The 51453-nt window shown below is 36.0% G+C and carries 40 protein-coding genes (1 of these 40 cut by a window edge); 11 read left to right on the forward strand and 29 right to left on the reverse strand.

Annotated elements, in window-relative coordinates; translation table 11 throughout:
• The 13 genes from REB14_RS23785 to mraZ all read right to left on the reverse strand — a co-directional run.
• Nucleotides 1-45: the 5' end (the start) of a cell division protein FtsQ/DivIB gene (locus REB14_RS23785; RefSeq protein WP_099049867.1), read on the reverse strand. The gene continues 924 nt to the left of window position 1, outside the view; the window shows 45 of its 969 coding nt (coding positions 1-45); the start codon lies at nucleotides 43-45; its stop codon lies beyond the left edge, outside the window.
• Nucleotides 46-89: 44 nt separating this feature from the next.
• Nucleotides 90-467 (reverse strand): GxxExxY protein, encoded by a 378-nt coding sequence (locus tag REB14_RS23790; protein WP_079243604.1) that lies wholly within the window; start codon nucleotides 465-467, stop codon nucleotides 90-92.
• Between the two features lie 203 nt (nucleotides 468-670).
• Nucleotides 671-2029 (reverse strand): UDP-N-acetylmuramate--L-alanine ligase, encoded by a 1359-nt coding sequence (murC, locus tag REB14_RS23795; RefSeq protein WP_079243603.1) that lies wholly within the window; start codon nucleotides 2027-2029, stop codon nucleotides 671-673.
• Nucleotides 2030-2080: 51 nt separating this feature from the next.
• Complete coding sequence (gene murG / locus REB14_RS23800) at nucleotides 2081-3184, reverse strand: undecaprenyldiphospho-muramoylpentapeptide beta-N-acetylglucosaminyltransferase (RefSeq protein ID WP_309523461.1); 1104 nt, start codon at nucleotides 3182-3184, stop codon at nucleotides 2081-2083.
• A 1-nt stretch (nucleotide 3185) separates the two neighbouring features.
• Nucleotides 3186-4424, reverse strand: coding sequence for an FtsW/RodA/SpoVE family cell cycle protein (locus REB14_RS23805; RefSeq protein ID WP_034694212.1), 1239 nt, complete (start codon nucleotides 4422-4424; stop codon nucleotides 3186-3188).
• A gap of 64 nt (nucleotides 4425-4488) precedes the next feature.
• Nucleotides 4489-5814: a UDP-N-acetylmuramoyl-L-alanine--D-glutamate ligase gene (murD, locus tag REB14_RS23810; protein ID WP_309523462.1), complete on the reverse strand. Its 1326-nt coding sequence runs from the start codon at nucleotides 5812-5814 to the stop codon at nucleotides 4489-4491.
• A gap of 62 nt (nucleotides 5815-5876) precedes the next feature.
• Entirely contained in the window at nucleotides 5877-7118 is a 1242-nt protein-coding gene (gene mraY, locus REB14_RS23815; protein ID WP_079243600.1) for a phospho-N-acetylmuramoyl-pentapeptide-transferase, read from the reverse strand.
• Between the two features lie 44 nt (nucleotides 7119-7162).
• The gene (locus REB14_RS23820) at nucleotides 7163-7540 is read right to left on the reverse strand and encodes a four helix bundle protein (protein ID WP_209786593.1); all 378 of its coding nucleotides are present in this window, start codon (nucleotides 7538-7540) and stop codon (nucleotides 7163-7165) included.
• Nucleotides 7541-7581: 41 nt separating this feature from the next.
• Nucleotides 7582-9042, reverse strand: coding sequence for a UDP-N-acetylmuramoyl-L-alanyl-D-glutamate--2,6-diaminopimelate ligase (locus REB14_RS23825; protein ID WP_309523463.1), 1461 nt, complete (start codon nucleotides 9040-9042; stop codon nucleotides 7582-7584).
• A gap of 44 nt (nucleotides 9043-9086) precedes the next feature.
• Nucleotides 9087-11078 carry a penicillin-binding transpeptidase domain-containing protein gene (locus tag REB14_RS23830; RefSeq protein WP_079243598.1) on the reverse strand — a complete coding sequence of 664 codons (1992 nt, stop codon included), beginning with the start codon at nucleotides 11076-11078 and terminating at the stop codon, nucleotides 9087-9089.
• Nucleotides 11062-11427, reverse strand: a complete 366-nt coding sequence (locus REB14_RS23835; protein WP_002981890.1) for an FtsL-like putative cell division protein — start codon at nucleotides 11425-11427, stop codon at nucleotides 11062-11064. The genes REB14_RS23830 and REB14_RS23835 overlap by 17 nt, the downstream gene beginning before the upstream one ends.
• A 99-nt stretch (nucleotides 11428-11526) precedes the next feature.
• Nucleotides 11527-12420: a 16S rRNA (cytosine(1402)-N(4))-methyltransferase RsmH gene (rsmH, locus tag REB14_RS23840; protein WP_079243597.1), complete on the reverse strand. Its 894-nt coding sequence runs from the start codon at nucleotides 12418-12420 to the stop codon at nucleotides 11527-11529.
• 49 nt (nucleotides 12421-12469) lie between these two features.
• A complete protein-coding gene (gene mraZ, locus REB14_RS23845) occupies nucleotides 12470-12928 on the reverse strand; it encodes a division/cell wall cluster transcriptional repressor MraZ (RefSeq protein WP_309523464.1) in 459 nt (152 codons plus the stop codon).
• Nucleotides 12929-13200: 272 nt separating this feature from the next.
• Between mraZ and REB14_RS23850 the strand changes: the two genes are divergently transcribed.
• From REB14_RS23850 to REB14_RS23860, 3 genes are all read left to right on the forward strand, one after another.
• On the forward strand, nucleotides 13201-13962 hold the full coding sequence (locus REB14_RS23850) for an alpha/beta fold hydrolase (protein ID WP_047426276.1): 762 nt from the start codon (nucleotides 13201-13203) through the stop codon (nucleotides 13960-13962).
• A gap of 62 nt (nucleotides 13963-14024) precedes the next feature.
• A complete protein-coding gene (yihA, locus tag REB14_RS23855; protein WP_079244017.1) occupies nucleotides 14025-14648 on the forward strand; it encodes a ribosome biogenesis GTP-binding protein YihA/YsxC in 624 nt (207 codons plus the stop codon).
• The gene (locus tag REB14_RS23860) at nucleotides 14641-15090 is read left to right on the forward strand and encodes a GNAT family N-acetyltransferase (RefSeq protein ID WP_309523465.1); all 450 of its coding nucleotides are present in this window, start codon (nucleotides 14641-14643) and stop codon (nucleotides 15088-15090) included. The genes yihA and REB14_RS23860 overlap by 8 nt, the downstream gene beginning before the upstream one ends.
• A 248-nt stretch (nucleotides 15091-15338) precedes the next feature.
• On the opposite strand, the gene REB14_RS23865 is transcribed toward REB14_RS23860, so the two are convergent.
• From REB14_RS23865 to REB14_RS23880, 4 genes are all read right to left on the reverse strand, one after another.
• Entirely contained in the window at nucleotides 15339-16406 is a 1068-nt protein-coding gene (locus REB14_RS23865) for a type I restriction endonuclease (protein ID WP_309523466.1), read from the reverse strand.
• Nucleotides 16407-16528: 122 nt separating this feature from the next.
• Nucleotides 16529-17194, reverse strand: coding sequence for a response regulator (locus tag REB14_RS23870; RefSeq protein ID WP_062672626.1), 666 nt, complete (start codon nucleotides 17192-17194; stop codon nucleotides 16529-16531).
• Between the two features lie 12 nt (nucleotides 17195-17206).
• Complete coding sequence (locus REB14_RS23875; RefSeq protein ID WP_309523467.1) at nucleotides 17207-18796, reverse strand: tetratricopeptide repeat-containing sensor histidine kinase; 1590 nt, start codon at nucleotides 18794-18796, stop codon at nucleotides 17207-17209.
• A gap of 172 nt (nucleotides 18797-18968) precedes the next feature.
• Nucleotides 18969-19148, reverse strand: coding sequence for a hypothetical protein (locus REB14_RS23880; RefSeq protein ID WP_309523468.1), 180 nt, complete (start codon nucleotides 19146-19148; stop codon nucleotides 18969-18971).
• Nucleotides 19149-19510: 362 nt separating this feature from the next.
• Here REB14_RS23880 and REB14_RS23885 point away from each other — a divergent pair, with 362 nt between their 5' ends.
• Nucleotides 19511-20350, forward strand: coding sequence for a hypothetical protein (locus REB14_RS23885; RefSeq protein WP_309523469.1), 840 nt, complete (start codon nucleotides 19511-19513; stop codon nucleotides 20348-20350).
• Between the two features lie 74 nt (nucleotides 20351-20424).
• Nucleotides 20425-22212: a metallophosphoesterase family protein gene (locus REB14_RS23890; RefSeq protein ID WP_309523470.1), complete on the forward strand. Its 1788-nt coding sequence runs from the start codon at nucleotides 20425-20427 to the stop codon at nucleotides 22210-22212.
• Between the two features lie 145 nt (nucleotides 22213-22357).
• On the opposite strand, the gene REB14_RS23895 is transcribed toward REB14_RS23890, so the two are convergent.
• The gene (locus REB14_RS23895) at nucleotides 22358-23434 is read right to left on the reverse strand and encodes a phosphatidylinositol-specific phospholipase C1-like protein (RefSeq protein WP_309523471.1); all 1077 of its coding nucleotides are present in this window, start codon (nucleotides 23432-23434) and stop codon (nucleotides 22358-22360) included.
• A 329-nt stretch (nucleotides 23435-23763) separates the two neighbouring features.
• Between REB14_RS23895 and REB14_RS23900 the strand changes: the two genes are divergently transcribed.
• Both REB14_RS23900 and REB14_RS23905 read left to right on the forward strand, forming a co-directional pair.
• Nucleotides 23764-26808 carry a SusC/RagA family TonB-linked outer membrane protein gene (locus REB14_RS23900; protein WP_309523472.1) on the forward strand — a complete coding sequence of 1015 codons (3045 nt, stop codon included), beginning with the start codon at nucleotides 23764-23766 and terminating at the stop codon, nucleotides 26806-26808.
• 13 nt (nucleotides 26809-26821) lie between these two features.
• Nucleotides 26822-28582, forward strand: a complete 1761-nt coding sequence (locus REB14_RS23905) for a RagB/SusD family nutrient uptake outer membrane protein (RefSeq protein ID WP_309523473.1) — start codon at nucleotides 26822-26824, stop codon at nucleotides 28580-28582.
• 193 nt (nucleotides 28583-28775) lie between these two features.
• On the opposite strand, the gene msrA is transcribed toward REB14_RS23905, so the two are convergent.
• From msrA to REB14_RS23955, 10 genes are all read right to left on the reverse strand, one after another.
• Complete coding sequence (gene msrA, locus REB14_RS23910) at nucleotides 28776-29330, reverse strand: peptide-methionine (S)-S-oxide reductase MsrA (RefSeq protein WP_309523474.1); 555 nt, start codon at nucleotides 29328-29330, stop codon at nucleotides 28776-28778.
• Nucleotides 29331-29883: 553 nt separating this feature from the next.
• Nucleotides 29884-30852, reverse strand: coding sequence for an ROK family protein (locus tag REB14_RS23915; protein WP_034693864.1), 969 nt, complete (start codon nucleotides 30850-30852; stop codon nucleotides 29884-29886).
• A gap of 79 nt (nucleotides 30853-30931) precedes the next feature.
• Nucleotides 30932-32143, reverse strand: a complete 1212-nt coding sequence (locus REB14_RS23920; protein WP_034693861.1) for a PepSY-associated TM helix domain-containing protein — start codon at nucleotides 32141-32143, stop codon at nucleotides 30932-30934.
• Between the two features lie 51 nt (nucleotides 32144-32194).
• Nucleotides 32195-34309 (reverse strand): TonB-dependent receptor, encoded by a 2115-nt coding sequence (locus tag REB14_RS23925; RefSeq protein ID WP_309523475.1) that lies wholly within the window; start codon nucleotides 34307-34309, stop codon nucleotides 32195-32197.
• Complete coding sequence (locus REB14_RS23930) at nucleotides 34309-35508, reverse strand: PepSY-associated TM helix domain-containing protein (RefSeq protein ID WP_309523476.1); 1200 nt, start codon at nucleotides 35506-35508, stop codon at nucleotides 34309-34311. Before REB14_RS23930 ends, REB14_RS23925 begins: the two co-directional genes overlap by 1 nt.
• A 40-nt stretch (nucleotides 35509-35548) precedes the next feature.
• Nucleotides 35549-37759, reverse strand: a complete 2211-nt coding sequence (locus REB14_RS23935) for a TonB-dependent siderophore receptor (protein WP_079243581.1) — start codon at nucleotides 37757-37759, stop codon at nucleotides 35549-35551.
• A gap of 33 nt (nucleotides 37760-37792) precedes the next feature.
• On the reverse strand, nucleotides 37793-39982 hold the full coding sequence (locus REB14_RS23940) for a TonB-dependent siderophore receptor (protein ID WP_309523477.1): 2190 nt from the start codon (nucleotides 39980-39982) through the stop codon (nucleotides 37793-37795).
• A 151-nt stretch (nucleotides 39983-40133) separates the two neighbouring features.
• The gene (gene secA, locus REB14_RS23945) at nucleotides 40134-43208 is read right to left on the reverse strand and encodes a preprotein translocase subunit SecA (protein ID WP_309523478.1); all 3075 of its coding nucleotides are present in this window, start codon (nucleotides 43206-43208) and stop codon (nucleotides 40134-40136) included.
• A 123-nt stretch (nucleotides 43209-43331) separates the two neighbouring features.
• A complete protein-coding gene (locus REB14_RS23950; protein ID WP_002662059.1) occupies nucleotides 43332-43553 on the reverse strand; it encodes a DUF2795 domain-containing protein in 222 nt (73 codons plus the stop codon).
• 136 nt (nucleotides 43554-43689) lie between these two features.
• The gene (locus tag REB14_RS23955; protein ID WP_309523479.1) at nucleotides 43690-44718 is read right to left on the reverse strand and encodes a GDP-mannose 4,6-dehydratase; all 1029 of its coding nucleotides are present in this window, start codon (nucleotides 44716-44718) and stop codon (nucleotides 43690-43692) included.
• An 89-nt stretch (nucleotides 44719-44807) separates the two neighbouring features.
• Here REB14_RS23955 and REB14_RS23960 point away from each other — a divergent pair, with 89 nt between their 5' ends.
• Nucleotides 44808-45605, forward strand: coding sequence for a DUF2797 domain-containing protein (locus tag REB14_RS23960; protein ID WP_079243577.1), 798 nt, complete (start codon nucleotides 44808-44810; stop codon nucleotides 45603-45605).
• Nucleotides 45606-45646: 41 nt separating this feature from the next.
• The gene (locus tag REB14_RS23965) at nucleotides 45647-48298 is read left to right on the forward strand and encodes an AsmA family protein (RefSeq protein ID WP_309523480.1); all 2652 of its coding nucleotides are present in this window, start codon (nucleotides 45647-45649) and stop codon (nucleotides 48296-48298) included.
• A gap of 113 nt (nucleotides 48299-48411) precedes the next feature.
• Here REB14_RS23965 and REB14_RS23970 read toward each other — a convergent pair whose 3' ends face one another.
• Entirely contained in the window at nucleotides 48412-48762 is a 351-nt protein-coding gene (locus REB14_RS23970) for a hypothetical protein (protein ID WP_079243575.1), read from the reverse strand.
• Between the two features lie 175 nt (nucleotides 48763-48937).
• Between REB14_RS23970 and REB14_RS23975 the strand changes: the two genes are divergently transcribed.
• On the forward strand, nucleotides 48938-49132 hold the full coding sequence (locus REB14_RS23975; RefSeq protein WP_034693837.1) for a hypothetical protein: 195 nt from the start codon (nucleotides 48938-48940) through the stop codon (nucleotides 49130-49132).
• A 122-nt stretch (nucleotides 49133-49254) separates the two neighbouring features.
• Nucleotides 49255-50301, forward strand: a complete 1047-nt coding sequence (locus tag REB14_RS23980) for a PA0069 family radical SAM protein (protein ID WP_309523481.1) — start codon at nucleotides 49255-49257, stop codon at nucleotides 50299-50301.
• Nucleotides 50302-51453: the final 1152 nt, after the last annotated feature.

Raw genomic sequence — 51453 nt, forward strand, 5'->3', positions numbered from 1 at the left:
AATTACAGTGACAACAATTTTTAATATTCTGTATTTATTTTTCATATTTTTCTTTAGCCACTAAAGGACGTAAAGCAATTTTATTTTCTTTATAATTTATTTACAACTCGTTTTACCCCATTTTTAAATAACATTGAATGAAAATTTAAAATCATTCCAAGTTTTATATCTGTTATTCTTAAATAACTTAAAAGCTGAAAAAAATGATAGTCATTAATTTCCTGAACTGCCTTTATTTCAATTATTACCTTGTTTTCAATTAATAAATCTACTCTGAACGCTTTAGAAATTTTCAACTCTTCATATTCAATGTCAATATTTTTTTGACTTTCTACATTTAATCCTCTATTTTTTAGCTCATAAACTAAACATTCTTCATATACATTTTCATAAAGTCCAATTCCAAGCGTACGATGTATTTTCATTCCAGCATTGAAAACAATTTCTGAAATTTCATTTTCTATCATACATTTTGTGTTTTTATTTTAACGCTATGATCGCAAAGCAATCTTATTATTTTATCCGTTCGCTAAGGCGTTTCACTCAGCTGTGGCTATATATTATAATTTTTTTAGCAAAAAGTATTGTTTTATCATTTTGCTAAGTGAAACGCCCTTGCGAACAAATTCTTATTCTTTCTTTGCGTGCATTGCGTTTATACTTATTATATTCAAATTTTGTCTATCCACTCACAAATAGGATCATACAGGGTATCTATATTTCCTGCTCCTACGGTAAGAAGGATGTCAAAATCTTTTTCTTTTATTTTTTCAAAAGCATCAGTTAATGTTGATACTTCTTTTTTATCTAATGTTACTTTTTCCAACAGCCAGCTTGAGGTAACCCCTTCAAAGTTCTCCTGAAGTTCTCTTGCAGGGTAAATATCAAGAAGGATCAGTTCATCAGCCTTGCTTAAACTTTCTGCAAAACCATCTGCGAAATCTCTTGTTCTGCTGAAAAGATGGGGCTGGAAAGCTACCAATAGTTTTTTATCAGGATAAAATGTTTTGATTGAGCCCATTACAGCATTAATTTCTGTAGGGTGGTGAGCATAATCATCAATGTAAATTTTACCGTTTTGATAAATATGTTTGGTATATCTTCTTTTAATTCCTTTAAAATTGGCAATTGCTTTTTTCAGCGTATCAAAATCTGCGCCTAAATTATGCAGAATAGCCAGTGCCACAGTAGCATTTTCTACATTATGAATTCCCGGAATTTCCCAGACAAAATCTTTTATTGTTTCCGTTGGAGTATGGAAGTCAAAATAGATTTTATCATGATCCATACGGAGATTATCCGAATAGTAGTCTGCGGGCTCATTTACGGCATAAGTCTGATGTCCTCTGCCGATTTCCAGTCCTTTTCTTACAAAAAGTTGTTTGTCCTGAGGTACTAAAGCTGCAAACTGTCTGAATCCTTCTTCAATATGGCTTTTATCTCCATAAATGTCCAGGTGGTCAGCATCTGTAGAAGTCACAACTGCCCAGTCCGGAGACAGGTTCAGGAAGCTTCTGTCATATTCATCAGCTTCTACTACGGAATAAGTGGAGCCATTGTAAAGAAAGTTGGATTTAAAGTTTTCAGAAATCCCTCCTAAAAAGCATGAGAAAGGAAGATCTGCTTCTTTGCATAGGTGAGCCACGAGAGTAGATGTTGTTGTCTTCCCATGGGTTCCTGCAATAGCGATGCAGTCTGTATTTTCTGTAATTAATCCTAAAACTTTAGCTCTCTTTAGAACTTCAAACTGATTTTGATTGAAATAGTCTAAAATTCCAAGCGTTTTAATAGCCGGGGTATAGATTACCAATGTATTTTCTTTCTGAAGGGAAGTTATCCTTTCATCAATAAGGTCTTCAAAAACAATATCAATACCTTCATTCATCAGATTCTGAGTCAATTTTGTATTGGTTTTATCGTAGCCCAATACTTTTTTTCCGGATGCATTGAAATAGCGCGCTAATGCACTCATTCCGATACCTCCGATTCCAACGAAGTAAAAAGTCTGATATGTTTGTAAATTATTCATTTATTTAAAAATTGAAAGATTAAATGATTAAAAGATTTCCTCTTATTCAAATTATCTCGTTACTACTTTAAAAATTTCGTCTACGATCTCTTTTGCGGCATTCGGCTTGGCAAAATAGTTAAGATTGTCAGACATCTCTTTTCTTACACTTTCGTTATCGCAGATTTCTGATAATGTATTCCAGAATTTTTCCTGCATTTCAGAGTCTTTCACCATTCTGGCTGCATTCTTTTCCACCAGATTCATGGCATTTTTGGTTTGGTGGTCTTCCGCTGCAAAAGGGAAAGGAACCAAAAGCACCGGTTTTTGTGCTACAGCCAACTCTGAAATGGCAATAGCTCCAGCTCTGGAAACAATGATATCTGCAGCTGAATAAGCCAGTTCCATATCTTTAATAAATTCAAGGATCTGAATATTTCTGGTGTCTGTATCTTTTGTTTCTTCTAAAATATCTTTATAATCAAGCTTTCCTGTCTGCCAGATCAGCTGATAATCTTGATCTACAATTTGTTTTAAATGAGACTTCCAGGCATTATTCAATGTTCTGGAGCCTAAAGAACCTCCTACAGAAAGGATTGTAAGTTTGTCTTTATTTAATCCCATTTTTTCTTTTGCCTGAGCGGTATCCTGCATTCCTGAAATAATATTTTCACGAATCGGATTTCCCAGAAATTTTATTTTTTCTGCCGGAAAACCTTCTACTTTTGGGTAAGCGGTGAAGACAGCTTTCGCTTTTTTGCTTAAAATTTTATTCGTTACTCCTGCATGGGCATTTTGTTCCTGTATGAAAATAGGAATTCCCATTTTGCTTGCTTCATAAAGAGCGGGTCCACTGGCAAATCCTCCTGTTCCTACTGCAAAATCGGGAGCGAAGTTTTTAATAATCCTTTTGGATTTTGATAAGCTTTTCAGAATCTTGAAAGGCAGTCCCAGATTGGATAAAAGATTTCCTCTATCGATTCCGGCAATATCAATTCCTTCAATTTTATAGCCTGCCTGTGGAACTTTTTCCATTTCCATTTTCCCGTTGGCACCAATGAACAAAAATTCTGCATCAGGAAATCTTTTTCTGATCTCATCAGCAATGGCGATGGCCGGGAAGATATGTCCTCCTGTTCCTCCGCCTGATAATAGTATTTTCAATTTTTTGTCCATTTTAAGCGATATCGTTTATTTCTGCTATACTTTGTTTTTTGCCCATTCCTTCTTCATCATAAATCTGAATCCTTGAGCTTATATTTAAAATAATACCTAACTGCAAATAGGTCACCAGCATTGAGGTTCCTCCATAACTGATCAAAGGCAGGGGCTGTCCGGTTACCGGGATCAGATTTACAGCAACAGCAATATTTACCGAAAGTTGAATGAATATCATCACCCCGAGACTGAGTACGAGCAACGATCCGAAGAACGCCGGCATTTTACTGGCAATCATTACAATCCTTATCATCATGATCAGGTATAAACTGATCAGGAAAGCGGCTCCTATCACTCCGTATTCTTCTACGATCACTGCGAAAATAAAATCGGAGGCAGATTGAGGAAGCATTTGTTTCAAGGCACTTTTTCCTGGTCCCATTCCGGTAATTCCGCCGTGAACAATGGCTGCTTTGGCTTGCATTACCTGATAATTTTTTGCTTTTACGCTTTCATCATCTACATCGGCTGATTTTGCTTTGCTTGAGGTAAATGTTTCTACACGGCTCATCCATGTGTGAACACGGTTTCCGCCAATCATATTCGTGTTCAGAGCTATTAATAAAAATAATACAATGGCTACAAATGAGGCTGAAATAAATCCTGCAATGTATTTCCAGTGGAGCTGTCCAATGATAAGAACAACTACGGAAACCATTAAAATCATTAATGCTGTGGAACCGTTATCTTTGGCTACCAATACAAAAACAAGCAGGATAGGCCCAAAAATATACATGATATTCTCTATCGGAAGCCTTTCTCTGGTGATTTTTTTGGTCAAATATCTGCACAGATAAATGATGAGCATTAAAAAGGCAAATGAGGAAGGTTGGAAAGAGATTGGCGTTCCCGGAATTTTCAGCCATCTGGAAGCACTGGCTCCATCAATGGTTTGCCCGGTAAACATGGTAACAATCAACAGAACTATCATAAGGCCGAGCAGAATACTGCTGAGCTTTCCGATGTATTCATATTTTATAGTTCCCACTAGTCTCATAATTGCTAATCCCAAGACTACAAAGAACATATGTTTGATAACGTGACCTGTTGTGGTCCCGTTATTAACAATGTATTCAAGATTTGAACTTGCAGAGTATACAGGGAAAATAGAAAAAATGGAGATCACAAGGATGACCATCCAAAGTACTTTATCGCCCTTTAGAAATTCAAATCTGCTTTCTGTGTTCTGTTCGTCCATAATTTTGTATTGATGTATGATGTACAAAGTAAAATGTACTTTTTACATCTGACATTTTACATTTTTACTTTAATACCTGTTCTTTAAACTGGCGTCCTCTGTCTTCATAGCTTTTGAACAGGTCAAAGCTTGCGCAGCATGGAGATAATAAAACAGTATCCCCTTTTTTAGCCAGTGATTTTGAAATTCTCACGGCTTCTTCCATGCTTGAAGTATCATAAATAACTTCTTTTTTGTCTTTAAAGAAATCGATGATCTTCTTATTATCTACTCCAAGGCAAACGATTGCCTTTACTTTTCTTTTGACTAAATCTTCAATTTCGGTATAGTCATTTCCTTTATCTAATCCACCAACAATCCAAACGGTTGGTGTTTTCATACTTTCTAAGGCATAGTAAGTAGCATTTACATTGGTTGCTTTACTGTCGTTGATATATTTTACACTATCAATTTCAGTTACAAATTCCAATCTGTGTTCTACGGCCTGGAATGTCATCAATGAATGTCTGATGCTTTCATTGTTGATTTTTAATATCTTACCGGCAATAGAAGCGGCTAAGCTGTTCGCTACATTGTGGTTTCCTAAAAGAGACAATTCATCAACTTTCATTGCGAATTCGTCTTTCATTTTTACTATAATCTCATCCGCGTTCACAAAACCTCCTTCAGGTAACTTTTCTTTGGTTGAGAAAGGAATCATTTTAGCTTTTATTTCAAGCTTTTCAAGAAGATTCTTACTCATTTCATCATCTTTATTGTAGATGAAGAAGTTATCGTTCTCCTGGTTTTCTGTTATTCTGAATTTAGCTAAAGCATATTCCTCATAATTGTAGTTGTACTGATCCAGGTGATCCTGAGACAGGTTTAACAATAAAGAGATATAGGGTCTGAAATTTTGAATATCATCCAGCTGGAAAGAGCTTACTTCCAGTACATAATATTCATGGTTTTCATCTGCAACCTGCTTGGCAAAGCTATATCCTATATTTCCTCCTAAACCTACATTCAATCCGTCATTTTTCAGGATGTAATAGATCAGGGAAGTAGTGGTTGTTTTTCCGTTGCTTCCGGTAATGGCAATGATCTTTGCATCTGTAAATTCAGAGGCAAATTCAATTTCAGAGGAAAGTCTGATTCCTTTGTCATGAATTTTGTTGATGATGTCTGCCTTTTTCGGAATTCCCGGGCTTTTTACGATCCAGTCAGCATTTAAAATCCTTTCTTCATCGTGATTTCCTTCTTCAAATTCAATTTCATTATCGGTAAGAAACTGCTTATAGTTATCCTTAATAGCTCCTTTATCTGAAAGAAATACTTCCAGACCTTTCTTTTTAGCCAAATAAGCAGCGCCGCATCCGCTTTCTCCACCTCCTAAAACAACTATTTTCATATTATAAAAGCTTTGTGCTATAGACTTTAAGCTTTACGCTTATTGCTTACAGCTTTTAATTTTTATCTCATTTTTAGTGTGATCAGACATACAATAGCCAATATTACTCCGATGATGATCATTCTGTTCACGATTTTACTTTCGTGAAATCCTTCTTTTTGATAATGATGGTGTAATGGTGACATTTTGAATAGTCTATTGTTTTGGGCATATTCCAGTCCGTATTTTCTTTTTCTGTATTTGAAAACAACTACCTGAAGCATTACAGACAGGTTTTCAATTAAGAAGATTCCACATAATACAGGAATCAGCAATTCTTTTCTTAAAATAATGGCTAAAACGGCAATCACTCCTCCCAGCATTAAACTTCCGGTATCTCCCATGAAAACCTGTGCAGGATAAGTATTGTACCAGAAGAATCCGATCACAGCACCTACCATTGCCACAGCAAAAATGGTGGTTTCTCCCATGTTGGGAAGGAACATGATGTTGAGATAGTCTGCAAAAATGATGTTCCCTGAAAGGTAGGCGAAAAGAGCCAGCGTGAGCAGTATAATGGCACTTGTTCCCGCTGCCAGACCGTCAATTCCATCTGTAATATTGGCTCCGTTTGAAACGGCTGTTACAATGAAGATGACGATCGGAATAAAGACCATCCATGCCCACTCATGGGCATCTTTATCATTCATCCAGAATAAAATTCCGCTATAGTCGAACTCATTATTTTTTGCAAATGGAACGGTAGAAACGGTAATTTTTTCTGTAGGCATAAAGTTTTGCTCTACATTGTTTCTGTTGACCACTTTAGCATCTGCATATTTTCTTTTTACGGTAATGTCCGGGTGGAAATACATGGTAATTCCTACAATTAGTCCTAAACCAACCTGGCCTACAATTTTGAATTTACCACTTAAACCGTCTTTATTTTTTTTAATTTTCTTTAAATAATCATCCAGGAAACCAATGGCACCCATCCAGAACATTGAAACTAACAACAATACAATGTACACGTTGGTGATTCTTGTAAACAACAATACCGGAATGATGGTTGCCAAAATAATAATAAGCCCTCCCATGGTAGGAGTTCCTTCTTTTTGTTTCTGCCCATCCAATCCAAGATCACGCACCAATTCTCCCATCTGTTTTGTTCTCAGATAATTGATTACTCTTTTTCCGTAGACAAGAGCAATGATAAGCGAGAATAATACAGCCATTCCGGCACGGAAGGAAATGTATTTCAACAATCCTAATCCCGGAACGTGAATTCCATGGTTGGTTAGATATTCGTATAGATAGTATAGCATGTTTCTATTTTTTTATTATTTAAAAATTTAATTTATTTAAAGATTTAAAGATTGGGTTTCTCAATATTTTCACTTAAATACTTAATAAAGTTTGATATGTTTGAAGAAATTTCTCTTGAAAGGGTAATGATTTCTTCCGCTTTATTTTCGTTACCTAATTTTAATCTTCTACTTACAATCAGCATACTTCTTACTTCAGCACAGCTGCCTTTTGCAATTTTTAAATATCTAATAAATTGTCTGTTATTGTTATATTCTGAGCCTTCTGCAATATTGTTGCTAATTGAAAAGCTCGCTCTTTTTATCTGGTTATTAAATTCAAATTCTTTTTCAAAACTTTGACTCTGAAGAAATGAATAAACTTTTTCAATAAGATCTAAACTTTTGATATATACTGGGAAATTTTCAAAATTCTTTGTCATTATCAAATTTTTAAATCTTTTAATGAATTCAATCTTTCAATTTATTTGGACATTAATTTCCAAAGGTCATTAATTACTTCTTTGTCATCAAAATGATGTTTCACACCATTGATCTCCTGATAGGTTTCGTGGCCTTTTCCGGCAACTAAAACAATATCTTTAGGTTCTGCAAACTTTATGGCCATTTTTATGGCTTCTTTTCTGTCCGGAATTGAAGTGTATTTGCTGAAGTTCTGAGGTTCAACACCTGCTTCAATTTCTTTGATGATCTGTGTGGGATCTTCTGTTCTCGGATTATCTGAAGTGATGATTGCCAGTGTTGATTTTTTGGTGGCAATATTTCCCATTTCAGGTCTTTTGGAGTGATCTCTGTCTCCTCCGCATCCGAATACGGTGATTAATCTTTCGTTTTTGGTTCTGATATCGTTGATGCTGTCCAGAATGTTTTCCAAAGCATCCGGCGTGTGCGCATAGTCTACGATAAAGAAAATTCCACCATCGGATTTGAAGGTTTCAAATCTTCCGGAAACTCTTTTTAATTTGCTGATGGCCTGAAGAATCTCATCTTGTTCAAAACCAAGTTCTTCAGCAATTCCGAATACAAGCAGTAAGTTGTATACATTGAATTTTCCGGTCAATGTTGTCCAGAATTCTTTTCCGTTGAAATTCAACAGCATTCCGTTGAAATCTACTTCCAATAATTTCCCGTGATAGTCTGCCATGGTTTTCAATGCATAAGACTTCTTTTTAGCCTTAGTGTTCTGAAGCATGACGTTTCCATTTTTATCATCTACATTGGTGATGGCAATGGCTGTATCTTCTAATTGGTCGAAGAATCTTTTCTTTGTTTTTAAATATTCTTCGAACGTTTTATGATAGTCTAAATGATCATGAGTAAGATTGGTGAACCCAGCAATTTTGAAGTGTAATCCTTCAATTCTGTTTTGGGCAATCCCGTGTGAGCTTACTTCCATGAAAGCAAATTCACATCCTTTTTCTACAGCCTCGGCTAGAATCCTGTTGATGGTAATCACATCAGGAGTGGTGTGGGTAGCCGGAATAATCTCTTCACCAATTCTGATTTCTACAGTGGAAAGTAAAGCGGCCGGATATCCAAGGTTTTTGAAAACATCAAAAAGAAGGGTAGAAACAGATGTTTTTCCATTAGTTCCTGTAACGCCTATCAGCTTCAGTTTCTGTGAAGGATTTCCATAGAAGTTAGAGGCAAGATGGCCTAAAGCTTTAGATGAGTCTTTTACCTGAACATAGGTTACATTATCCGCCAATGTCTCAGGGAATTCTTCGCAAACGATTGCGGCAGCTCCTTTTTCAATAGCAGATGCAATGAATGAGTGACCATCCACCACTGTTCCTCTCATGGCAATGTAAAGAGAGTTTTCTATAACCTTTCTGCTGTCGATCACCAATTCAGTCACCTCACGGTTGTTATCACCGTGAATTTCGATTACTGGGATTCTGTTTACTAATTCTGTTATAATCATCTTTATCAATAAGGCTTTGCCTTATTTTGTTTTAAATCTTTATTTTAATTCTGCAGAGACAAATAAATTCTCTGGTTCTTACTGATTGTTGTGCCTTCCATAGGGAATTGTTCTTTAATTCTTCCTACTCCTTTATAATCGACACGGTAGCCTAAGTTTTCCAATTGTGGGATTACATTTTTACCGATTAATCCTACTACATTGGGCATTTGCTTATCATTGACTGCTACTTTAACATTCGGTTCCACCATTTTGCTCAGGTTTACCTTTTTGTCTACCAGCATTTCTTTTTCAATATTCTGAGGTGTTTTCAGGAATGTTTTTCCTGCAATTTCTTTAAACACCGGTGCTGAAACGGAACCTCCATAAAATCCTTTTGCGGTGTTGGGTTCACTAATCATGACATAGCATGTATATTTTGGAGCATCAGCCGGATAGAACCCTGCAAATGATGCACGATATTTCATTGGGCCAGGCAGCCAGTATTCAAATCTTGCAGTACCTGTTTTTCCGGCCATTTTCAGGTTGGGAGTAAAGATGCTTCGTCCTGTTCCTTTTTCTACCGCTTTGGTTAAAGCACTTGTCATCATTTTAATGGCTTTTTCAGAAGCCATTTTGTTCACCATTACTTCAGGTTTCGCATTGTACATTACTTTACCATCTTTCATGATTTTATCAATGAATAAAGGCTTAAGCATTTTACCTCCGTTGGCCACTCCGTTGTAGAAGGTTGTCAACTGTAGCAGGTTGATGTTGGAAGAGTATCCATAAGAGATAGAAGCCAGTGTAGCGGCATTCCATCTTTTATTTTGTGGAGTTACAATTTTCGGTTTTGTGATTCCCGGAAGTTCTATATCCATCTTGTCGAATAATTTCCAACGTTTCAGGTGGTCAAGGAAGATCTGTGGTTTTTCTGCATAATACTTTGTGATCAGCTTTGAAGTTCCTACGTTACTGGATTTTGCCAATACATCACTGATATCATATGTTCCTCCTCCGTGGCCGTCAGAGATTCTCTGTTTTGCATATACCCAGACTCCGTTTCCTACGTTCACCGTTGTGTTTTCATCGATGAATCCGTCGTCCATTGCTGCTAAAAGCGAAATGGTTTTAAAGGTAGATCCAGGTTCGATATTATCTTTCAGAGCATAGTTATAAGAGTCTTCGTATTCTCCTTCTTCTGTTCTTCTTAAATTAACAAGAGCACGTACTTTTCCGGTTTCCACTTCCATCACAATGACAGTTCCGTGTTTAGCTTCGAAATTAATCAGCTGCTTCTCCAGTGCGGAGTGCGCAATGTCTTGAATTCTAAGGTCTAAAGTTGTATAAACATCTTCTCCGTCTACCGGTTCCTGAACTTTCCAGAAGTCGATAGGCTTCCATTGGGAAGAGTTGATTCTTTGCTCCAGTCTTTTTCCGTCTGTTCCTGTTAAATATTTTGAGAAAGCTCCTTCCAGTCCTGATCTAAGCTCTCCGTTATCCATACCGATGGTTCCGGCTCCGATTTCTGAAGTGGCTAATTCTCTTTTATAATTTCTGTCAACGATAAATCCTCCCTTATTTTTTCCTCTTTTGAAGATCGGAAACTTTCGGATTCTGTCGTATTGATCGAAATCCAGTCCTTTTACCAGAGTATAGTACTGGTTTTTCTTTTTCTTCTGTTCGTCAAACTTCTGTCTGAATTCTCCTCTGGATTTTCCGAACATTTTGCTCAAAGAATCCGTCAGTGCTCCAATGTTGTTGGAATACACCGTATCTTTCATTGTTTTGAAATCAAGATAGATGTCATATCTCATCACCGTTGTTGCAAGGATAGAACCGTCAGAAGCAAACAAGTTACCTCGGGCAGCTTTTAAAGTGGCTTCACGATAATTTTTATTAATGTAATCGTCTTTTATTTCCTGGACATTGGTGTTCTGTAGGATGACAATTCTTGCCAGGAACATGACAAACACGCACAAAGCTACCACTGCAAAGAGGTAGCCCCATCGTAACGTTTTCTTACGTTTATTGTCGTATTCATTTTGCTTTTGCATCTGTACTGTCCAGTTTTATTAGCAATTTATGAGGGTGGTTTTCCAGGGTCATCAATGAATCCCGGGCGACCTCTTTCCCCAGCTCTGATTCCATTTTTACTTTGATCAGCTTACTCTGGGCGTAAGCGTTTCGTGATTTGTATTCTTCTGTTTCTTCCTTTAAGGCGTTTACAATTTTTATTTTTTTATTGACGAGATGGTTGGTATAAATCATGGCCATCATCAGAACAAACAAGAGGAGAAAATACTTGTAATGTATTTTGATCTCATCACGATTCAGAAAGTTTCCTTTTATAATGTCTATAAAAGTGAGTCTTTTCTGGGGGCGATTTGTTGTTCTTTTAGCCAATTTATTATGTCAATTTGCTTTGTAGTGAATTTACTTCATGTCAATGGTCAATTTTATTTTGTTAAATGATTCACTATTGACGATTCACCCATTCACATTTTATACTTTTATTCCTGTTCTCATCTTGGCACTTCTTGCTCTTGAGTTTTCTTCGATTTCCTGATCATCAGGAATGATTGCTTTACTCTTTATCAATTCGAATGCCTTTTTATAATTTCCGTAGATATCTCTTTCCGGTTCTCCTTCGAACATTCCATTTTTCAGGAATCTTTTTACCAAACGGTCTTCCAGAGAATGGTAAGAAATAACGACTAATCTTCCTTCCGGTTTTAAAACATTATAAGCCTGAACCAGCATTTCTTTCAATACTTCAAGTTCCTGGTTTACTTCAATTCTTATCGCCTGAAAAAGCTGAGCATAGAATTTATTAACCTTGTGAGGCGGAATGTAGCTGAACAATTTTTTCAGATCTTCCGTAGTATCTATACTTTTAGTTTTTCTGTGGTGAACAATTTCTCTCGCCAGCTTTCTTGCTTCTCTTAATTCTCCATAGTGATAGAAAAGGTCTGCAAGTTCGCTTTCTTCATATTCATTAATCACTCTTTTGGCATCCAGATTCTGCATCACATTCATTCTCATATCCAAAGGAGCATTGCTTCTTGTGGAGAAACCTCTGTCTGCTTCATCAAACTGGTGAGAAGACACACCTAAGTCTGCCAAAACACCATCCACTTGTGAAATGCCATACATCAGTAATGAGTTTTCCAGAAACCTGAAATTCTGATTAACCAATGTAAATCTGGAATCATCAATTGTATTTTTAAGTGCATCCAGGTCCTGATCAAAACTGAACAATCTCCCTTTATCGGAAAGTCTGCTCAAGATTTCTCTTGAATGGCCTCCGCCTCCAAAGGTGCAGTCCACATATATTCCGTCAGGATTCGTCACCAAATCATCAACACTCTGCTTCAACAAAACGGGGTTATGATACATGCTTAATTGTGTTTTTTATTTAATACTATAATCAATTAATAACCTACAGTTATTCTTCATCGAAAGAGCCCATTACATCTTCGGCAAGGCTTGCAAAATCAGCTTCATTGGTGGAAATTACCTTTTCATAGGCATCTTTATTCCAAATTTCGAAGAGTTCTCCTGCGCTGGTAATCACAATATCTTTTTGGAGATTTGCGAAAACCGTAAGGTCTTTAGAGATCTGTAGCCTTCCTGCATTATCCAATTCTACTGTTTTTACTCCTGCCGTAAACATTCGTATGAAATCAGCATTCTTTTTTATGAACCTGTTCAGTTTATTAATTTTGCCCATCAGTTTGTCCCATGCATTCATAGGATAGACTTCCAGACAAGGTTGGAACACAGATCTTTTGACTACAAACGCCTTATCGTCGAAGTTTTCCATCTGTTTGATTAAAGATGAAGGAACTTTTAAGCGGCCTTTGTCGTCAATTTTACACTCATATGTCCCAATGAAATTTTTCATTTGGGACAAATTTATATAATAATTTCCAAAATTTCCCACTTTTTCCCACTTTTTGACTCAATGTTAATAAGTTTTATTAAAGATTGAATTTCAATAATGTAAAATGCTGATATGAAGAGACTTGTTGGAAGTGCTATTTAAGCCATAATAAAGCCGTTTTGAAAAAAAAAGTTAAAAAGGAGAATATTATATTATTTTTATCTTAAATTAGGATAATCAAAATTTTTTTGAGGTTTAATTTGTATTTTTGCAGGGCTTTATTAAGGCGTTTTATGATATTTAGTACAAAAAAAGAAAAGAAATATTCCTATGTAGAAGCGGGAGAAGGACATCCATTAGTGCTGTTGCACGGGTTAATGGGTGGTTTGAGTAATTTCGATAAAATGGTAGATTTTTTTTCGGATAGAGGCTTCAAAGTATATGTTCCTCAGTTGCCGATCTATGATCTGCCGGTACTCAATACGAATCTTACCACTATCGCAAAATATATTATCAAGTTTATAGAGAGCCATATTTCCGGTCCTGTTACTATTGTAGGAAACTCAATGGGAGGGCATGTAGGGCTTATTCTGACTTTGGCAAGACCTGATCTGGTAAAAAATCTGGTTCTTACAGGAAGCTCCGGACTATATGAAAGAACTTTCGGGGACAGTTTTCCGAGAAAGAACGACCGTTCTTACATCAGAAAGAAGACGGAAGAAGTTTTCTATGATCCTAAGGTGGCCACAGAAGATCTTGTAGATGAAGTTTTTGCAGTAGTGAATGACAGAATGAAAGGAATCAAGACCGTAATGCTGGCAAGAAGTGCCATCAAACACAATATGCTGAATGATCTTCCGAAGATTGTGACACCTACCTGTCTGATCTGGGGTAAACAGGATAATGTTACTCCTCCTGAAGTGGCAGAAGATATGCACAAGTTTATTCCTAATTCCGACTTATTCTGGATTGATAAATGCGGCCATGCTGCCATGATGGAAAAACCGGATGAATTCAATGAGATCCTGTATAACTGGATAAAAGATAAAGTTTAAAACATATAAATGACCATTAAGAGCTTTTCTTAATGGTTTATTTTTCTAAAATACATTCAAAAATGATTATCAAGACAGCAGAGTTTGTAAAGAGTAGTGGAAAATGGCAGGAATGCCCTGAACCAAATATTCCCGAATATGCTTTTATCGGAAGGTCGAACGTAGGAAAGTCATCACTGATCAATGCAATGATGAATCACAAAGATCTTGCTAAAACATCACAGACCCCAGGAAAAACCCAGCTGATCAATCATTTTTTGGTAAATGAAAACTGGTATCTTACCGATTTACCAGGATATGGCTATGCAAAGGTTTCAAAGGTTCAGCGAAAAGATTTTGAAAAGCTGATCACCAATTACATTCTGAACAGAAGAAATCTGGTTAACCTTTTTGTGCTGGTAGATGTAAGACATACTCCGCAAAAGATTGATCTGGAATTCATCCAATGGTGTGGAGAAAGTGGAATCCCGTTCTCGATTGTTTTTACCAAGGCAGACAAACTAAAACCGAACGCAGTGGTCAAAAATGTTGAAGATTATAAAACTGAGCTTCATAAGAGCTGGGAAGATCTTCCTGAACTGTACGTTACCTCAGCAGAAAAGAAAGAAGGAGGAGACAACATTCTTAATTTTATACAAAAGACCAATGAATTTCTAACGAATAATAATATAAGTTTCGATGAGTAATATTGTCTGGAAAATCAAAACATTTGATGAGTTTACTGTTCCTGAATTATATGCAGTATTGAAAGCCCGTATTGATGTTTTTGTGATTGAACAGAATTGTCCTTACCCTGATCTTGATAACTATGATCAGAAAGCAGTTCATATCTGGGCAGAAGAAGACGGACAGGTACTGGCATACTGCCGTGTCTTTGACAAAGGAATAAAGTATGATGAAACTTCCTTCGGAAGAGTTCTGACTACAGAGCAGGCGAGAGGAAAAAGCCTGGGAAAACAACTTATACAATACGCTGTGGAAACTATAGAAAACCGTTTTCATACTTCTGAAATCAAAATATCTGCACAGGATTATCTGTTAAGATTTTATGGTGGATTCGGATTTGTAGATACAGGAAAAAAATATCTGGAAGATGATATTCCACATACGGAAATGATAAGAAAATAAAAGGTATCTCATTTGAGATACCTTTTTCGAACTGTATAAAATTATATTGGGTGTTATTAGTTTTTTTTCATCATTTCTTTACTCCAAAAGTAAAACTATTATGAAAATTAGCCTTACGGAAAACCGTAATGGGTTAAATAATTCCTTGATTTTTACAAAATGTAAGAAGCTGTTTGTCTTAAAGTCTTCTTTCATCTCCATTTAGACTGATTAAGCAATTGGATCTAACATTGTTGAGAAGTTTGTACTTAGTAGTTTTCTAATGTCTTATGAAGTTGTTCTCTAAAATTATAGATCTCATCAAGGCTATTCAATAATACTTTCTCTCCTGCATCTTTACCATTATGAAAGGTTTCAATGTATTTATTAGCTGTATTGAAATGTAATCTGCAAAGGGGTTTTCGGTTATTATCATCCAGTAAAATTCCAAAATAAGATAATGTATCTCTATAAGCTATACGTGCTGCCGGAACTTTTTCTCGCATAATAGCTTTTACGATCTGGAAGCCTTCAAGCTCTTCTTCAGTTGTCACAATCTTAGAGTCATTATTTTCATCTATAGGTTGAGGTGTTTTTATTTCATCTTCTTGTTTCTCAATTTGTTCATTAATGTTTAAAGCAGATTTAAGCCTGAAACTGATAGATTCATTAATAGATGTTGCTAATGCTTTTTTTGTATACTCTTTAAAAGAAAGCATTCTGTTGGCAGTCATTGGCTTTTCAAAGAATCTTCCAACCAATAGTTTTACAATTTCATCAGATGGAGATTCTATTTCTTTTTCAAATTCCTTTCGTATAGCCTTAATATATTTCAACGCTTCAGCAGAGTCCAGAATACTTTCAAGGTTGTAATCCCTTTTGGTAAAGCTTTCCAGTATTTTAATTGAACTATCTTTTATATCTTCAATATTGATGGTGAAAAATGGTTTTTCATCCATAATATTAGGTTTTTCAAGATCCGTATAAAAATTATAAACAATACCGTTTGTTAGAACACCAAATCTTGTTTTAGAAACATGATAATACCTGTGAAGTTGAGAATTATGAGCATCAGCACTTTCCTTCCAATGTTTACATTCAATAATAAAAATAGGCTCATCATTATTTTTAATGACATAATCTACTTTTTCTCCTTTTTTAGTTCCTATATCGCAAACATGCTCAGGTATCACTTCTGTAGGATTGAAAATGTCATAGCCTAAAATTTGAATAAAAGGCATTACAAAAGCATTTTTAGTAGCTTCTTCAGTTGCAATTTGATCTTTTAATCCTGATACTTTCTGTTGCAATTGCTCAAGCTTAATTTTAAGGTCCATTCTGTTGTTTTTATTTCTACTCCAAAATTATTATCCTTTGAATTTCAATCCTTACGGAAAACCGTAAAACAAAAAACCTTTCAAAATGAAAGGCTTGTATACAATGGTGACTCTAACAGAATTTAAATAATTCCCAAATCTTTACAAAAAGCTACAAGCTGTTCATTGCTTGTTATCTGTAGATCTTCTTTCATGCTGTTCAGTTTTTTTTCTACACTGCTTAAGCTATTGGGTTTAATATCGTTGTTTTGAAGATAAACAGGTATGTTTTTCTGTAAAACACCCTGAGACAAAAGAGAGACTAAGGTGATATCATAGGTGGAAAACTCATAATTGTTGAGCTTCTTTACCTCCTGTTTAAGATCAAGAGAAAGATAATTTTCGTCTACATACGTTGAAGCAATTGCTTTTTTAAGTTCTTTTGAATCATTTCTGGCTTTACGAACAAAACCATTAATTCCATATTCGTTAAAAAGGCTGTCTATCACCCCGGATCTATGTTCTGCAGAAAAAACAATGACTTTCAATGAAGGATGCAGTTCTTTAATGGTCTTTATCAACTCTTTTCCGTCTTTGAGATTTTGTATGTTATGGTCTTCTTCAAAAGAAAGATCTGTAATTAACAAATCATAAAGATCACCTTCACGAATGGATTTTTGAATTTTAGCTAATGCATCATCACAATAATAGACATAATCTGTGTTGGAAATACTAAGGTCTTCTAATGTTTTCTGTACAGAGATACTACTGCTTTCGTGATCTTCAGCTATTAAAATTTTTTTGAACATTCTTTTTCTTTTTTAAGAAGCAGGAAATGAAATATAAATTTTCAATCCCTTTTCGGTTTCCGTGTCAAAAATAATTTCTCCATGGATAGCTTCAATACGGGAATCCGTATTTGTTAAACCATTTTTGTAAGTAATTCCTTCTGAAATGCCGATACCATTGTCTGTATACTGAATTTGTATCCTGTTATTTTTTCTTTCAAATTTAAAAGCAACAAGGGTGGCCTGACTGTGCTTTTTCATATTTATCAGAAGTTCCCGCATCACCTGATAGATTTCTTCCCTGGTAAATTCTTTCAGTGTTTTCCATATATTTTCATCATTTCCGGCAAGGTAGGTCTTTACATTTTCATTATTAAAAGATGCGATAAGATTTGATATTCTCTTACTGAACTCAGATTTATTTTCGGAGGCAGCTTTCTCATAGGAAATATCTCTTGACTTTTCATATACAAACTCCAATTCGTCCAGTACTTTTTCTTTGTCAAAATCTTCCTGGTTTTCGATCTTGGTCATTACCTGATAAATTCCGTTGGCTACTACATCGTGAATTTTCTTGGAAACTTTTAGCTGCTGTTCTTTTAACTTATTGTCGGATTCCAAAAGCATGGTCTGCTTACGTTTTTTATACCAAAAGAAAGCACCGATTATAAGGGCAAGCGTTCCTAAGCTTATACTTATAATTAAAATATTCTTTTTAGTGATTTGATATTCCTTTTGAACGAGCCCTTTCTGAAGCAAAAGATTTTCAGCTTTCTTCTTTTCTACATCAAATTCTATCAGAGCAAATCTGTTTTTTGCTTTATCTCTTGATAATTGAATGCTGTCATTAAGTTTTTGATATTCTGTAAAGTAACCTTGTAAGTGGATTCCTTTGTCATTTTTTACCAGAAAGTCAAGAGCCTCTAATCTGTCATTGGGATTTTTGATTGCCTTTGCCAAACGATATTTTTCATTGATATGATACAATGCTTTAGACCTATCTAAGCGTAGATAATATTCAGCAAGATGAGAATGACTGGATATGAGACCAGATTTATCATTGATTTTTTGTCTTAAAACAACTGCGGCTAACAAGCCTTCTTCTGCCTTATAATTATTATTTTCAAGCCAGCTGATATAATTGTAATTATCTAAAATTCTGGCATAATCAATCTCGTTTTTTTGCAGTGTTTTATTCTTGAGAAGAGATTGGTAAATATTGATGGCCTGCGGGTAGCTTTTCAGTTTTCCGTAGGTGTCTGCAATATTATTTTTGATCGTTATTTTCTGAAAATTATCCGAACTTACCTGTAAAGCTTTATGATACCAGTTGAGAGCCTCAGAATAATGTTTGAGATTTTTTTCGGATATCGCAAGGTTATTATAAATGGAAGGAAGATAGGCGGAGTCTTCAGGAAGTTTTAAAAAGGATAATGCATCAATAGCTCTTTCATTACTGCTAAGATAATCTCCGATATCATTCAGTATAATAGCCTTCAAGGTTAAGCAGGATGCAATATTGGCGGAATCATTCTTTAGCTTATAAATACTTTCCGCTTTTGAAAGGAGAGTGAATGCCTTTACATTATCATTATTGTATAAAGAAGCTGCTTCATTGTACATTTTGTCCGCTTCAGTTGAAGGGGCCTTTACCGGAGGATTCCTGTTTTCGGAAAAATTACAGCTAATGAATAAAAGAAAGATTCCTAGAAATTTAAAACCAGCATACATGATAATAATTGATAGCAACTAAAGGTATTAAAAAAAGGACAATTTTCATTGCCCTTTTGTTTAATTATTTTTTTGGAGGCAAAATCTGTCCTGTTTCGCCGCTTGTGTCTTCTGGAGCCATTCCCAATGTTCCGGTTGAAAGGTTCATTGTAGGGGATTCGTAATTATTGTTATCAGTTGTTGAAGTATTGGCATTATTATCTGAAAATGCTAATCCTAATAGCATCATTATAATTTGGATCATTTCCTTTAAAATTTTCGAAGTTGAAATCGTATTTCTTCCTCTCACGAAGTATTTATCGCAAGCTGTACACTGTTAAAATTTCGAAGCGCTTCTTAATTTTTAGGGAAGTGAACCTTTAAAAACGGAGAAGAAACATCTGCTTCCCAATCCGGAGTTTAATCCCTGTTTTCTCTGGTTTTTCTGAAATCAGTTTTTGTTATGTTTTTGTTGATTTCTAAGGCAAATTTGCAGTAAAAAAGAAGAGGGATGTTAGACAAAACATAGACATCAGTAGACAGTGAGTAAGCGTGGAGTTATTACGGAAATCCGTAATGTGGTGTGATTGAAAATCATCTACTTTGTAATGCCCGAAAACACTGTATATGTCCAAGAAAAAACTACTGATTAATGAAGTATTTGAGCAGGCAAGGAGAGAGTCAGAGAAAACCACAAAAAGTGGACTGGCTACTTATCTGCATCTTTGTTTTATTGATAACCTGAAATTCTATGATATTTCAGAGAAAACCTTCATACGGTATTATGAAGATTTCGTAGAAGGCAATAGCTGCAGGAATATTGAACCTGAGAGACTGAATAAAATGAGCCAGTATATCGGCTATAAAGATTTTACAGAGTTTTCAAGGACTTTTATCAAAAATGATGAAAAAAAAAATTTGACCACCGTCAAAATAAGTGTGGATCAGGATGAAGAAATTATATCGGAAAGACTTTCTAAGATCAATATAAATATCATTAATGAACAGCACTTTAAAATGCCGGAGTTTGTCAGACAGAACAGTTTTGGCCTTGTTGGTATATTTATGCTCGGAGGTTTTTTAATTGGCAATTATTATTGTTCATCCGGGAATAGAAATACATATAATCCATTCAGTTTTTTGACTCTGCCTGCCATTGAAAAGAATTGTATGTGCTGGGATCAAAATGAATATAAGTTGGCGGACTGCAAGGAAGAAAATCCCATATTGAATGTTATTCCTAAAGATATAATCCGGATTAAATACTTTAAACGTATTACAAGAAAAGATACTCTTACAGTGGAGAATGCCCTGGGGAAAATATGGTATTCAAAAGTCAATGGGGAAGTTGAATTTTTTACCATGGATGGAATTGATCCTGAAAATAAAAAGGAACTAAAACCGGCCACTGAATACATCATTAGAAAATATTCCGGGAAAAAATCTGAGATGAGCCCTTCAGAATAAACTTCCTTCACAATAATTTAAAATTCAATTAAAACAATTCCTTATCTATTCCTGTAATTTCGTCTTATTTTAAGATGAATAAAATAATAATCTCCTTTTTAACTTTTGTATTTTCATTTTCTTACGCCCAGAAATCCGTACGGATCGCTTTTCTTTCAGATGTGCATTTCCAGGACTTGTACGGAAGTTTTTCGGATAACTATTTTAAAGGAATTATAAATCCCAAAACTGGAAAACCAACGATTCTGAGAACAATGGATTCTCAATTGCATTCCACAAGAATCTTCAATGAGAACTATTTTGCTTTTCTTAAGGCTTTGGATGATATTGTGGAGAAAGGAATTAAAATTGTAGCTATGCCCGGAGATTTTTCGGATGATGGACAGGCATATAACCTTCGCGGGCTTCATAGAATTTTACAGCAATATCATGAAAGATATGGGATTGATTTTTATTTAACTACAGGAAATCATGATCCGGTGGGACCATTTCGGAAGGATGGAGGAAAAGATGATTTTCTTGGGCAAAATGGAAAGCCATTAGGGATTTACAGTAAAGAAAGTATCAGTAAATCAACAGATAAAGTCATTACAAAAGATATTGCAGAATCCGGATATCTTGAAATTCTGAATGAGTTAAAAGATTTTGGCTTCTCCCCAAAAGAAGAAGATCTGTTTTGGAGTACTCCTTTTGATGATAATTCATTTAAAAATTACTCTTACAAAAAAGGATTACAGTCTGCAGAGTATTCCAAAAGAATGTATGAAGTGACTGAAGGTTTCTCTGTTCCGGATTTGAGTTATGTTGTTGAATCTGTGAAAGATGTATGGCTTGTTGCTATTGACGGAAATACATATATCCCGAAAAACATCAATGAACGCCATGAAAATGTTTCCAACTATAAAGGAGCGAGTATTGGTTATAATAATGTACTCACAAACAAACAGCATTTAATCCAATGGGTAAAAAAACTGGCTGCTGAAGCAAAGAAAAACAATAAAACCCTTATTGCATTTACCCACTATCCTATGATTGATTTCAATGATGGAGCAACCCTAAAAATTAAAGGGCTGCTAGGGGAAAAAAAATGGCAATTGGAACGTGTTCCTCAGGAAGAAGTAGCAAAAGTGTTTGCTGATGCGGGTTTGCAAATTCACTTTGCTGGTCATATGCATATAAATGATACGGGGATAAGGAAAGCAGGGGATAATATTTTAGTGAATGTTCAGGTACCCTCATTGGCGGCTTACCTGCCGGCATATAAAATTCTGACTATACAATCTCCGGAGAAGATGGAAGTTCAAACTGTCGTTTTAAATGAAGTTCCTCGCTTCGATGAGTTGTTTCCCTTATATGAAAAAGAGTATGAAGCTTTACAAAACAATACAGACAAAATAATTTGGAATAAAGATATTTTAAAGACAAAATCCTATCATGATTTCATGCTTTTTCATTTAAATGAACTGATTCGACTACGGATGATTCCGGATGACTGGCCAAAAGAGTTTATTGAAAAGACAAAAAATTTAAATGGGGAAGATCTTCTTTTACTTATTCAAAATAAAAACCAACTGAAAGAGAAAGCAATCAGGTCTGAAGACTTTAAAAAATGGTCTTTTGATGATCTGTTATTGGACGTGTACAAATTTCAATCGGCGGATGAACTGGCAAAAAAGGATATTCCGGAGGAAAGGCTGAAGCAGTATGAGATATTGGAGAAATTATACAAGGAGAACAATTCAAAAAAACCATTTGTTCAGCAATTAAAATCTGTGTTTAAAATTCTTACTTTACTTTCCAACGGAGATCCTGCAGATCATTTTAAAATAGATTTAAAAAGGAAAGAAATAAAAAGATTGTAAATTGTAATGCTTTATAAGCATGCAATTTATGCTTAAACATTTGTGCCTATTTGTGAAAAATATTAGTGTCATTAGTGTTTAAAAAAAAGAAAGGCTGCCCATCCAGACAGCCTCCTCAATTATAAATCTAATAGCAAAAACAGGACTATTTTCCTGTTACAGGATTCTTTCTTTCATAAGTGTTGTTGTCAAAACTTACCTTATAATTGGATTTGAATAACTTGCTGGGATAATAATAATCGGTTGTAATGATCTGTGCTCCGCTTTCCTTGGCTTTTTCAAATCTTGAATAGTCTTCCCTTCGTGCTTCCATTGTATCTGCATCAGCTCGGGTACGAATGATATATCCTTTTTTAACCAGATCTTTTATGGCAGTACCGTCTTTTTGAGGTTCATTCATAAACAAAACAGCAGACTCGGGAGTTCCGGGAGTAGAATTGGTAAAAATCATTCTCCCTTTCAAGGAAGGATGATCTTTAGCATATAAGTCTCTGTTTTCTCCATTATTATCCAGTACGAAAAGGAATTTTCCTTTTACCTCTTTTACTTTTGGCCAGTTTTTGTTTAGAGCAGCTTCGTTCAATGTTGTATAAGAGCCACGGATATCATCCGGTGTAATTATCTTGTCTTTTCCCAGATACTTTTTCAATTCATGATCCAGATCGTCAAAGAGTTTCGATGTGTAATGTTCCGGTTCGGTTCCAAACTGATTGGCTTTTCCATCCTTGGGCTCAAGCGTTATAAAAACAGGATCGTGATCAGGATGTTGATCAGACCATTTTTTCAAATCCTTTAAACAGTCTTCTAAGGTATAATACCACGTCTGATAATCAATATCTGTCACATGAATCATCTTGTAACCTGGCTTTTTCATTTTGCCTTCCGGATCAAAAGGTTCAGAGGTTTTTACCAGATCCAGAATTTTCGGATGGGCATATTTTCCTCCCTGGCTGTCTGCATATACATCAATTTCCAGATTTCTAAGTCCCAGATCCAGTTGCTGTGGAATGGGAATGTGCTCATACTGAATCCTCGGTAAAACATTCAGGGTATCTTTTTGAGATAAATAACTGTACACCTCAGGAATGATAGCCTTTTTATAGGAATTATGAGAGCCAATGACCTGAATTTCATTAATTTTTAAATCATTGGGATTGTTAGATTGTGACCAAAACAGGTTGAATGAAGACAAACAGACACTCAATAGAACAGCCTTTTTCATTTCGATACATTTTGAATACGAAATTACTCACTCTTTGCGGGAGACGATTTATATATTATGTTAAGTTATTTTTAAAATTCTGTGAATATTGGAAAAATAGATGCTTGTAAATAGTTGATATATAGTTATTTCTATTCTCTCAATTTGAGATATTTATATATTATTGACTTTAAGATAATATTATGTTAAAATAGATTTGTGGGAGATCCTTTTACTTTGTATGCCGAAATAAAAACTAACCGTTGCCTGAAAAGAAAACCACTGTTGCGGGAACAACAGCGGCTTTTTGATAAGCAATGTAACGTCTTGCAATTACTTTACTTATTGATATGTACCACAAAATTAATTTTTTTAAGTTTAAAAAGCTAATTCCGATTGCATTAATTTTTTTGGTGACAAGCCAAGCTGATGCCAAAGGATTTACTTCAAACTATCCTGTCTTTTCGCAGGTAAACGAAACCATTTCCGGAACTGTGACGGATCAGAAAGGAGCTGCTGTTGAAGGCGCCAAAATCACGGTTGTAGAAACCGGAGAAACTGCTTCTACTGACGCATCGGGAAACTTTACCATTTCGGCCAGCATTGGACAGACCTTATCTGTTTCTTATGAAGGATATGGAATTCAGATGGTGAAAATTTCCAGTACTTCCGTTGCTGTACAATTAGAAACTAAAAAAGAATCAACATCCATCGAAGAAGTAACACTGGTAGGATATGGTTCCCAGAAGAAATCTGATTTAACGGGAGCCGTAAGCCAGCTAAAAGCTGAGAATTTTAAAGAAGGGATGAACATTTCCGTTGACAATCTGATGCAGGGGAAAATTGCGGGTGTCCGTATTGTCCAGTCGAGTGGAGAGCCGGGAGCGGGAGTGAACGTGTCCATCAGAGGGATCGGTTCTATCCGAAGCGGGAGTACTCCTTTATTTGTTGTAGATGGAGTTCCTTTGAGTAACGATGCGGTAAGTGCTACAGGCCCGAATATCGGGTTAGGAAATGCGCAGGCCAAGAACCCGTTAAACTTTTTAAATACCAGTGATATTGAATCTATTACGGTTTTGAAAGATGCTTCCGCTGCTGCAATCTACGGGGCAAGAGGTTCAAACGGTGTTGTTTTGGTAACAACGAAAAGAGGAAGAAAAGGAGAACCATTGTTTACCTATGATACGTATTTAGGTTTTTCTTCAGTGATTAAAAAATTAGACCTGATGACGGCTGATGAATATAGGTCTGCAGGAATCAATAAATTATACGACCATGGGGGAAATACAGACTGGCAGGATGAAATCTTCAGAAATGCAGTCGCTTCCAATCATTCAGTATCGTTTTCAAAATCTACGGAAACCGGAAATTATTTTGCGTCCATTTCTCACATGGATCAGGATGGGATCATTCTGAACAGTGGTTTCAAAAGAACAACGGCCCGTTTGAATGCAGAAGAATCATTTTTTGATAATAAAAGATTAAAAATTAAACTTAATCTTACGGCAAGTGACATCAAAGAAACGGGAATCCCGAACGGAGCCAATGCAGGTTCTGACGGTCAGGTGATTATCCATGCTTTGATGGCGAATCCTACGCGTTCCGTGTATGATCAAAACGGAAATTATACCAACTTTAATATGAATGCTCATTACAATCCTTTGTATCTGCTGAGTGTTTATAACGATAAAACCAATACTTTCAGAGTATTAGGAAATACAGAAGCCACATTGAGAATCTTACCCGGATTGAATTATAAGTTCAATTTAGGAATTGATAAAACAATGTCTGAGAGAAATACAACGATGTACCCAAACATTACAGACAGAACTCCGAAAGGAATGTATGTTCAGGCTAATCTTGATTCTTATAATGTATTGTTGGAACATTACTTAACCTACGATCTTAATTTAAATAAACATAATTTCAGCTTGTTAGGTGGTTTCTCCTATCAGAAATTCAAAACTACAGGAACTTATTTCGGAGTGAAAAATATTGCGAATCAGGGAGCGGGAATTCCACCGGAAATTAATCCCGGATATTCTGGTGAAGCCTTTATTCCGGCAGCAGGATATGCTCAGGAGAATGAGCTACAGTCCTATTTCGGAAGAGTAAACTATAATTTTGATAAAAAATACTTACTAACGGCTTCATTAAGAGCTGATGGTTCTACCCGTTTTGGTCAAAACAACAAATACGGGTATTTCCCTTCTGTTGCCGTAGGCTGGACGGTTTCTAATGAAAATTTCCTGAAAGATTCTCAGATCATCAATGAATTAAAATTAAGAGGAAGCTGGGGACAAACCGGTAATCAGGAAGTCCCTAATAAAATCACTCAGGCAAGCTCTTCACTGTCACCATCCGGAGGATATTATTTGTATGATAATCTGAATCTGATCAATGGAGTAGTGATCAACAGAACGCCTAATCCTGATCTGAAGTGGGAAGTGGTGGAGCAGACCAATATTGGAGCAGACTTTAGTTTATGGAGAAACAAATTGTACGGATCATTGGAATACTACAACAAAGTAACGAAAGATCCGATTCTGAATATCCCTTCCAGACCGTTAAGCCCTACAAGTACAGTATGGAAAAATGTAGATGCAAAGATTGTTAATAAAGGATTTGAGTTCTCTTTAGGTTCAGAAATTATCAAAACTGAAAATTTTACATGGAACTTTGATGTCAATGGTGCTACGTTGAATAACGTGGTGAAAGACCTTCCGGTTTCAGCGATTTATTCAGGAGAAGTATCTGGGCCCGGACTTTCAGGAGTGACGGCTAATATCTACAGAAATGGCTACGAAGCAGGTTCTTTCTATATGCTGAACTATCTAGGAGTGGATGCGAATGGAAAATATATCTATGAAGATGTAAATAATGATGGAAGAATTGACCAGAATGACAGAAAGATCTTTGAAGGAGCGATACCAAATTTCACTTTCGGAATCAATTCTTATATGAAATACAAGAAGTTTGATTTCTCTTTCTCATTCATCGGACAGACAGGTGGCTATCTTGTGAATAATACCGCATTGGATTTAAATATCAACAACTTAGCTTCAGACAGAAACGTGTTGAAAAACTTCTATGAATCCGGAGCCAACTTTACCAATCAACCTCAATTGTCATCCCTTTATCTTGAAAAGTCAGATTTTATCAGACTGAATAATGTGAGATTAGGATACACTTTTGATACCAGCCAACTGAAGTTTCTGAGAAGTATTAATTTGTATGTAAGTGCACAAAACCTGATGACTCTTACAAGCTATTCAGGATATGATCCATTGGTGGATACCAACAAACAGGTGAGTGGAAACCAGTCTCTGGGAATTGATTATACCACCTATCCATCTGCAAAGACTTTCATTTTGGGAGCTACTGTTAAATTTTAATTGAAAAGAAATCATGAAATCTAAATTTTTAAATCTAAATACAATTGTTTTATCCTTTGCTGTACTGTCTTTAATGGGATGTACCAATCTGGATGAAAAAGTAATCGATGAGGTATTGGGCTCTGAAACGGCAGATCCTGAGGCTGCTCTTGCTGCTGCATACAGCCAGTTGGGAGACGGAACTTTTGTAGACCATGGAAATGTTTTCGCTTTGCAGGAATATTCTACTGATGAAGCATTATTACCCACAAGAGGAAGTGACTGGGGTGATGGTGGAAAATGGAGAGCAATGCACGAATTCTCATGGGATGCCAGCAGTGATGTTGTAAAAACAACCTGGAATTCCCTGAACTTTGGGATAACAAAGTCTTTGACAGCGATTTCAAGTATTGAAAAAAGCAACAGTACAAACAGAGCTTTATTTTTAGCAGAAGCAAAAGGACTATTGGCCTATTATACCTATACAACGATTGACCTTTTCGGGCAGGCTCCTTACAGAGATCCGGGTAATATTAATGCTCCTATTCAGATCAGAAAAGCAGAGACTACCATTGATGTTTTAATTACTGAAGTGGAAGGGCTTATTCCAAATCTGGCAGATATCAAAACACAGAATACACACGCAGGAAGATTTACCAAACAGGCAGCGTATGCATTTCTGGCAGACATGTATCTGAACAGAGCGGTTTTGAAGAATAAAACGGCAGGATCATTCAACTTTTTAGAGCAGGCTGTGATGGGTTCGGGAACCGATATGGATAAGGTCATTGAATATTCTAATTTGTTGATTAACAATCCGAATTTCAGTCTGGAATCCAATTATTTCCACAATTTTGATATCAATAATGAAACAAGCAAGGAAATGATATTTTCCATTGTTCAGAAGAAGAATACAGACAAAGCTTCAGATAATGACCTGGCATATATGTCTATGGAAAGAATTCAGAAACCATCACCGGATAACAGAGGAACCAATGCATCGTGTATCACTCCGGAATTCTATTATTCCTGGAACGGAAATCATGATGATCCACGTTTTCAAAGATCTTATCAGTATGCGGACGGAACGTGGTTCAGAAATGACGGAACGGATGTAAGTGTACCTTCCTCCAGTAAAGTGGAAGGAACAGGAAAACCATGGTTTCATTTCAACAGAGGTCTGCAGGTGGGACAGCAGTACGGTCCTAAAATTCTTTCAGACGGAAATTTTGATATGACTCCAGACGGAAGAATTAAAGTTTACAAATTATTTACTGAAAAAAATACAACACTCGCTGCAGACTTCACCCCTGAACTGAATTTTGACAACCCTTCAGAATCTGTATTTACACAAGCTCAGATCAACAGAGGAGTTAGAAATTTTAAGTTTGAATTTGATCCGGGTTATGGAAACAACGGAACAAGCGGAATGGATGTACCCTTGTACAGATTAGGAACCATCTATATGATGAGAGCAGAAGCTTATTTAAGAAGTGGAAATATATCCGCTGCCTTGGCGGATGTTAATAAGCTGAGAACAAGCAGAACGAATGATGCTTTAAAGAATAATGCTCCGGGAGTTGCTATTGCTTCTTTGGATGAAAATACATTGTTCAAAGAATCAGGGTATGAACTGTATTGGGAAATGTACAGAAGAAAGGCGATGATCAGATTCAAGAAATTTGATTTACCGGGAACAGCTAAACCAGCTTCCCAGCCTTATAGAAGAATTTTCCCTATTCCTCAGGCCACCATTGATGCTTCAAAAGACTTTACACAAAACCCCGGATATTAGTTTCTTTATATAAACAATTATTTTTGTGCCAAACAAGAAGCGAAGAGATTTCCTCTTCGCTTCTGTTATTTTATATCGGTTTGTTAATATTCTGATAATGATATAAAACATCAATAGGAACGGATTTTAGTCCGTTTTAATCAATGTATATCATCAATCCGGCTTTAGCCAAAACTTAAAACTGGCGAGCTTTTTACTCCACGTTCAACATTCCCTGTTCTCCAAAATGTTTCTTAAACTTCTGTATTTTAGGTCCAACCACAGCGCTGCAATAAGGTTGTGTTGGGTTCTCATTATAATATCCCTGATGATATTGCTCTGCCGGCCAGAATGTATCGAATTTCGTTAACTCTGTTACATAAGTTCCAGCCCATCTTCCTGATTCCTGAGATACTTTGATCGCTTCCTCAGCTTTTGCTTTCTCAGCATCATCTTTATAATAAATGACAGAACGGTATTGAGTTCCGATATCATTCCCCTGTCTGTTAAGTTGAGTAGGATCATGAAGAAAGAAAAATACATCCATTAACTGCTCGTAAGAAATAACAGCAGGATCATAAGTGATCTGAACCACTTCTGCATGTCCTGTCTCTCCAGTGCAAACTTCCTGATACGTCGGGTTATCTTTATGTCCGCCGGAATATCCTGAAATAGCAGATTGTACTCCTTTAAGCATATTGAAGCAGCTTTCCACACACCAGAAACATCCACCTCCGAAAGTAATCTGTTCTAAATTATTGTTATCCATTTTGGGTAATTATATTGTTTTATTATCCTTTCCTAATCCGGAAAAGGCCAATCAAAAATATGAAAAACTTTTTCATTTGAACGTGCTTTTGCGTCTTAAACTCAAATTACAATGATAGATGTGACAAATGATTTTAAACACAAATAACACCAATGTTTTCACAAATAGCACAAGGAAAAGAGAATGCAAATACTCTCGTTTACTCTCCGCAAAATATTTTAAAGAGGTTAGTATTAGCATTGTCATGCTGAGCGGGGTCGAAGCATTTTAATTTTAAACACAAATAACACCAATTTTTTCACAAATAGCACAAGGAAAAGAGAATGCAAATACTCTCGTTTACTCTCCGCAAAATATTTTAAAGAGGTTAGTATTAGCATTGTCATGCTGAGCGGGGTCGAAGCACTTTAATTTTAAACACGAATAGCACTAATGCTTTCACAAATAAACACAATAAAAATACAGCCCAATCCTCTGTGAAAATCTGCGTAATCTGCGGGAAAAAAGAAAGCACCCTAAAAAGGATGCTCTATATTATTTAAAAGGCTTTCAGTTATTTTTCCCAAACCAAAGCACTCGCTCCAAGAATGGCAGCATCTGCTTCGTCAAGTTCACTGAATACCAGTTTCACTTTATTTCTGAAAATTGGAAGAAGGTTTCTTTCCATATGAAGCTTGGCAGGCTTTAAAATAAAATCTCCAGCTTTGATTACTCCTCCGAATAAAAGAATAGCTTCTGGTGAAGAGAACATTACAAAATTAGCTATTGCTTCACCCAGCTTCTGACCTGTATATCTGAAAACCTCTATAGCAATTGGGTCTTCTTTGATAGCACATTCGTATACTGTTTTAGAATTGATCTCGTCTTCAGGATATTGGTTCAACATAGATTCCGGGAACTCCGCTCTCATTTTCTTTGCTGTAATGGTAATTCCTGTAGCAGAAGCATAGGCTTCCAGACTTCCTTCAGAACCTGTGCTCCAGTGTTTTCTCCCGCCTGGTTTTACAATCGTATGTCCTAATTCTCCGGCAAACCCGTCATGTCCATAGATTAAGCTTCCATTAGCGATAATTCCACTTCCTACTCCTGTTCCCAGGGTAATCATGATAAAATCCTTCATTCCTCTTGCAGCTCCGAAAAGCATTTCTCCCAGTGCCGCAGCATTGGCATCATTGGTTACTGTACAAGGAAGACCGAATTTTGCCGTCATCAGCTCAGCGAAAGGAATAACACCTTTCCATGGAAGATTAGGGGCCAGTTCTATGGTTCCTTTGTAATAGTTCGCGTTTGGTGCGCCTACTCCGATTCCGTCAAAGTGTGCTTCAGTACCATACTTTTCCATCATTGGACGAACATGTTCATATAAAGCATCGATGAAATCTTCCACTTTGTCATAGGCATCAGTTCTCAGATTTCCTTTATCCAGAACTTCACCACGGTGATTTACGATTCCGAATTTAGTATTGGTTCCGCCGATGTCAACTCCAAGGGCAACTTGTTTTGATAAATCTATTAATGACATTTCTATTATTAAATTCTAAGGGCTAAAATTATAAAAAAGATTGTATTAATGGATTATTAAGTAGGTTTTATTTAATACTTTAAGCTGTTTTTATTGGTTTTTTCTTTTTTCTTCCCCACCAGATCATAAATCCGGTAACCGGAAGAGAAGCACAGATAATACTTACAATAAAAGCAATAATCTTAGTAGGAAGTCCTAAAATAGCTCCTACGTGAATATCATAATTGGCACTCACAACCTTTTCTCCAAAGTTTTTATCTTTTGGATCATGAGTGTGTAGCAATTCTCCAGAGTTTTCATCAAAGATTAAGCTGCTGCTTTTATGGTAAGAATAAGAAAGGTGTTTCACATACACCTCAAAGTTGGGATGTTCGTGGTCATCCATATGCGGATGTCCCAAATCTATAGCAAAACCATAAGAATCCGGATATTTTGTCTGTACAGTATTAATGATTTTATCCAGTGTTCCTTCTGTTCTCAGCTCAATAGGAGCTTTTGTTTTAATGTGTGAGAAGTCGGGATACTTGGTTTCTCCACCGGAAAATATCACATAGATCATTGCCTGCACCACAAAGAATGCATAGAATAATCCGGTAATAGAAAAGATTAAAGCAAATATAGATGCGTAAAATCCTAAGACATTATGAAGATCATAATTCTTTCGTTTCCAGCTTTTAATATTTTTCCATTTGAAGGCAAAACGTTGTTTTCTTGCTGCTTTGTTCTTTGGCCACCATAGGATAATCCCGGAGATCAGCATAATGATAAAAATGATAACAGGAATTCCTACTACATAAGTTCCCCAGTCCTGTTTCAAAAGGTAGCTCCAGTGGATCATTTTTACAATATTGAAGAATCCGTTTTTCTCATCATAAACTCTTAGTACTTTCCCGGTGTACGGGTTTACATAAGCTTGTTTATAGATAGGAAATTCATCAAAATAATTCCAGGCATCTGTATTATGCTCATACCAGAAGAACATATAAGATTGCGTTTTGTCAATAGGAACATTTACCCAGTGGATAGGATATTTCTCTTTTACCTGTTGTGCGACAGCCTTTTCCATCACTCTGATAGGAAGAACCTGTTTCTGTTCAATATTTTGCTCATGGTGGTAGATGACATCTTTTCGGGTGATGTTTTCCACCTCATCCTTAAATACATATAATGCTCCGGTAATAGAGATAATAAAGATCAGAAATCCTATTCCCAATCCGAACCAAAGGTGCAGCTTAGCTGACCATTTTTTGAAAAAGCCCGGTTTCTTTTTATGATGATGGTTTTTCTTCATATAACAGTAAAAAGTAAAGCAAAGATATGCTTTACTTTTTATTTAGATTAATTAAAATTTATATTCGATCATGAATGTCCCTCTTAGTCCAAGAGCATTTGTGAAGTCACTGTCTCTTGCTGTCCACCATGAAATAGCGGGTTGATATACTTTGTTAAAAATGTTTTCAACACCTAATGACAGTCTCCAGTTGTTGTTAACTTCATAACTTGATTTGAAGTTAAATACAGTATATTCAGGTACATATCCTTCACCGTAAGCATACAATCCCGTTTTAGCATTAGGCTCGAATCTATTTTGCTGGAAAGAGTGAAGCATATCAACCCCAACGGATAGAGCAGGAACAGGTCTTGCCTGAACATATGCCAATACTTTAGGTGCAGAAATTCTGCTGTTGTTGATCTTGGTTGAATAATCGCCGTCGTCTTTTACAGAGGTAATTCCTTCCATCCAGCTGTAACTTCCACCAAACTGAATCCATTTTGTAGGCGTAAAGTGTAAAAATCCTTCTACCCCGTATACAATCTCGGGAGATCTCTGAATCATTAATGCTCTGTCCGGACTTTGTACGAATGATGCTCCCAGTTTAGAGGTACTCACGTAAGAAGTTAATTCATAGTTCAGCCAGCTGGAAAGTTGTCCTGTAGCTCCCAATTCGTAGTTGTTGACAATGATTGGTTTTGTTTCCAGACTTTTGATAGTTTCGGAAGTTGAGGTTCTTAAGATTCTTCCTAATTCATTGATAGAGTAGGCCTGAGAGAAGCTTCCGAAAAGATTGATATAAGGTTCAATATTGTAACGGACACCAATATTTCCTACCAGTGCATTGTAGTTTAGTTTTCCACCTGCAACAGGAATGCTTTTCGTGAAAGTTCCGTCACTTTTAAGGGTAGAAAGTGTATTGAAGTCATCTACATTTACTTTGATGTTTTCGTAACGAAGTCCTCCTTTGATGGTGAACTTTTTAAACAGATCAATTTTTGCCAATACGAAAGGTGCAATATTAGTCATGTTCATATTCGGAGTCCAGAAACGTCCGTCTTCAAGCTTTTGTACCGTTTCATCATTCAGAATATCAGCTCCATATATGATTTCTGCCTGAGAATTGGCTGAATTCCAAAGTTGAGTATCAAAATTGAATCTTGCTCCTGCTTTTTTTGAAATTACATTAGACTGTCCACCATTGAAAAAGGTATCGCTGTATCCGTAAACTGTTTTGAAATCCTGATAGTAAAGGTTAATATTCAAAGAAGTTCCTGCAAAGAGGTTCTTATTGTCATAGCTCACTCGGATATTGTGGTTTTTTGGAGTTCCCTGAGGGGTTGTTTCCAATCCTTTTCCAATTCCTTCACCAATGGTAGGCGTGGTACCGTATTTTCCGGTTTTTAATCCTACATTCAGATCTGATCTTGAAGAATAACCAATGTAAGACGCTTCAATTCTTTGATTTTCATTAATGTCATACCCTACCTTCAGCAAGCCGTTGTAGTTGTCCATCTTGGCAATACTATAAGTAGGGCTTATTAAAACGCCATCTCCGTCCTTTGTATATCCAGTTCTTTCATAGGCTAATGAAAGGGTATAATCAAACTTCTTAATCTTTCCGGTTAAAAGCTGGCTGGCTCTTACTCCTAAAGTACCACCATAAGGCTGTCCTGTAAGACCAATCTGTGAAATTCCGGAAATCTTTTTATCTGTTTTGTTTCTCTTTGTAATATAATTGATGATCCCTCCATCTGCTCCGTTACCATAGATGGAAGAAGCTCCTTTGATCACCTCAATTCTTTCGATGGCTGAAGGGTCAATAGTCCTTAAATCTCTTGCACCGTTACGAAGTGGGGTAGACTGTGGAATTCCATCAATCAAAACCAAGACCTGGCGACCTCTTAATGTCTGTCCCGAATTGGAAGTCTGCCCTGAATTGGTGCCTAAACTGGGAACAGTGTATTGCAGAATGCTTGTAATGTCTGAGTTCACAGTCAGCTGAGACTGAATCTGCTTTTCTCCCACTACGGTAATGGAGCTTGGAACTTCTTTTATGTTTTCCTTTTTTCGGGAGGCCGTCATGACAACCTCGTCTACATTTTTAGTTTGTAAACTATCTTTTACCTGGGCAAAAACGGTAGTAGTTCCTAAGCAGGCAGCTGATAAAAGCACTTTTTTCATTATATTTTCTTTCCTTTTTTCTTTCTTTTTCCCCACCAAACCAGGAATCCGGTTACAGGGAGTGATGTACATGTGAGGCCGGCCATAAACCAGATGATCTTTCCAATGATTCCGAAGTAGGATCCGGTATGGATGTCATAATTGGCGTTGGAGTATTTCTCGGCAGTAGTAAGTTTGTGATGAGGTTTGTTGGCCAGTAGTTTTCCAGAGTATTTGTCGAATGTCAGGATGTTTCTTTCACTGTATCTTCCATCCATTCCGTAAACCGTTACCGGAAGATTTTTCAGTTCTTTTCCTTTTTTATTCTTTCCGTTTAGGGTAATTCTGAAGCTGGATGATTTTGCGTACAGTTTTTCAGTCTGGGCTGCGGCAAGATCAAAAATTGCTTCATTCTTTGCCATCAGGGAGTCCGGAGATTTTCTTTCTTTTTCTTTTGGAAGTTCCCATGAACCGGATAAAGCAAAAGTAAAGGTGTTTTTTACATAAGGATACGCAAAATAAAGCCCTGTAACACTTAATAGCAATGCAATAAATGATGCATAGAATCCTAAGATATTATGAAGATCGTAGTTTTTACGCTTCCAGTTTTTTACATTTTCCCAGTTGAACCAAAAGCGTCCTTTTCTGGCATTTTTATTTTTAGGCCACCATAAAATAATTCCTGTTATCAGCATAACGATGAAAAGTACGGTTGGAATTCCTACAGTATACGGTCCCCATTCTGAATTAAGCAAAAGTCCCCAGTGGATATATTTCAAAATATTGAATACATCATATTTCTCATTATAAACAGCAAGGATTTGCCCGTTATACGGATTCACATAAGCTTTCTTATTGATACGTACCTGCTGGAAATAGTTCCATCCCTTTTTGCTTTTTTCATAGTACTCAAACTGGTAGGATTTATTTTTATCCAAAGGAATTTCTACAGCACTTACAGGATATTTTTCATTAAGTTCCAATGATACTTTTTCACGAAGCAGATGAATAGGTAAAGGCTTTGTCCCGATATCCTCTTTTTTCAGATCAATGGCTTCTTTACGTAAGCTATTCTGTATTTCATCCTTAAAAACATATAAAGTCCCTGAAAGAGAGACTATAAATACAATGAAACCAACAGACAAACCCAACCACAAATGCAGCTTGGCAGACCATTTTTTTGAAGGAGCTTTCTTTTTATGGTGATGCTTTTTTCTCATAGCAAAAAGTTAACCCCATGAGGGGCTAACCTTTGATTTTTTAAAATTTATATCCTATTGATAATCTGAAGTTTCTTGGAGCATCTGCCTGATAGTAGTAATATCCTGCATACGGTGAACCAGAATATAAATACCTGTTAAAGATATTAAATACATTGAAGTTCACTCTGAATTTTGAATTTTCCCAAGAAGCCCCTGCATCAAATTTTACATAATCATCCATTTGTAAGGTGTTTTTACTTCCCCAATCCCAGCTGCTTCTATCAGCCATATAGGTTCCTCCGAAGCTTAAACCGAAACCTTCAAGAATATTATTACTGAAAGTATAGTTTAGCCAGCCATTTGCTGTATGTTTAGCATATCCGGGAACTCTGTCTCCTTCTTTTCTTGTAGCTGTTGTTTCTGTAAATTTATTCTCTGTAAAGGCATAATTGAAGATCGCATTGAATCCTTTTACAATTTCTCCCTTAAGATCAAATTCTACTCCCTGTACTCTTGTTTTTCCAAGAAGAATAGAATATTTGCCATTCGGATTATTTGTGAGGTCCGGATCACCTGTGATTTCATTATTTTTATTAATGTTATATAATGAAAGGACAGTATTCCATTTACCGGCAAACCAATCTTTCTTGAACCCTACCTCAATATTATTCCCGGTTAGTGGTGACGCTGTTGTTCCATCTCTGAACAAACCTGCTTGTGGTACAAATGACTGATCATATAATGCATAAGCAGACATATTTTCGTCTATAGAGTAGCTTAATCCAATACGAGGAGTAATTCTGTTGGCTTCTGACTTTGTTCCGTAGTTTACTTCTTTTACATTGGTGTAACGAGCTGCTAATGTAAGTCTTAATGCATCATTGAAGAAACCTAGTTCATCTTGTAAGTATAATCCTGTATATTTCTGATCGATTGTACTACCAGCACCTGCTCTTACTGAAAGTGGAGTAGATTTGTTGAATGTTTTATAAGCTGCAGTATTGTTTGGCCCATAATAAGAACCTTCTCCATTACTATCGTAATTATTGGTATCAATGTTATACCAATAGCTGTGATCAGCCACATTATTATTGATGGCATCAAAATCTCCATTCGCATTAAACTTATCCAAATTATATCCCTGTGACCAGTCCGCCATATATTTTTTGCTTCCAAGGTCAAGTCCAGCTAATATTTTGTGTGAAACAGGTCCGGTTTTTACAAGGCCATTTAAGAAAACCTGCCCAAATTTCATTGTATTATCAGCTTCCCAATAATTTAAACGACGAATCATATAGTTTCCTTCAAACATACTTGGCCAAAGGTCGCTTCCCATCGTATATTCGTTTACATACGTTAACTGGGAAGTTAATTTCCAGTTTTCATTAAAATTATGCTGTAAATTGACATTTACTGTATTGTTATCAACTTTAGTTGGGTCAATGCCGGGATCTGTAAGAGTATATTCAACAGGCTTTGCTTTATATCCCTGATAACTGAATACATATGCTGAACCTACCTCAGACATTTTCGCTTTCTGATAAATATATTCAGCCGTTAAAGTTGTTTTATCACTTAGCTTTACTTTTAATGAAGGATTGATAATATACCTGTCATTGAATTCATAGTCTCTGAAACTGTTTTTATTCTGAGCCATTAAATTCAACCTAAAAGCTACTTTATCGGTAATTTTAGTATCAACATCTGCCTCTCCGCGGTACATATTAAAGCTTCCTAATGTTACTCTTGCGGTACCATTCAAAGCATTTCCTGTTGGCTTTTTAGTCACAATATTATAAATACCGCTTGGTTCACCGTTTGACATTAAGAATCCTGAAGGCCCTTTGATAAATTCAATGTGATCCACATAACTCATGTCTTCACTTAGAGGTCCCCAATTTGAAGTTACATTTACTCCATTCATGAAAGCTGCTGCTCTAGCACCTCTCATATTGACTCTTGTATACATATCTCCCCAGTGTTCTAATCTCTGAGCTCCGGCAACGTTTCTTAGAACTCCATCGCTTAAAGTCGTTACCTGTTGATCCTCTAAAGCTTTGTTAGTAATAATTGAAATGTTTTGAGGTATTTTGATAAGAGCTTCATCCAGTCGAAGAGAAGAAGAACCTTGTTTTTCTACATATTTTTTATAATATCTTCCGTTAACAACTACTTCTTCAATATCGTTGGATTTGATGGTGTCTTTTTTTTCCTGTGCAAAACTTAACATGGAAGTTAATAATACAGCTCCTATTGTTATTCTTTTCATTGTTTATAAGGGGAATAATTTATTCTAACAGTTTTAAAATTTATAAGTGAAACTACCTAATACATTGGCAAGAGCCTGAGCATTAGCAGTTGTATATCCGCTCCAGTAGTGTTCGTTCGTAAAGTTGTCTACTTTTACCCCGATTCTGAATTTTTTAGTATCATAAAATGCGTTGGCATTCAATACCAGATATTTTGGAAGGATGAAAGTACCCATCGTTGTAGAGTTAACAATTTTATTGTCGCTCGCATAGTTTCCTCCAACTCCGAATCCTAATCCTTTTAATTTTCCGTCAAGGAACTGGTAGCTTGCATTGAAGTTAACTAGCCATGGAGATGATGCTGTAGCAGGTCTTCTTCCGATTACTGTATCATCAGCTTCCGTATATTTCATATCATTGTAGCTTACTCCGGCGATAACGGAGAATCCTTTGATCAGATAAGCATTTGCTTCCAATTCTACTCCTTGGCTGGTAAGTGAACCTGCTTGTCTTTGAATTGCTCTTCCTTGTGATGTGTAACCAACATTAAGAAGAGTATTTTTTACTTTGATATTATAATAACTTAATGTTGTACTGATTCTTCCTTTGATCAGGCTTGCTTTGAACCCTCCTTCAAACTGGTTAGCGGTTTCCGGATCAGACAATGTCACATTAGAATCTGCATCTGAAATATAATATCCATTGCTTGTAAAGCTGTTCTGATAATTTCCAAAAACAGATACTTTATCCTGAATAATCTGGTAAACAATTCCCAATTTAGGTGACCAAGCTCCTTGATTATATGCTTTAGTTGGAATTTGTCCGGTTTGTCCTCCTTTGAAATCTATACTTTCGTATCTTACAGAAGCAAGAATATTAAGACCGGTTATTGGTGTTATAACGTTAGAAATATAACCGCTATAGGTATCTTTTTTACCAGTATTTATATAAGTATTGTTTTTCTCAAAATCAGATCCGCTTTGTAGTGCAGCGTATTTTGCTCCCAATGTCTGGCCATTCATATTAGAATAATCTGTGGCATTAAATGGTACCCAGTCAAAATCTGTAAATAGAAAATACTGATTATCATTCATTCTCATATAATCAAAACCTGCTACTGTTCTGTTTCTTACATTTCCGATATTGAAATCAAAATTGAAGTTCTGCTGAACCTGGAAATACGTTCTTTTGCTGTCTTTGGTCGACTGGTCAGCTCTTGCTACTCCAATTTCTGAACTGTTTGCAGGGTTTGGAGCAAAATAGAAATAGGGGTTAAATCCGTCTGAGTAAGAATAAGAAGTACTTACATTCGTAGAGGATTTGATATGCTCATTAATCTTATAGTTAACCTGTCCAAAGAAGTTTCTTGCTTTACCAACAGTTTTAAGACCTTCTCCGGTATAAGACTGCTTATAGTTATAACCCAATTTCTCCAGTTTGTCCATACTGTCTGCGCCAAGTTGTGAGCTCGGATAATAAAAGAAGAAAGCGGTTTCAGGATATGAATTGGTTTCAAACATTTCCAGCTCAGCATTAATCTCTAAATTATCTGTAGGACGGTAAGTAAGGGATGGAGTGAATGCATAGAAAGAGTTCTTTGCATTGGTTCTCTGAAAGGTTCCCTGGTTGGTATAGGCTGTATTTAATCTGAATAATAATTTTTTATCTTTCGTAAGAGGAGCATTTACATCTGCCTGCACTCTGTAGTAGTTATAGCTTCCACCTGCCAGAGAAACAGCACCTGCAAAAGTTTCAAATGGTTTTTTAGTCACTCTGTTCACTACTCCTCCGTAAGAGGTCACATTACTTCCGAATAAGGTAGCAGAAGGTCCTTTTAAAACTTCAATTCGCTCTACATTAATAGCATCCATAGAAGTAGTAATAGGAGCTACCATACCATTTCTGATAGAGTTTCCCGCTACAAAACCTCTTAAGTTAAGATAAATACCTCCATCTCCTGCTCTGTTTGTAGCACTCCACATTTTCTGGGCACCTGCTACATTTCTGAAAGCATCATCTACGGTAAATAATAATTGGTTTTCCAGTACTCCTTTATCAATGGAAGAGTAAACCTGTGGATCCTCTATAGCTTTTAAAGGCATCTTATTAGAGTATTCACTATCTTTCTTTACATATGTATTGATGATTACCTCGTCAATGCTTTTAGTGGTTAATGTATCTTTTTTTTGGGCAGAAACCAGCATTGTTCCCAGTGCGGAAGCACAGATCAGTACATTTTTCATGAAAGTCAAATTTTCTGCAAATATATTATTTTTAACTGTTCTAAATAAATAATGAGATTGATATTTATCATAAAATTATTATATACTGAATAACAAAAAACCGCTATGGCCAATGCCAGAGCGGTTTTTGTATGATATTATTAAATTTTTCTTAAGCCGGAATTTCTCCTTTATATAAGAAAGAAATAATTTCTTTGTTTAATTTATCGATCATTTCACTGAATAAGTGGAAAGATTCCTGCTTATAAATTACCAATGGATCTTTCTGCTCGTATACAGCTCCCTGAGAAGATCTTCTTAAGTCGTCCATCTCACGAAGGTGAAGCTTCCAGTTTTCATCAATAATTGATAAAGTGATATTCTTTTCAAAATCATTCACTAAGCTTTCACACTGAGTATCGTAAGCTTCTTTAAGATCAGCTACAATCGTCATTGTTTTGTGTCCGTCAGTGAAAGGAACCTGGATCATTTTGAACATTGAACCTTGATTTTGGTATACATTCTCAATGATTGGGAATGATTTTTCTTTCAATAGGTTCAGCTTCATTTTGTAGTCTTCCTGAGCTGCTTTGAATAAGATATTCGTCAGATCCTGAACGTTTTTATTATTAAAATCATTCTGAGAAACCGGAGATTCCATAGTAAATGTTTTAATAATTTCATATTCAAAATCTTTATAACTTCCTGAAGCTTTTCCTTTCGCAGCGATAGAATTAGCAACATCGAAAATCATATTCGTAATATCATATTTCAAATGGTCTCCGAATAAAGCGTTCTTTCTTCTCTTATAGATTACGTCACGTTGTTTATTCATTACGTCATCGTACTCAAGAAGTCTCTTTCTTGTTCCGAAGTTATTTTCTTCCACTTTTTTCTGAGCTCTTTCAATAGACTTACTGATCATAGAGTGCTGAATTACTTCTCCTTCTTTATGACCCATTCTGTCCATCATTTTAGCGATTCTCTCAGAACCGAACAAACGCATTAAGTTATCTTCAAGAGATACATAGAACTGAGAACTTCCAGGATCTCCCTGACGTCCCGCTCTACCTCTTAACTGTCTGTCAACACGTCTTGAATCGTGTCTTTCTGTTCCGATAATAGCTAAACCTCCTGCATCTTTTACTTCTTTAGAAAGCTTGATATCCGTACCACGACCTGCCATGTTGGTTGCAATGGTTACAACTCCCGGCTGTCCAGCTCCAGCTACAATCTCTGCTTCTTTCTTGTGAAGTTTCGCGTTCAATACCTGGTGTGGAATCTTTCTTAATTGAAGTGCTTTTGATAGTAATTGAGAAATTTCAACAGAAGTAGTACCTACCAATACTGGTCTTTTCTGTGCTGTTAATTTTTCAATTTCCTCTATTACAGCATTATATTTTTCTCTGTTAGTTTTGAAAACCAAGTCTTGCTTGTCATTTCTTAAAATAGGACGGTTGGTAGGAATTACCACCACATCTAATTTATAGATTTCCCAAAGCTCTCCAGCTTCAGTTTCAGCAGTACCTGTCATTCCCGCAAGCTTGTTGTACATACGGAAATAGTTCTGAAGCGTAACCGTTGCAAAAGTTTGAGTAGCTGCCTCAATTTTTACATTTTCTTTCGCTTCGATTGCCTGGTGAAGACCGTCAGAATAACGACGTCCCTCCATGATACGACCTGTCTGTTCATCAACGATTTTTACTTCACCATCAATGACTACATACTCATCATCTTTTTCAAATAATGTGTATGCTTTTAATAGCTGGCTCATTGTGTGAACACGCTCAGATTTTTCAGCAAAATCAGAGAAAAGTCTTTCTTTTGCTTCAAACTCTTCTTCTTTAGAAAGGTTTTTAGCTTCTACTTCAGCAATCTCAGTTCCGATATCCGGAAGTACGAAGAAGTTTGGATCAGAGTTACCCTGAGACATGTATTCAACACCTTTGTCTGTAAGGTCTACCTGATTGTTTTTCTCCTCGATGACGAAGTAAAGATCTTTATCCACGATCGGCATATCACGGTTGTTGTCCTGCATGTATTGTGCTTCAACTTTCTGAAGCAATGCTCTGTTTCCGCTTTCCGATAAGAATTTGATTAATTGTCTATTTTTTGGAAGACCTCTGTATGCCTGAAGTAATTTGAATCCACCTTCTTTTGTATTTCCTGCAGCGATTAATTTTTTCGCTTCATTGAAAATGGTAGAAACGGTTTTCTTTTGTACTTCAACAATTCTGTCGATAGAAGGTTTAAGAACATCGAACTCCTGTCTGTCTCCCTGAGGAACCGGACCGGAAATGATCAATGGTGTTCTTGCGTCATCTACCAATACAGAGTCAACTTCATCCACGATAGCAAAGTTCAGTTCTCTTTGTACCAGTTCTGAAGGTGATGTCACCATGTTGTCTCTCAAATAATCGAAACCGAATTCGTTGTTGGTTCCATAAGTAATATCTGAGTTGTATGCTTTTCTTCTTCCGTCAGAGTTTGGCTGGTGGTTATCGATACAATCGATAGACATTCCGTGGAACTGATAAAGAGGTCCCATCCATGCGGAGTCTCTTTTTGCAAGATAGTCGTTCACGGTTACAACGTGTACTCCTCTTTCCGGAAGTGAATTTAAATAAATAGGTAATGTTCCTACCAAAGTTTTACCTTCACCGGTTGCCATCTCGGCAATTTTACCACTGTGAAGAATAACCCCTCCGATAAACTGAACATCATAGTGGACCATATCCCAAACTACAGGAGTTCCGGCAGCGTCCCATGAGTTTTTCCAAACAGCTGTGTCTCCCTGAATGCTAACGAAATCTTTTCCTGTAGCAGCAAGTTCTCTATCCCAGTCACTGGCTGTTACACGAATTTCTCCATTCTGAGCCCATCTTCTTGCCGTTTCTTTAATCAATGCAAAAGCTTCAGGAAGAACCTGAACCAGAACTTTCTCTTCAATTTCGTATGATTCTTTCTTTAGAGCCTCAATTTTTGTGAAAAGAGCTTCTTTTTCATCAACATTGGTTGAAGTTTTTATCTGCTCTCTTATCTGTTCTATTTGAGCTGTGATCTTACTGGTTGCAGATTTTATATTCTCTTTAAACTCAGCAGTTTTTTGTCTCAACCCATCATCCGACAATTGTTGAATGTTAGGTTCTACAGCTCTGATTTTTGTTACAACTTTTTTTACTTCTTTTAGGTCCTGCGCTTTCTTGTCTCCCAAAAACCCTTTAAGAACTTTGTTTAAAAAACTCATAAATTTTTTGCTTTATGCTTAATGCAAAATGCTTTAAGCGTTTTAAATAACACTTATCGTGTAAATTAATATATAAAAAGGGCAAAAAAGCTCTAAGCACGCAGCCTAAAGCTTATCGCTTTATTAATATTCGTCCTCGTTCCAAAGGAAATCCTCGTCAGTAGGATAATCACTCCATACTTCTTCGATAGATTCATAAATTTCTCCTTCGTCCTCGATTGCCTGAAGGTTTTCTACTACTTCCATTGGTGCACCAGTTCTGATTGCGTAGTCAATAAGCTCTGCTTTTGTCATTGGCCAAGGTGCGTCACTTAAATATGAAGCTAATTCTAATGTCCAGTACATAATTTTCTAATTTTTTGCAAAAGTATAAAAATAGGTTGTATAATAAACTTTTTTATACTTGATTTTCAATTCTTTTTATAATATTTTCTTATAAATGACTGTCACAAACTGGCTGGCAGCTGTGTCAGCAATTTACTTATTGTCGTTTTCTCAAAAACCATTCCACAAATTTTTTTATGCCATTTTGGAAGTCTGTGGCAGGTTTATACCCTATTAAATCCTTTGCTTTGGTAATATCGGCATTGGTTTTTGTGACATCACCAGGTTGCATTGGCAGAATTTTTCTGATAGCACTTTTTCCAAGTGCCATTTCTATAGTGGTCACCATCTCAGATAAAGTGATGACCTGGTTTTCTCCCAGATTTAGGATTTCATAAACCCCGGAATTGTTTTCCAGATAAAGGATAGATTTGGTAATTCCATCAATGATGTCATCTATATACGTATAGTCTCTTGCCGTATTTCCGTCACCATAAAAAGGGATTTCCTTATTCTCGGAAATAAGCTTGGCAAACTTGTGGATTGCAAGATCGGGTCTTTGTCTTGGTCCGTATACCGTAAAGAACCTGAGTTGGATCATATCTATATGGTATAGATTATGGTAAACATGCCCTATAACCTCTCCACTTTTCTTGGTTGCTGCATAGGGTGAGATAGGATTGTCTACATTGTCTGTTTCTGCAAAAGGAACTTTTTCATTATTTCCGTAAACACTTGAAGAAGATGCGCAAATGAATTTTTTAATATTAAAATCCTTACACAGTTCCCAAAGATTCATAGTACCGCGTACATTTACTTCTTCGTATTCAAGAGGACGTTCAATAGAGGGACGCACTCCGGCAAGTGCTGCCAGATGAATTACCATATCAATATGATGATTCTTAAAGATGTTTTCAAGACCTTTTTTATCACGGATGTCCTGCCAATAGAGGGAATATTGGTCAGAATGAGTGAGGGAAACCAAACGCGGAATATCCGTCTCTTTATCCGAGAATTCAAAATCCGAATTTTTACCGATTGACTCTAAAGTATTTTTAATTTTTACCTGATAGTCATAGAAATCATCAAAATTGTCAATGTTTATGACAGAATGTCCATTTCTTAATAATCGTTCAACTAAATGGGAACCGATGAACCCACTACCGCCTGTTACAAGATAAACCATTTGTATTTTTTATTAGTACAAAAATATAAATTTTACTTTTTGAAAAATATAATCATTAAATTTACTTAAAAAAGTAATATAAATATAATATGCAGTTTCAAGGGCAAATTTTAAAGATGACAAGCGTCGATGCTAAGCCAATTCAATACTACCTCAATCTTTCTGGAGATCTGATCCATATGAATGAGCTGTTTGGAAAAGAGTTAAGTATCAAACATACCGGATTTCAATGTGTAAATTGCGGACTGAATAAGCCTATTTACAGAATGGGATTCTGCAAAAGCTGCTTTTTTGAAAGCCCATATGCCAGTGATACCATTATTCGTCCTGAACTTTCTACAGCTCATTTAGGAGTTGCAGAGCGAGATCTGGAAGTTGAAAAACAAATTCAACTGCAACCACACACTGTTTATCTTGCTTATACAGGAGATGTAAAAGTAGGAGTGACCAGAAATACACAGATTCCTACAAGATGGATTGACCAGGGTGCAACTTTTGCATTGCCTATCGCAAGAACGGAAAACCGTTATGAAGCAGGAATGATAGAGGTGGCTTTAAAAGAACATCTGGCGGATAAAACCAATTGGAGGAAGATGCTGCAGGACGATTTTGAAGGAGAAGTAGATCTAGCTGATTTCCGACAAAAAATAAAAGAATATTTTCCTGAAGACTTTCAGAAATTTTATAGCGAAGGAGAAGAACTGTGGATGTTTGACTATCCTTTTGAAAAACCGGAAAAAGTTTCATCATTTACATTAGATAAAAAACCTGAGTTTACAGGAAAGCTTACTGGAATTAAAGGTCAGTATCTTGGATTTGAAGGAGGCAATTTTATCAATGTAAGAGGACATGAAGGGTATGTAATAGAGCTGGAAATAAAGAACTGATCTATATAACTGTATAATAGGAAAGAATCAAATCACAAAATATGAAAAAATGGGTTAAAAGACTATTGATAAGTTTCGGAATACTGGCAGGAATTCTTCTTGCTGCGAATTTCGGACTGAATCTATGGCTCAAAACCCAACTTCCGGAATACATCAAAAAAAATACAAACTATAAAGTTTCTTACAAAACGCTGGATGTTGATCTGGGAACAGGAAATATTTTGGCGACAGGAATCTCGGTTAACAGTAAAGATCCGCAAAATACAGACGTTATTGGTTTACAGGGAACTGTTGACACTTTGAAGATAAACCGTTTTGGAATGTATGATGCTGTTTTTAATAAAAGAATCAGCTCGTCAGATCTGTTGCTGGCAAAACCTGTTTTAAACATCATTCTTGCAAAAGCTATTGATCGTAAAACCGGAAAGAAAAGGAATCCGGTTTCATTTGAAAATATAAGGATCAACGAAGGTAAAATTGCTGTTTTCAAACATACAAAGCAAAAATTTCTCTCTGTACAACAGTTGGATCTGTTTGTAGAAAATTTACAGATGACGGAAGAATCTGTAGAAAATAAACTACCCATCGTTTTTGACAGATACAACATCAAAGGGGATAATTTTTTTTTCCGCCCAGAGAAAACCTATGCAATTACCATCAGTAGTATCAATACAAGTAATGGACAGATGACTGTTGAGAATTTCAGGCTGACTCCGCTGCTCTCTTTTGCTCAGTTTAAAAAGTTTTATCCTGCGAAGGCTCAGTTATTTGAATTTGCCGTTCCCAAAATGGACTTTACGGATGTTATTTTAAACAAAAACAAAGTTTCACTTACGAATGCAGACTTTGAGAATCCTGTTCTGAAAGTCTACAATACAGGAGTTAAGACTAAGAAAGCTGAAAAAAAATCAAATTTTGAATTTGATTTAAAAAATATAAAGCTGAATAATGCCATAGTAAAGGTCACAAAACCGGATGGAAATAATCTTCTGTCAGTAGGGAGCCTTGCTGTAAATATCAATCAGCTGATGTTTAATAAAGAAACTTCTGAACAGATCATTCCTATAGGATATAAAGACTTTACCATTGCAGGAAAGAATATTGAATACTCCAATGCTCAGAATATTACAGTAAGAAGCTTAGCGTTGAAGCCGGTAAATGGGGAAGTCTGGGACGTTGTATTGACACCAAACCATCCTGTAACAGGAAAAGCAGCAGCAGAGTTAAAAACAAATCATATTGCTTTTAATATCAATAAACTGGAATTCGTTGATAAAAAACTGAACGTGGATCTTAAAGATCTTCTCGTAGAAAATGTTAACGGAACTTTTAAAGCAGGTGAAAAAACAGCCAATAAATCTGACGGACCAGGAATTGTTAATTCCGTTATCATAAGAAAAACATCCTTAAAGAACTCAAACATTACATATGATAAAGGAAAACAGCCTTTGACTTTCCATGATCTTAATGCAACGGTAAATGATATTGAATTATCACCTAAACCCAATCAGTCAGGGCTGTCCTTCAAAGTGAAAGACTATTATATTACCACCAGAAACCTCGCTTATAAAACACAGTTTTACAATATGAGCCTTGGGCTTATTAAACTGAATAAAAATCAGGTACAGATTAACAATTTTGCCATGAAACCTCTCGTTTCGAGAGCTCAGTTTATCAAAATGATACCGGTTGAGAGAGATCTGTATGATTTAAAAGCCGGACAAATTACTGCAAAAGGAGAGTGGGATCTTTTTTCTCACAACAAAATGGTAAACGCTTCCCAGGTAGACATTGAGTTTGCAAATGCCAATATTTTCAGAAGCAAAATTCCCAAGGACGATCCAAAAATAAAAGCATTATATTCTAAAATGCTGCGTTCTATTAAAATTCCGATGACAATTCATAATCTTGATCTCAAAAATTCTATCCTGGTATACGAAGAAGATACTCCGGAAAGTATGGGGCCCGGAAAACTGACCTTCAGTAATTTTAATATGAACGTTAAAAATCTGAACTCTGCCAAAAGAAAAGGAAAACCAACAAAAGTGGACATTAAAATCAATTGTTCTTTCATGAATCTCTCACCACTTTCCGTCAACTGGAACTTTGATGTAGCTGATCAGAATGATAGATTTGCAATCTCCGGGAAAACGTCCAATCTTCCCGCTAGTGGAATCAATCCCTTTATCAGGCCTTATCTTCATGTGACTGCTACTGCAGGAACTATTCAGGAAATGCTTTTTAGCTTCAAAGGAAACCCTGCCGGATTACACGGAACTTTTAATCTTAAACATAAAGACTTAAAAATTGCAGTATTAAATAAAAATAACCATGAGAAAAAAGGGTTTCTAACAGCCGTTGCTAATGTTTTTCTGAAATCAAACTCAGGAAATTTCCCTGATGCAGTTACTGTAGAAAATGTAGAACGTGATCCTACAAAGTCTTTCTTTAATCTTTTCTGGAGAGGAATTGAACAGGGATTAAAGAAAACCCTTATTGGTAAAAATGTAGAAAAGACGGAGAAAAAGGTGAAAGAGGCTGTTTCTTCTGTGAAAGATATGAAGCAGTCGGTAAAAGAAATAAAACAGGAAATAAAAAATAAAAAAGAAACTCCCCAGCGGGAAGAAGAAAAAAAAGAAAAAAAGGGTTTTCTGAATAATTTATTCAAGAAAAAAGAAAAGGCCGAAGAATAATTCTTTAAACCATTACGTCTGCTTATTCATTACCATTTATATAAAGAAGGCAATGTGTTAATAAAAACGAACTTAATGGTTTAAAAAATCAATATAAGAAAAGATGGATTTGATTAGAAATTGAATTCATCACTTTCCAAAATAGGAATATCTCTTAAAAATTTATCAAACTCTTCTCCCGGATAATTGCTGTCTGCTCCGTAAGAATCTATAATCATTCCCCGATTGCCTGCATTATCCTTTACCACATAAAGTACTGCATTATCATCTGGATTGCTGTCTCCTTCGAAACGATATGTTTTTAGAATGACCAACTCAGCAGGCTGATAAATTTTGTCCGAATTTTCAAACTTCATTTCACAGTTTTCATTCATCCTGAATTCCCTTTGTATTCCTCTTTCAGAAAGCGTTTTCATAACTTCGCTTAAAGTTGTCATTCTATCAAAATTCTCTGAATTTTCCATAATAATATTTTTATTTTTAAGTACAATAATTAAACCATTGCAACTTCTAAATATAAGAAAAATAACAGATTGTGATTTTTCTAAAAATAAACTTTAATGTTAACAAAATTTATAATTTGAAAAAATAAAATAGGTATGCTTTTTGCAATGGTATCAATAATAAATCAAAGAAAATATGAAAAAAGAAGTTGGAGTTTTACTGGCAGGGGGAGTTGGTCTTTTGGCAGTATTAAGTTTAATTAGTATTAAAAAAATTTTGACAAAAAAAGATAAAAAATATAGTGATTCCTATTCGGACTATCACAGACACTTTGATGAAAAGAACCACGACGACGAAACACACGGAGTGGAATTTTACGCAGTGAAGTAGTAAAAAAATATATTTAATTATGTTTAAATCCAACGCTTTTGAAAGTGTTGGATTTTTTTGTGGAAAACTTTATTGTTAAAACTCATTATTTTATAAAAATTCCATTCTAATTTTACATCAGAATGCAAAACGAAAATTTCATAAAAGGTCAGGGAGCTCAGCGAAACGTTGTTAATCGTTTCGACAGGTATACCTATGAGCCTGAAGATGAAGATTTCGAGACTGTGAAGACTTCTTTCACGGAAGTATTTCCCAAAACTATTGTCAATCAGGTTAAAAGCGAAGATCTTCCAATGGAATATTCCATGAATCCTTATCAGGGATGTGAACATGGCTGCTCTTACTGCTTTGCAAGACCTACCCATGAATATTGGGGATATAGTGCCGGGGTTGACTTTGAAAGAAAAATCATGGTAAAGAAAAATGCACCCGAATTACTGGAAAAATTTTTTCATAAAAGAGGCTATAAAGCCGCCCCGATTCTATTGTCTGGAAATACCGACTGCTATCAGCCGGCCGAAAGACAATTTGAAATTACCCGAAAATTACTGCAGCTCTGTCTTGATTACAGACATCCTGTCAATATTCTGACAAAAAATGCATTGGTGCTGAGAGATCTCGATATTTTAAAACCCATGGCGGAACAAAATCTGGTATCTGTTTCTCTAAGCATTCCAACAATCAATGAAGAACTGAGACGAAAGATGGAGCCGAGAACAAGCTCAGCAAAAAATAAATTAAAAGCTGTGGAAATTCTTTCTGAAAACAATATTCCCGTACATGTAATGGTAGCGCCCATTATCCCAGGGCTCAATAGTGATGAACCTTTAAACATATTGAAAGCTATTTCGGATGCCGGTGCTTTAGGATTCGGATATACCCTCGTAAGGCTAAATGATACCGTCGAGCCGGTTTTTGTGAACTGGATTGAAACCCATTTTCCGGACAGGACACAAAAAGTTTTAAATCTTATCCGCTCCATGAGAGGTGGAAAACTTGGCGATAAAAGATATTTTGAACGACAAAAAGGAGAAGGAAATATTGCAGAAATGATTCACGCTACTTTTAAGATCGGCAAAAAGAAGTTTTTTGAAGGCAAAGAATTTCCAAAGCTTTCAACATCTAATTTTACAGGAACTCGCGATCAGCAGCTAAAACTGTTTGATTAAGCTTATCTTATATAGTATAATCTTGTTGACATTTCTTCAAGCCCTATTACTCAAACCCTCCCACACTTCAACTCTCAAACTCTCCAATCCAATTAGGAGCTTCATCCTGCTATCCATTTCTACTCCTCGCGCCCGCGCATTCCCACACCCAAACCTACCCACACTCCAACCAAGCTGCGGGGTAACCATTACTATCAGGGCTAGGGTAGGAGTTGTAAATTATGAATAATGAATGATGAGTTTCGGGTTTCCAGGTATAAAAGGAACATTGGTGATGAATTTTCATCTTGCTGATTTCTATGGAAGCGGGTTATAGAGTATCCATCTCTATTTCCATTGCGTCATTCCGCAGAAATCCCAACTTCTTTACAAGAGCCTTAAAGGAAGTAAAATGACAGTATAATATCTAAGGCCTTTCAGCAGTTAGTATTAGCAATCATGCTGAGCAGAGTCGAAACATTTTAATTAATTACGGGTATAGGAGTTAAATCCTATTAATTATATATAATGTACTCTTTCATATTTTCCATTCTATATATAATATAAAAGCAAACATTTTATCTGTGTCAATCTGTGCCATCTGTGGTTCATTATAACTATTCAATAGGAGCGGGCTTTAGCCCGTTTAGTAAAAAAATAATTCCTTAGTTTGGCTTTAGCCAAAGCTTATATATAGGTTATTAATTTAAAAAAGCTCTACTATATATAATATATACCCTATTTTGATCTTCCACACCCCAACCCCCCGCATCCCGCTCCCCGAAACACGCCTCTCACCCTCTCCAACGCTCCAACTCTCCAACCCTCTGACACCCTCACCCGATCCTCCAAACAAATGTTTAAAATTTTTCACCCTGCTATCCAGTTGTTTAGGTCTAAATATTAATAAAAGGTAAAATTTATGTTAAATAAAGTTGCGTAGTGTATGGGAAGTTTCTATCTTTGCCCCACTGAAAAACGAAATACATTCAGTAGCGCAGAAGCGCCTTTATAAAGGCAGAAACATAAACTACTTCATAAGATAAGGACGAAAAAAAAACTTTAATTTTTTTATAAAAAAAGTTGTCAGTTAAAAAATAGTTATTATCTTTGCAGTCCCAATTAGAGGGAGCGCAGGAGTAGATGGATTGAGGGTTTTGGAAGGGTTAAGGT

Source organism: Chryseobacterium metallicongregator (genome assembly GCF_031324065.1).
GTDB lineage: Bacteria > Bacteroidota > Bacteroidia > Flavobacteriales > Weeksellaceae > Chryseobacterium > Chryseobacterium metallicongregator.

Bases quoted from the DNA above. Each gene is read 5' to 3' on its own strand.
- REB14_RS23790 (WP_079243604.1), bottom strand. From the start codon at position 467: ATGATAGAAAATGAAATTTCAGAAATTGTTTTCAATGCTGGAATGAAA.
- murC (WP_079243603.1), bottom strand. From the start codon at position 2,029: ATGAATAATTTACAAACATATCAGACTTTTTACTTCGTTGGAATCGGA.
- murG (WP_309523461.1), bottom strand. From the start codon at position 3,184: ATGGACAAAAAATTGAAAATACTATTATCAGGCGGAGGAACAGGAGGA.
- REB14_RS23805 (WP_034694212.1), bottom strand. From the start codon at position 4,424: ATGGACGAACAGAACACAGAAAGCAGATTTGAATTTCTAAAGGGCGAT.
- murD (WP_309523462.1), bottom strand. From the start codon at position 5,814: ATGAAAATAGTTGTTTTAGGAGGTGGAGAAAGCGGATGCGGCGCTGCT.
- mraY (WP_079243600.1), bottom strand. From the start codon at position 7,118: ATGCTATACTATCTATACGAATATCTAACCAACCATGGAATTCACGTT.
- REB14_RS23820 (WP_209786593.1), bottom strand. From the start codon at position 7,540: ATGACAAAGAATTTTGAAAATTTCCCAGTATATATCAAAAGTTTAGAT.
- REB14_RS23825 (WP_309523463.1), bottom strand. From the start codon at position 9,042: ATGATTATAACAGAATTAGTAAACAGAATCCCAGTAATCGAAATTCAC.
- REB14_RS23830 (WP_079243598.1), bottom strand. From the start codon at position 11,078: ATGCAAAAGCAAAATGAATACGACAATAAACGTAAGAAAACGTTACGA.
- rsmH (WP_079243597.1), bottom strand. From the start codon at position 12,420: ATGTATCATAACCCCGTTTTGTTGAAGCAGAGTGTTGATGATTTGGTG.
- mraZ (WP_309523464.1), bottom strand. From the start codon at position 12,928: ATGAAAAATTTCATTGGGACATATGAGTGTAAAATTGACGACAAAGGC.
- REB14_RS23850 (WP_047426276.1), top strand. From the start codon at position 13,201: ATGATATTTAGTACAAAAAAAGAAAAGAAATATTCCTATGTAGAAGCG.
- yihA (WP_079244017.1), top strand. From the start codon at position 14,025: ATGATTATCAAGACAGCAGAGTTTGTAAAGAGTAGTGGAAAATGGCAG.
- REB14_RS23860 (WP_309523465.1), top strand. From the start codon at position 14,641: ATGAGTAATATTGTCTGGAAAATCAAAACATTTGATGAGTTTACTGTT.
- REB14_RS23865 (WP_309523466.1), bottom strand. From the start codon at position 16,406: ATGGACCTTAAAATTAAGCTTGAGCAATTGCAACAGAAAGTATCAGGA.
- REB14_RS23870 (WP_062672626.1), bottom strand. From the start codon at position 17,194: ATGTTCAAAAAAATTTTAATAGCTGAAGATCACGAAAGCAGTAGTATC.
- REB14_RS23875 (WP_309523467.1), bottom strand. From the start codon at position 18,796: ATGTACAATGAAGCAGCTTCTTTATACAATAATGATAATGTAAAGGCA.
- REB14_RS23880 (WP_309523468.1), bottom strand. From the start codon at position 19,148: ATGATCCAAATTATAATGATGCTATTAGGATTAGCATTTTCAGATAAT.
- REB14_RS23885 (WP_309523469.1), top strand. From the start codon at position 19,511: ATGTCCAAGAAAAAACTACTGATTAATGAAGTATTTGAGCAGGCAAGG.
- REB14_RS23890 (WP_309523470.1), top strand. From the start codon at position 20,425: ATGAATAAAATAATAATCTCCTTTTTAACTTTTGTATTTTCATTTTCT.
- REB14_RS23895 (WP_309523471.1), bottom strand. From the start codon at position 23,434: ATGAAAAAGGCTGTTCTATTGAGTGTCTGTTTGTCTTCATTCAACCTG.
- REB14_RS23900 (WP_309523472.1), top strand. From the start codon at position 23,764: ATGTACCACAAAATTAATTTTTTTAAGTTTAAAAAGCTAATTCCGATT.
- REB14_RS23905 (WP_309523473.1), top strand. From the start codon at position 26,822: ATGAAATCTAAATTTTTAAATCTAAATACAATTGTTTTATCCTTTGCT.
- msrA (WP_309523474.1), bottom strand. From the start codon at position 29,330: ATGGATAACAATAATTTAGAACAGATTACTTTCGGAGGTGGATGTTTC.
- REB14_RS23915 (WP_034693864.1), bottom strand. From the start codon at position 30,852: ATGTCATTAATAGATTTATCAAAACAAGTTGCCCTTGGAGTTGACATC.
- REB14_RS23920 (WP_034693861.1), bottom strand. From the start codon at position 32,143: ATGAAGAAAAACCATCATCATAAAAAGAAACCGGGCTTTTTCAAAAAA.
- REB14_RS23925 (WP_309523475.1), bottom strand. From the start codon at position 34,309: ATGAAAAAAGTGCTTTTATCAGCTGCCTGCTTAGGAACTACTACCGTT.
- REB14_RS23930 (WP_309523476.1), bottom strand. From the start codon at position 35,508: ATGAGAAAAAAGCATCACCATAAAAAGAAAGCTCCTTCAAAAAAATGG.
- REB14_RS23935 (WP_079243581.1), bottom strand. From the start codon at position 37,759: ATGAAAAGAATAACAATAGGAGCTGTATTATTAACTTCCATGTTAAGT.
- REB14_RS23940 (WP_309523477.1), bottom strand. From the start codon at position 39,982: ATGAAAAATGTACTGATCTGTGCTTCCGCACTGGGAACAATGCTGGTT.
- secA (WP_309523478.1), bottom strand. From the start codon at position 43,208: ATGAGTTTTTTAAACAAAGTTCTTAAAGGGTTTTTGGGAGACAAGAAA.
- REB14_RS23950 (WP_002662059.1), bottom strand. From the start codon at position 43,553: ATGTACTGGACATTAGAATTAGCTTCATATTTAAGTGACGCACCTTGG.
- REB14_RS23955 (WP_309523479.1), bottom strand. From the start codon at position 44,718: ATGGTTTATCTTGTAACAGGCGGTAGTGGGTTCATCGGTTCCCATTTA.
- REB14_RS23960 (WP_079243577.1), top strand. From the start codon at position 44,808: ATGCAGTTTCAAGGGCAAATTTTAAAGATGACAAGCGTCGATGCTAAG.
- REB14_RS23965 (WP_309523480.1), top strand. From the start codon at position 45,647: ATGAAAAAATGGGTTAAAAGACTATTGATAAGTTTCGGAATACTGGCA.
- REB14_RS23970 (WP_079243575.1), bottom strand. From the start codon at position 48,762: ATGGAAAATTCAGAGAATTTTGATAGAATGACAACTTTAAGCGAAGTT.
- REB14_RS23975 (WP_034693837.1), top strand. From the start codon at position 48,938: ATGAAAAAAGAAGTTGGAGTTTTACTGGCAGGGGGAGTTGGTCTTTTG.
- REB14_RS23980 (WP_309523481.1), top strand. From the start codon at position 49,255: ATGCAAAACGAAAATTTCATAAAAGGTCAGGGAGCTCAGCGAAACGTT.